Consider the following 57,671-nt stretch of genomic DNA (forward strand, 5'->3'; position numbering starts at 1 on the left):
TTGAAACAGCAAAAAATAATGATATTTGCCAACGGATCCAAACAATACCTGGATTTGGTCCTATGGTATCAAGCGCCTATTTCAATGAAGTTGGAAATGGCAGTAACTATAAAAGAGGCCGTGATGTTTCAGCGTCTTTAGGTATCGTTCCGCGTCAACACAGTAGTGGCGGAAAAGATACTTTACTTGGGATAAGTAAGCGAGGAAATGGCTACTTAAGGTGCCTGTTGATCCAAGGAGCAAAAGCTGTTGTCTCAAGAGCAAAAACGAAGAATGATAAATTAAGTCAATGGATAAACCGACTGGTTCAAACTCGAGGGCATAATCGAGCGTGTGTAGCTTATGCCAACAAGATGGCGAGAATGGCTCGGGCTATTAGCGCTTCAGGTGAGAGTTACTCACCCGTATAAATACTCTTCAAAGAATTGCGTAAGTGGCTAAAACGATGACATAACAGGTCAAACCTGCATATTGAAAACCTATAGAGTTCAGTGGTAGTAAATACCGATAACCTGATCAGGACAATATGCGCGGATTACATCAAGGTCAGAAGTAATAATCTTCACTAAAAGACCGTATATATGACAACAAACCTGTCCCTGCTATCGTTGAATGACACCTTGCAATACTGGAGGAGACCATATATGAGCCCTGGTTAAGAGATTCACTAACTATGTCGTTATTTTATAAGCAAGCTGTTTGCTCGCCTCGTTTGGCTAACGCTTTAAAAGCGGCTTGCTGATGTTCTTTTTGTACATAACGGGGTGGCAAAGGGTTAACTTGCAACTGATATCCTGTTTGGTTAGATTGCACACTTGTAACCGGCGATATCCACACAACCTTAAGCTCTGGCGCTAAACGCTTAATAACACGCGCTATTCCTTCGCCATTTTTCACATGAAAATCGCCCGCTATATGCATTACCTGCGTATCTTTATGATTATTTAAATAGTTAACGATAGACTCCCCCATGGTTTCATCCCAGGTAACTTGCGCAGCATAGTAATTTTCGTTTTGACTCAGCGAGCCATGGTGCATTGAGGTCATAAAACGTTGTTTATAATCACTTGCTGAGGTATCCATAGTGGCTGCAATGAAGCTCTGCTGTGTTTCATCAAGTTTATTTACATAACTTATGCCTTGCCTGCCAATACAGGTAACAATATTTTTAGGGGCATTTGCAGCTATTACATCGCTATTGTTCGTTTTTGCCAGCTCTACCAGCGCACGGTAGTCACTTTTGTAGTTAGGCCACGCTTGGGTGTTATCAATTAAGTATTGCTCACCAATTTCACCCTTAACATACTGGTTTAAAGTACGCTGATCGGCGCGGCTAAATTGTTCAAGCGACAGCGCAGTGCGTTTATTACCTGCACTTAATTGCTCGAATAACTCAGTCTGAAATAAATGCACGCCCGGATGTGTATGCAATTCACCCACTAAAACCACATCGGCATTTAATAGCTTGGGCTCTAATAATACAGAGCTAACAGGCTTTGCTTGTGCATTATAAAGCGCAGTGTAATAAAGCGATGAGCTTTTATTAGGCACCATGGCTGTTGTGCTACAACCACTCAAACCCATAACTAACGCCAGAGTTAACATAGACTTTTTCATACACACCTTTAAAACACTTTAATGCAAATAATTATCAATATCATATACTTGTAATACCTATTAAGCCAGCCAAACTGCTGCTTACTTACATAATCAAGGAAATGAGCGAAACGCGCATTTATATGCCTTAACTTTGCTTGTAAATATTAAATAGCTTTTGATAGCAATATCTTAGGTAATTTGTTAAAACTGTGTAAAGTAGAAAATGAGCGTGACAACCGCAGGAATATACGCAAAATTGTTGTGCTTTTACGTTCTAGATTGAATTATAGGAGATCTAATTGAGTATTGAATTTTTAGAAACGGATTTCGATAAGGTTAGCTACCTTTTGAATTTGCTCACTGCAAGAGCAACTGGACTTGCATCTGACTCAGGTGAATTTGAAGCATTACGCTCTGAATTGCTGAGTAATTCTAATCTTGCACCAATGCTTCCTCAGTGGTTACGACAGCACCGTAATTTAGATTCATTTTGGGGGTTTATTCAGCCAAAATTTAGTAGTTACGCCGAAAGACGTACGTATTTATCTGGTGAGTTCACACCAATATTAGATCAATTGGAGTTCGGGCAACCAACTCAGGGAATAATGCCAACTACTACAAATACACCAGTGGCTCCAGCTAAAGAAGTTCCTCGTAACAAACGGAAAGTGTTTATTGTTCATGGACATAACAACGAAGTAAAACAAGAAGTAAGTCGCTTTGTCGAGCAACTTGGTTTAGAAGCTATTATCCTGCATGAGCAAGCTAACGCAGGAATGACAATTATTGAAAAAATTGAACATTATTCAAATGATGCTGATTTTGCTCTTGTTTTATATACTCCATGTGATTTAGGGAGAGCTATAACAGAGCCAAACCCTCCAAAAAATAGAGCACGACAAAATGTAGTGTTTGAACATGGTTACCTTATTGCGAAGCTTGGTCGAGAAAATGTCTGCCCTTTAGTTAAAGGGGCTCTTGAAACTCCAAATGATATAAGTGGTGTTTTATATGTCACTATTGATGATCCTGGTGCATGGAAAAACCAAGTAGCAAAAGAGTTAGTTCAATGTGGCTACACTTTAAAATCATTTTTCTAATAAGTATCAAAGACTAACGCTTACACAGGCGCTAGTCACTGGAGAAGGTTTAATAGATGGAACCAAATTATTCAGAATATTCTGTTACCGAATTGCAAGAAGCTATTACGTCTATTGATAGGGCTTTGTACCCTGAACGCTTTGAGCTATTAAAAGCCGAACTATTAAATAGAGACGAAGAAGACCATGAAGCTTCTCAATTAGTAAGTCTTTCATCAAAGGACTTACTTATTAAGCTCAGCAATGCATTTTTTGTAATTCCGTTGATGATCTATGTAGGAGTAGATGCACTTAATAGCGGTGAAATACTCCTTAAAGGAGGAGCTATATCAAAAAATGAAAACTTTATATTATTTACATTAAGCGTAATGTTTTGTTTTTTAATCTCAGCGGTACTGACATGTAGCCTGTTTGTGGATAAGAGCAAAAGTTCCTGACAAATACATTATGTCGTTCATAAGTTCACTAGGACACAGTTCGATTGGTAGTGCTTTTCTGGAGGTTGATAATATTTTCAACTCAGGGCAAAACATGCTGCACAAGCTAAGCAAAAACAAGTTATAGAGAATAAGAAGACGGTGAAGTGTATTTAAAAACTCTATAACTGAAACAAAAAGGCCGCAGTAATAAATACTGCGGTCTTTGTTTTTAGCTAAGTGCTATTTAGTAAGCGCCTGCGCTGTAAATAAGCTCGTAGCTGTGGCTGTAAATTTCAAGGATATTACCAAACGGGTCTTCCATGTAGATCATGCGGTACGGCTTTTCACCCGGGTAGTAATAACGAGGGGCTTGCATACGTTTTTTACCGCCAGCTTCTACAATACGTTCAGCTAAACCTTCTACATCAGGGTCTTGAACACAAAAATGAAAGATGCCTGTTTTCCAGTATTCAAAATTGTCTTTTGGGTTTTCTTGGTTTTTAAATTCGAAAATTTCGACACCAATACGATCCCCTGTAGATAGGTGCGCTATTTTGAATTTTTCCCACTTTTCGCCAAATACTTCTGTGCACATTTCGCCAATTGGGCTTTTGTCTTCGGTAATTAAAGTCGGTTCCATTATGGTGTACCAACCCATAACCTTAGTGTAAAACTCGACTGCTTTTTCAACGTCGGGAACCGAAATACCAATGTGCGAAAAACTACGTGGATATGTATGACTCATAATGCTTCCTCTTTAACTTGTGACTTATCTTGTGACTAGTTGATGGAGTTAGTTTACGAATCGACCAACATTAAGTAAAATTATCATTAATCATCATTTTGAGTACGTTTTGTAATGATAAATCCAACATGGTTAAATACGTTTTGTACTTTGGTTGAGGTAAATCATTTTACCCAAACAGCTGAACGCCTTTATATGACCCAATCTGGTGTAAGCCAGCACATTAAAAAGCTAGAGCAACAAGTTAACTGCGCTTTACTTGAGCGCCATGGTAAGCAGTTTTCGCTTACCCCTCAGGGCCAAAACTTGTATCAGCAGGGCAGCCTACTTCTTAAAGATTGGCAGTTTTTAGAACAACAATTAAAAGATGATTCGCCGTACAGCGGAGCGGTAAAGATTCAATCTCCGGGCAGTTGTGGTTTAAAGTTTTATAATCAATTATTAGCACTGCAATCTGAGCATAAAGAGCTGATTATTGATTACCGCTTTGCGCCCAATGTAAGTGTTGAACAAGCTGTAGCAAACCATAGTGCCGACATCGGGTTTTTAACTCAAGCTCCAACATTTAGCGAACTAACCAGCCATAAAATAAGCCAAGAGCCACTACTACTTGTAACGCCTGCAGGTATAAACATGCCTAATTGGCAAACCCTGTGTGAGCTAGGGTTTATTGCTCATCCTGATGCAAGCCATCATGCGCAGCTACTACTAAGCGAAAACTACAGTGAGTTTGAGCATATTGACCAAATAAGACGTACGGGATTTTCTAACCAAATTAGTTTGATACTAGAACCTGTAAGCTTAGGGCTGGGTTTTACGGTATTACCTGCTCATGCTGTTGGCGCATTCAATAAACCACAACTTATAAAAACACATCATTTAAAATGTCCGGTTAGTGAATCTATTTATGTGTGCCATCACCGAAATAGGCCGTTGGCAAAACGTATGAATACAGTGATTGAGCTAATAAAGGCGGGAGTAAATAGTTAAAACGTAAACCCCCTTTACACCCACGGCACTTAATACCATAAGCAAAAGGGGGAATAGAAAATTAGTTAACGCTTTCTAATTTTGCTTTTAAATCGAGTAAATCGGTTGCAATAGTATTTGGCTGTATTTCCCACGGATCGAAAATTGAATCTTTAGATCGTTGAATCCACGCTGCTCGCATACCGTGCGATATGGCACCGGTTACATCAAACGGGTTACTTGATACAAGCCACGTGTTTGCGCCTGTTGAATTGGTTTCGCGTAAAAAGTGGCTATAAACCCCTGGGTTTGGTTTAAAGGTTTTAACGTCGTCGGCACTTACTACCCCTTCAAAAAGCTCACTAATGCCAGCGGTTTCTAATAAGGTATGAACTGCGTCGGCAGCCCCATTTGAAAATGCAAACAAACGGTAATCTTTCGCTTTTAATTGCTCAAGGCCTGCTTTTACATCATCGAACGCAGGAAGCGTTTTATAAAGCTCTAGCAGTTGCCCCTTTTGATCTTCACTTAGCTCGGTTTTGTGCGCTAAGCAGGCGTAATCGAGTGCGTGTTTTGTACATAGCGAGAAAGGAATATAATTTTGCATTAATCCACGTCTAAATGAATACTCTAATTGCTTTTCGCGCCATGTATTTGAAAATGCTTGGGCGTTATCGCCAATCATGTCGTCGAGTAAGGACAGTACGCCGTGAGTGTTTATTAGCGTACCGTATACGTCAAATGCAAGTGTAGTTGCCATGTTTGCTCCGCAATAAAATAAATTAAGTTGGTCTTAGAGTACTTGCTTACAGCTTAACTTAATTTGAACGAACGCTCAAATTAATAAAACTTATAAGCATCGAGTGCCAAAATATCCATTTCTATACCTTCATGTATTTTTTTTGCTTTACCGTCACTACTTCCAAGCGCTGCAAAAAGAGGTAAAAAGTGCTCCTGGGTAGGGTGATTAAATAAAGCATGGGGTGCTTCATTTAAATAGTTAAGTAACGCTTGGGTGTTTTGCGCTATTAATTTTTGCTCAACCCAATGAGTAAACTCATTAACCATTTGAACACGATTAGGTGTAGCAGGGCTTTTAAATATTTCACGTAGATTGTGACTAATACCGCCGGAGCCAATAATTAATACGTTATCGCTGCGCAGTGGTGCAAGTAACTGTCCGTATTTATACATCGCCTGAACGCCTAAACGCGTGTTAATAGACACCTGAACAATAGGAATATTAGCTGCTGGGTACATTAAGCGCAGCGGGATCCACACACCATGATCCCATCCTTGATCTGCACTTTGCACCGTTTTAATACCCGCCTTGTAAAAGTACTCACTAATAGTATTAGCGAGCTTAGTGTCTCCTGGTGCTGGGTATTGAATTTCATACAGGGGCTTGGGGAAGTTATAAAAGTCGTGAATAGTATGCGGCGCATCTCCGGATGTAATAACTATATCGTGCTCTTCATCAAAGTGGGCAGAAAACACCACAATAGCACGAGGCTTACTAAGCGTTTGACCTAATGATGCAAAAAAATCTGACGTAGCCGATTGCTGAACAGCCATCATTGGCGAGCCGTGAGATATAAATAAAGCAGGCTGAGTCATACTAAAACCTTAAACAAGTAGATGCGTTATAAACACTATATAAGTTTCTATTTTGACGATAAATATGATACTTATTTATACATTATCAACAAAGCATTGTTAAAAAATGGATAAGCTCACCACCATGAAGACCTTTTTAGCCGTTGTGCAAGAAGGCTCGTTTTCAAAAGCGGCCGATAAACTCGATATTTCGCCGCAGTTAGTCAGCAAATATATTTCTGCATTGGAAGATAATCTACGCACGCGTTTATTACACCGTACAACGCGAAAAGTAAGTGTTACAGAGGCTGGAAATCAGTATTATCAGCGTTGTCAGCAGGTGGTTATTGATATTGAAGACATGGAAAACTCACTAAACAACTTAAGCGAAAATGTATCGGGTGTGCTTAGTATTAGTGCGCCTATGTCGTTTGGTACTAAGCATTTAGCAGGTTTGTTGGTTGATTTTCAAAAGCAGTATCCAAATTTAAAGTTAGATTTACGGCTCACAGACCAATATGTAGATATAGTAGAGCAGGGTATTGATATTGCTCTGCGCATTGGTGTATTAAAAAACTCAACGTTGATAGCTAAAAAAATTGCACCTATACACCTAGCGGTGTTTGCATCACCCGACTATTTAGAACGCCATGGCACGCCACAAACGCTTTTAGATTTACAGTCACATAATTATTTACGCTATTCCCACAGTGAGCCCACAAAACGACTATTTGGAGTTAATGAGTTAAAAAGCGAACTAAAGCTTGAAAGTAACTTTGTGGCTAACAATGGTGATTTGCTACTAAATACAGCCATTGCGGGTGGTGGTATTGCTATGCAGCCAACATTTATAGCAGGGGAAGCACTGGCTCAAGGTAAAGTAGTGCGCATTTTAAAAGACTATGAACCCGAGCCGATGGGGCTTTACATGGTGTATGCAAACAGACAGTTTTTACCCAGTAAAGTACGTGCATTTGTTGATTTTACTAGTGGCTATTATGGCGATGTTCCTTATTGGGATTTAGCGTAATAAAAAGTAAACCGCCTAACAGGCATTATATAAAAAGCTAAATTTTTAAAAAATTCCGTAGTAAATTTCTTAGTACTTTAAACACCTCTTGATTACTGTGTTGCTGATGCAGTAATACATCAACATTAGCCAACCAACCCATTTCTTCAAACTCAAGAGGAAGTTTAACCAGCTCACCACTTTGTACTGCATCTACAGCTACATGGTTTGGTAATAAGCACCACCCGTTACCTTGTATTGCTAGCTCGAGTAATACAAAGTAATTATCGGCATACCAAATCTCTGGGCTAATTTTTAGCTGAAAGCTACTTGTTTGCGTATTGCGAGAACGAAGAAGAAGTTGTCGATGTAGCCGAAGGCCATCCATATTTTCACATCTGATCCCCGCTAAAGGGTGCGATTTAGCAACATATAAATCAAATTTTACCGATCCAATACATTCATAGTCTAAGTAGCTCGGTATATTTAATTCACTAAAAATAATACCCGTTATAGGCTTTTCGCTGTTTAGCATGTCAATTATGTCATGGCTGGATGCACTTAAAAACTCAAGCGATACGTAAGGATACTTACTTTGCAGCTTGCTAATAATACTCGCGATAGTTTTAAACGGGATCCCTTCGTCAAGTGCGATAGTGATTTCGGTTGGTGTTTTTTCATTTAGTGCTAATGCAGAGTTTGTTAATCGCTGGTATTGATTAAGCACGGCTTTAGCCTGGGGGAGTAACTGTTTACCGGCTTCGGTTAATTGTGGATAGCGCCCTGTGCGCTCAAATAATGTCGCATTACAGTCTATTTCTAAATTAATAATATGCTGGCTTATTACCGACTGCGCTTTACTTAAACCGCGCGCAGCAGCTGAAAACGATCCAGCTTCAACGGTAGCCACAAATGCTTGAAGCTGTTCAATACTAAACATATCGCTTTTCCCGATACTAAGTAACTAACACATATCTTTATAATGAATGAAAATACAGCCATCGTCATCAACTTAAGAAGTTATTTATATATGAACACAGCAGAACGTATTTTTCAGGCGCTAATATTTGAGATGATAGCATTATCTTTTGTTGTACCTGCATCAGTTTATTTTGGTGGGTTTGCAACAGGAAAAATGGCAATAGTAGGTATTGGTTTATCAATCTTCGCCATGCTTTGGAATTACATTTACAACATAGTGTTTGATAAAATAGTTGGGCATAACCGAATCGAGCGAGGTTTAGTAACCCGCATTACGCATGCATGTGGCTTTGAGCTGGGTATGTTAGTAATAACGCTGCCAATACTTGCTTGGTATTTAAATATTACATGGCTAGCCGCTACAGCATTAGAAGCTGGCTTTTTAGTTTTTATACTTATATACACGTATATTTTTAATGTGTTGTACGATAAGTACCAACCTTACAAAAAATGGGTTAATAAATCGCAATGTGCTTGATATTTTTAAGTTTATAAAAGCAAAGTTGTGGGGTATTGAGATCGTTTTGGCAAAAGCGCAATGGCAATAAATAACGGTAAATGTGGTTTTTAATTAAACCAATTAGCACTGCTCAATTGACTAAGTAGTGCTAATTTACTATTTGTACAATTTACCGGCTAACTGTAATGGGGGTTTACAGTAACTTTTTGCTTTATATATTTAGCTCTTTCAATATGTTCCACACGCTCTCACCACTAGGATGAAGTGCAGCATGATACCGATACGCTTAATATGTAATAGGCACGTAATAATGCTTTTGACTACCTAATAACTAAGTTTAAAAACTTCGTTTTCAAACGCCAGCAAGCTGCGCTTATATAAATGCCCAACAAACAATATACTTACTACTAAGCGTTGCTTAAAAATCAACCACACTGACTATAACTAGGTGTGCCAAGCAAATGGCACACCTATTTTGTTATGCAGGTATGGGGGCGTTTTCTGCAATAAGCTGTTTAGATTTCAATTCACTCCAAAATTCGCTTGGTATGGTAACTTTCATTGAGGCTACATTAGCTTTAATTTGATCTGCCGTGCGTGCGCCAGGAATAATTGAGGATACCGTTGAAGGCGCCTCTGCGAATTGCAGTGCAGCTGTTTTAATATCAACCCCATGTTTAGATGCAATGTCGCTTATTGCATTAAACTTTTGCTGCATAGGCCCAGGAATTTTAGGTGAATAATTAAAGCGATTACGCCCGGCTAAAAAACCACCATTGAGCGGAGCACCAATGACTGCTGAAACACCTCGTTTATCAAGCATAGGAAAGGTTTTATCAAGTGCCTGCTTATGATCTAAAATTGAATATTGCAGCGCTAGTAAGCAAATATCAGGGTCTGACATATCAAGCGCTTTATAAATAGCATGAGGTGTATTTACTCCAAAACCCCAGCCTTTAATTATTCCTTCATCACGCATTTTAGTTAACTCAGGAATAGCCCCTTTTGCTGCCTGATCAAAATACTTAAGCCAATCATCTCCCATATCACTATTTTGCGGTGATAAATCGTGAATATAAACAATATCAAGCGAGGCGACACCAATACGATGCAACGTGTCTTCTATTGAACGGCGCGTGCCTGAGGCTGAATAATCATATTTATAATGAAAAGGTGAGTGATCAGCCCAATGCCAGCTATTTTCTAGAGGCTCTGCTGAAGGGGTAAGAAGGCGACCTACTTTTGAGGATAAAACATAATCTTCACGCTTTTTGTTTCGAAGTAAATCACCGAAGCGCCTTTCACTTAAGCTTAAGCCGTAAAAAGGTGACGTATCAAAATGACGAATACCAGAATCCCATGCTGCATTTAGCATTGTTAAAATTTCTGCATCGCTTGATATAGTATTAAAGCCATTCCCAGCGGCAAGACCGCCTAAGCCCATTCTTGATTCAGGCCGGTAATGCTTAGCGTTAGTAACATCGTTTGTGGGCAGAGCAGCGCTTTTATCTATTGATCCTTTAGTTTGCATAACACTGCCGTTAGACATTTTTACTTTTAATTGTTCAGCCAAAGCTGAAGCACTAAAAATAGAGCCTAAACTTAAAGCAGCGCCTGCTTTAATAAAATTTCTGCGAGATACCATGTAACTATTCTCCTTGAGTAAGGTTAAATATCTACGCTATAAACTAGTATAAATACCAACCAAACTCAAGCGGGAGAAAAACAATAAATATCAATAATTTCAATAAGATGGTTAAATTAACAAACGCTGAACGCGCACTTTAATTAACATTTTAGAATGATTATTTTCTTTACTCGTACAGTACTTTAATATGCACAAAATAGTGCACTTTAATAGCTTGATAAAAAAGCAAACTTCCAAATTGGTGCACGCCTTAATACTCATTCACGCAACATAAAAATGGTTACATTTATTCAAGTGTAAAAATTAGTAAACAAAACCGAAATGTATAAAAAGAGTGAATACCAAAGCCTAGTTAATCTCTCTAGCAAAGCGATTGCGGTAACGCTTAATTAATTTAATCGAACGTAGCTGGTCGCTAATTAAAGTAAATATTGGTGAAGCGTTTGTTTTTACAGGTTTACCTTGGCCTAAACGGCGTATTTGCCTTTTTACCAGTGCCATAGTGGCAAGCCCTGCAAGGGTTTTATCTTGCCAAGTAACACTGGGTAATACGGCTAGTTGCAGTGGCTCATTTTGCCATTTGTTTGGTAAATTTGGTTGGTATGCAAGCGCAGTAGCAATACCCACGATGGCCACTCCACTTTCAATCACGTTGTTGGCAATAGATAAGCGACTAACGCCGCCGGTGGTCATTATTGGGATTGATGAGCGGTGGCTAATCGCTTTTGCAAACTCTAAAAAGTATGCTTCGCGGGCAAGTGTGCGTTCGTCACCTGTTTTACCTTGCATGGCAGGGGCTTCGTAACTACCACCCGAAAGCTCTACAAAATCAACATTGAGTTCATTCAATAAATCCACTACAACTTGCGCGTCACTGGGTTCGAACCCACCACGTTGAAAATCTGCAGAGTTTAACTTTACCGAAACCGAAAGGGTGGGGGAGCAAGCTGCTTTAATACTGCGGGTTATTTCGAGAAGTAAACGGGCTCTATTTTGTAAACTTCCCCCCCATTTATCGTCGCGCTTATTGGTAAGTGGCGATAAAAACTGGGCAAGTAAATAGCCATGCGCTGCATGTATTTGTACGCCATTAAAACCTGCTTTTTCAGCTTGTAGTGCAGTTTGCGTAAAGCGGGTAATAACATCGTCAATGTCGGTTTGCGTCATTGCCTTTGGTACGCCAAATAAGTGCGAGTGCTTACCCATATTAAGTGCAACACTTGACGCTGATATAGCCTTTCCACCCATTTTTTTAAATACTTGCCTACCAGGGTGATTAATTTGCATCACCACTTTGCAATTATTTTGCTTTGATAAACGAGCAAGCTCTGCAAAGGCAGTAATATCGGTACTTTGCTCAAGCACTAGGCCACCTGGGCCTGTCATCGCTAAATGATCAACCATTACATTGCCAGTAATAATTAGCCCTGTACCGCCTTTAGCCCATGCGCTATAAACATTTTTAAGTGCTTGGGAGGGCGTTTGGTCCTCTTGTGCTAGGTTTTCTTCCATAGCGGCTTTGGCAATACGATTTTTTAATACTAAACCACTTGGCAAGGTAAAGGAGGTAAACACAGGGTTGCGCATAATTATTGGCTAATTAAATTGACATTAAAACAACTATAACCTTAAAGTTAGCTTGAAGGTCAACCTACTAAGTTTATGTAAAGTGGAGTTATTATTAGTTATGAAAATAGGCGAACTTGCAAAACTTACCAACATACCTGCCAGCACTATTCGTTTTTACGAAAGCAAAGGGTTATTAGCACCAACCAATCGCAGTGCTAATGGTTATAGGCTTTACACCCAACAAAACTTAGAAAAACTGCAATTAATTAAATTTTCACAAAGCTTGGGGTTTTCACTCAACGAAATACCTTTATTACGTAACGAAAACGGCGAGCTAAACCACACAGTAATAATCGAACGTTTAGAAAAAAAACAAAAAGAAGCTGACATTTTGATTGAGCAAATGCAGAAAAAGTCACAGCGTATTGGCAGTTTAACTGCGTTACTAAACTCTTATTGGGATAAAGGCGAATGCCTGCCAGAAAGTAAATTAAATGAATTACTAGAAGTGATGGATTACAAATAAACTAATACAGCTTATTCAGGGCCTGTTTATCTTTTGAGGTTAAATTTGCAGCAGTATGTTTGGTATTTAGGCAAGGCAGAGTCTATGTAGTGTGGTTATTCCCCATAAACAGACGATAACGTAGTATAAATGCCAAACATGTGCTGCCCTAAGGGTTCTGCCTAGGGGCAATTTACTCTTTGTAGCTCGGTTTTTACTTATTATTACATGGATGTAAGCCATTAGAATAACGCAGGAGCAGTTATCGAGCCCACTAAATTACAAACCTCGCGCCGCGATTAAATAGCCCCTAGATTGAACAAATTTTATCCTGAGAGGTCAACAAGCCCCAGTAAGCTGTATTTTATTTATGTTACTTAAGCTTTTTAATGCCAATTAACACACAGATGGCACCGCCAATAATACCCGCCCATGCTTCTATTGGTGTATCACCACTAAATGCGCGGCTTAACTGCGAAGCCGCCGCATCATAAACGTCATATCCCCACATAATTAAAGCGATACCTATAACGATTAAAACAATACCTATAATCTTATTATTCATAAACACCTCTGGTTTCTAACGTACATTATTTAACATACTTAATTGAAAACACTTAATAAATCTAATCAAGCTCTAGCTGCGCACGTTCAACGCTCTCACTAGGTAACTCTTTTTGTACCGATACACCAAGCTCTTTAAACTCTGATGCTTGTTTAATTAAATTACCTTTACCGCGGTATAATTGCGAGAACGCTTTGTCGTAACTTTCTTTCGCTTTATCAAGCTGCTTACCTACGCCTTCCATACTTAATAAAAAACCATTGAGCTTGTTATAAAAACGCTCAGCCCGATTTGCCAGCTCTTTTGAGTATTTGGTTTGCTCTTCAAAACGCCAAAGCTGTTTAACAATATTTAAACTAGTAAGCAGGGTAGTAGGTGTAGCTACCAGTATATTTTTTTCGATTGCTTGTTGGTAAATATCACTTTGATATTTAAGTGCTTCTACAAAAGCTGATTCTATTGGTACAAACATAACCACAACTTCAGGCGAATTAAGCCCTGGTAAACGGTCGTACGATTTACTCGCAAGCTCATTAATACGTGCTGTAACGGCGTTTACATGCTCTTTAATTGCTTGATTAGCATCTAGCTCATTTTCAGCGTTCACATAGCGTGTATAAGCATTTAATGATGTTTTAGCATCAATGACTAAGTGGCGGCCTTGTGGTAAGTAAACAACTACATCAGGGCGTAAGCGGCCATCTTCAGTGTTAAACGACACTTCGCGCTTATAATCAACGCCAGCACGTAAGCCAGCGCTATCTAAGACGTTTTCGAGCATGAGTTCGCCCCAATTACCTTGGGTTTTCTTTTGCCCTTGTAACGCGTTGCTGAGCTTGTCGGCTTGATCTGTTATAGCTTGGCTTTTAGCTTGCAAATGCAATAGCTCGGTTTTAAGCGCGGTTCGTTGTTTTATGTCTTCAACATGTATTGATTCCATTTTTTCTCTAAAGCCTTTTAGCTCGCCTTGAACCGGTTTTAATAATTGTTCAATGCTTTCTTGATTTAAGGTTTTAAAGCTTTGTGATTTTTCTTCTAGAATCTTATTGGCTAGGTTTTCAAATTCTTTTTTGAGCATATTTTTACTTTGCTCAATTTGCGCGAGTTGCTCGGTAAAGCTTTGTTGTTTTTGCTCGAGGGTGGTGCGCATATTATTATATTCAACATCGCGTTGATTATATTGCTCACGAAGCGCTGCAAGCTCGCCTTCGGCTTTACGCCAAAAGTGATTGTATTGAATGCTTTGTTTTTCTTGTTCGCTAAAACGCGTTTTAAAATGCTGGGCTTCATCGCGCTGTTCTTGGTGAGTATGTTCTAGCAGTTCGTGATCTTCTTGCAAGGCACTATATTGCAGCTCTTTATTATCAAATTGATTTTGTAATAGGGAAAGCTGTTGCTGCTGTTCGCTTATTTGTAGATGTAGCTTTTTGCGAAGCTGTGTTGATACAACGCCGTAAAATACAACGCCTAACGCAACACCAGCACCGGCGCTTAGCCAATCAATATTAGTGAGTACTTGAGTGAGCATAAAATAAACTTATAAAATTTAGAGACATGCCATCATAACCAATAACACACAATAGAAGTAGGGGAGCAAAGAAATTACAGACATAAAAAAACCAGCTCAAAATAAGCTGGTCAAATATTACTAAATTAAGTAATCAAAGGGAAAATCAACATGTGCCCGAGTAAGCTGCAACTTAAATACATAATCACCAAAATAACTAATATTACTGGGTGAGGCTATATAACAACAGGCATTAGAGTAGACCGGAAAACAAAATAATTAATTCAAATTAATTTACGAAAGATCATTTATTTTTATTCGGGTTGATTTAAACAAATCAAATTATGCGCATAAAAAAAGCCAGTTCAAAATGAACTGGCTTAATCATTACTAAAATTAGTAATCAAATAGGGGGAAATCAACATAAAACCTGTATTAACTGCAATTAATCAACAAGCATAATAGTAGACGCCGCTCTTTGAATTAAGTTCATAAAAAGATCAAAACTTTTAAAATAAAAATTGAATGCTAAATTTAGGCATAAAAAAAGCCAACTCAAAATGGGCTGGCTCAATCATTACTAAAATTAGTAACTAAATGGGGGGAATCAACATGAAAACTTGTATTAACTGCAATTAATCAACAAGCATAATAATAGACGCCACTTTTTTAATTAAGTTCATAAAAAAATAAAAACTTTTAAAATAAGTGCTCCACGCTAAATTTTGGGCATAAAAAAAGCCAACTCAAAATGGGCTGGCTCAATCATTACTAAAATTAGTAACTAAATGGGGGAATCAACATGAAAACTTGTATTAACTGCAATTAATCAACAAGCATAATAGTAGACGCCATTTTTTAAATTAAGTTCATAAAAAAGTAAAAACTTTTAAAATAAGTGCCGAACGCTAAATTTTAGGCATAAAAAAAGCCAACTCAAAATGGGCTGGCTTAATCATTACTAAAATTAGTAACTAAATGGGGAATCAACATGATGCTTGTGCTAACTGCAATTAACCAACAAGCATAATTGTAGACGTCCGCTTTTTAATTAAGTTCATAAAAAGATCAAAACTTTTTAAATCAATTTAGTTTTTAATTAGCGATAACATTTGTTGTTCATCAAATTTTGTAAAGCTCATTGATTTATCAGTAAATAACGCATCTACAAGGGCTTGTTTGTCTTGTTGCATTTTAAATACTTTTTGCTCTATTGAATTACTCATTATGAGCTTATACACAAATACAGGGTTAGTTTGGCCAATACGGTAAGCTCTATCAGTCGCTTGTTTTTCTACAGCAGGGTTCCACCATGGATCAAAGTGAATAACTGTATCGGCTTGTGTAAGGTTAAGGCCTGTACCGCCAGCTTTTAAGCTAATTAAAAACACTGATGTTTTACCACTGGTAAACTCGTCGATTACTTTATCTCGGTGGCGCGTTTGGCCTGTAAGCATACTAAAGTTAATGTTTATTTCTTCAAGGCGTTGGGCTATTAAATCAAGTGCCGATGTGAACTGACTAAATATAATAATTTTACGACCGAGACTTAACATAAGCGGTAAGTGTGTTGTTAACCATTCAAGCTTAGCGGAGCCTGCTTGAGTGTCTGGATCTATTAATTTAGGGTGGCAACAAATTTGCCTTAACTTTAAAAGTGCCTCTAAAAATGCAAGTTTACTTTTTTGTGCGCCTTGTTCGGCAAATAAGTCTATTAGCTTCTCTTCTAATGAACGTGTAATACCTTGATACATTTCTTTTTGCTTAGGCTCAAACTCAAACTCTTTAGTTAGCTCTGTTTTTTCAGGCAGCTCTTGCGCTACTTGTGCTTTAGTGCGGCGCATTATAAAAGGCATAATTAACGCTTTTAACTGCTCAGCTCTCTCCATATCAGCTTCACGCTCAATAGGCGTTTGAAAGTGCTGCTTAAAGTGGGCTTGAGACCCAAGTAACGATGGCATAGCAAAATCGAGTAACGATTTAAGCTCAAGTAAATTATTCTCGATTGGAGTACCACTTAAACAAAGTTTAAAGTCGGCATTTAAGCGTTTAACTAATCGCGAAACCTGTGCGGTATCGTTTTTAATGTATTGTGCTTCGTCGAGGATTATATTTTCAAAATATAATGGCGAATAATATGCAATATCACGCTTTAAAAGTGGATATGTAGTAAGTATACACTGCGCTTGCGCTAAGTGCTGTAAAGGATCGTTACGGTTTGAACCAAAAATAGTGGTGACTTTTAAGCTTTTAGCAAACTTAATAATTTCGTTTTTCCAGTTACTCACCAAACTAGTTGGACACACTATAAGTGTAGGGCCCGCTTGCGGGCGGTTAAATGTACTGGCTAAAAATGCAATAACTTGCAAGGTTTTACCCAGACCCATGTCATCAGCTAAAATACCACCTAATTGGTGACGTTTTAAAAAGCTAAGCCAGTCAACACCTTGCTGTTGGTACTCACGAAGTGTTACTGAGTCATTTAAGCCATGTAATGAAACCTTAGTAATTGCTTTATCGGGACTATTTAGCTCTTGTAAGTATAGCTCTAATGAGTCGTCGTGAAGCTCTACGTTTATAGCAGTGTGCTTTACTAATTCAGGTAAATACGAAAGCGGAATATTAAATTCGTCTCGTGTTTTTACAAATTCAAAACGCTCTTTAAATTCATTTAATAAGTTAATTGCTGACTTATTAATAACCCCAAATTCACGACCAAGCGGATAGTAGTAAAATAGTTCACTTTGGCGATTTAATGACTGATATAGCGGGTCAGTATTAGTAAACAACAGCGATGCCTTAGCATCACATAGCAATACTTTGCAGTGCATTTGATGCCCTGCTGCGCGGTGTACATGTAAACTAACTTCACACTGCGGATTAGGACTCGTTACTTTACTTACACTTACTTGCCAACCGCGTTGCTTAAAGCCAGGGAATACTTCGTATATTAGCCAATGCAAATGGATTGAAGACTGCTTTGTAAATACCAGTTCACTTTGTAAACCCCCTTTACAAAATTCAAATCCTAAGTTAATTAGCTCGTTAGTTACAGTATTTTCAAATGCACTATTAATCGTACTTGCAGGTGCAGCACCTGCTAAATAGTTTTTATTTTTATACTTAAATAACAACGAAAGAGATAAACCTTGATCGCCCATAGTTACTTTTAAAACAGCATTACTAGAGATTTTAGGCAATGTTGGCTGTAAATTAGTAGGGTGGGGTATTACACCTGCACCAAAGTTATCGGCAAGCTGCTTATATATTCTATCAAAGTTAGCGTCATGCAAAGCAGGCATAGTTTGTAAATGTGCTATTTCGTCTGCACTCAATGGGGTGCGAAGACGGCCCGCTTTTAAATGATCTAAATCGAGGTAAGTAGGTGGTGTTGTTTTTAATAAAGCCCAGTTTTGTGTTTGCTCAAGCTTAATAACTAATTGTGAGAGATCTTTATCTTGCTCCCAACTAAAACTTAATGCTTGGCCAGATTGCGCTTTAATTGGCACTCGAGAACGCTGGAAAAACAGGCGTTCTGTAGCTATCAACTGTTGTAAGGCACTAAAACCCCACTGGCCTTTTAGCTCAATACTCCCAACTGCATTTTGTGAGCGTATCCAACTAAATAATCTAAAATCACTTTCGAGTAAGTCACTCGGCGTTACAAAACTATTTAACTGCTGCTCGGTCAGGTTTCGACCTAGCGTGTAATTCTTTTTAGTCTCAACATTCGCTATTTTAGGTGTTAAGAATACTTTGTTATTCTCAATATCTAATACAAATAATAATACTTGCGATGGCGTGTTTTGATCACCACTTTTAAGTGCGCTTAATTCGCTAAACCAGTCATTAATAAAGTAATCTTCGCCATATTCACCAGAGTGCTCTATTTTGAGCTTAAATAAAATAGCAGCTAAGTGTCGGCATTTAGTTTTTGCATTACACGTACAATGCGTATCAACAGAATAACCAGTTGGTACTTTACTGATCTCAATACGTTGGTTAAACGATGATCCATTATCCACTTGTACAGTAGAGTCGACTACAGAAAAATTAGGGGTGTGTTCTAGCCAAGTGATTTGACCTTTCTTATAATATTCTTTGCCTTTATCTAAAACATTTTCACGGAAAAGTTTTTTAATAAAGCGTTCAGACAGAGGAAACTGGGTAGCCTGCTCATTTTTAATTTCTTCAAAAATAGCCATTAAATCATTTTTTGATAAGTTAGCAGACATGTCACTCTAAGCATTAAATTTTAAAAATAATCCTGCCAGTATATGCCTTATGTGCTCTGAGCTAAAGCACTATTAACAAGATATAAACTGGTTGGAGCTGATAACTTAGTAAAAAATCAGTTTGTAAGTAAAAATAAGCATCCAATTTTACAAAATAATATTTAAAACAACTGCAATGGTAGAAGTTACATATAGTTAGAAACATAAAAGTAAGCATTACAGATCACGATTTTACTAACAATAATAATAAATGAAGGAATATAGCTAAAAAGAGGAGATTAGTTAGTAAAAAAGTGATCTTGAAGAAGGAATATGATTATTTGAAGAGGAAATAGGCTAGTAAAGATCAGATTTTTACTAACAAAACAATCTGCCAGATCACTATTTAACTAAGTAAATATGCCTGACAGATCATTATTTAACTAACTAATTAAAGGCACTTAATAACTTAGTTAATTGCTCTAAGCGTTTGTCTGTCATCACTTTATTATCAATTTTGATAGAGACATCACCGCTTTTTAAATTGCGTTGTACCGATATGAAGTTATTTTCTAGTACAGCTTCGCGCTTAACAACTACTTGTGGCTCTGAAGTTAGGCATTTAGTGATCGCCATTGCACGCTTGTCGTCGCTTGTAATCGCATTTAACTCTTCATCACTAGCAAGGGCACTAACAAGTTGATTAAACGCCTCTTCGTCTCGCTCCTTTGCGCTAACAAGTTTTTTAGCGACTTCGCGACCTACGTGATTAGCAGTAGGGTAAAGCGCAATGACATCAGCAGGAATTTGCTCATAAGCTTTAATTGCATCTGCAATTGCAGTATGCGATACACCTTCTACCGCGGCAATCTCTCTGTAAGATCCTTTTTTACCTTGCTCAATAAGCTCATTTTTAGTTTGTTGGTAAGCTTGGCCAAGCTCCCATAAACTAGGAGCAATGTATTGATCTGAAGATACCGCTAAAATTTTTGCATCTTGATCAGTAAAATCGCTTGAACTAAGTACTAAATAATCTGCGTTACCTAAAATACAGGCCATACGACGACGTGAACCTGCCAGAACTAAACTTTTGTCACCTTGATCCCAAAGTAGGGCAGGATGTTGATTTCGGCCATCCTCACGAATTGCAGGAAGAATGTCTGATACTGACTTTTCGTTTAGAAGTGCCTGTACACGACGATTTTTGCCATATACACCAGTGGTAGATTCAATATCAGCATGTGCGATCACTTTACAAACAAGCGTAATTTGACGAGCAGGGTCGCTCGGTGCAGGCATTCTAATTACATCGCCAGCATTCGCTTGTTCTAGTAATGCATCAAGACTACTGCTACCTACAGCAGTTGCAAATGGATCTAAGCGGGTGTCATTTTTACGTTTTTTAGCCATTTTTATTTAACATCCTTACTTAGGGGTATTGAGTGTTGATTGAGTTGACTGCCAATTTGAACGAATAAGCATTTCTAGCTCATCGACCACATCTTTAATATTTTCTTGAGCGCGCATTAATGACTCACGACTTGCTAAGCTGTCTGATGCTTTTTGATCAAAAATAGTGTTGAAAGACGATGAACTAGCGGTAATCGCGGAGCTGTGATTGATTGGGTAGCTCATTACTTGGCGGCCAAATGCACTACGAACATCTTTAACGATATCGCGCTGTGAGTGATTACCTTTCACATAGTTGGTCACTAAAAATTGCATAAAGTCCCAGCCCTCATGGCCAAGTGCTGCAACTGTATGGTAAATCTCACCTAGTCGTTTTAAATATTTGTTATTAGCATCAAAATCTACAGCTTCCGGATGAACAGGAATAAGCATCGCAGTAGATGCCATTAATGCATTATAAAACATAAAGTTAAGGGTAGGTGCAGTATCAATTAAGATAATATCAAACTCGTCTTTAACGGGATCAATTACTTTCTCAAGTAACTTGTGGTAATGGCGAGTTTGCTCATAATTTGAGGTATCTTTGAGCAATGTTGCCGTTTCGTGCTCAAAGTAAAAGTCATCCATACCCGATGGTAATACACGAATATTTGGGATATGCGTTGGTAAAAATGAGTTAGACACAAATTCAGGCCATGTTTCACCCTCGTCTAAATCTATGCAATCACGCATTAAATCACCAACAGTAATCGGGTCGTGCTCACTTGAAGGAAAAAAGCTTGAAGAAGAGCCTTGTGGGTCTAAATCTATAATACCAATGCGATAACGTTTAATATTTGTAGTTGCAAGCGCTGCCGCTATATTAACCATACTGGTAGTTTTACCGCAGCCGCCTTTGAGAGAATTAATTACAATAACTTGCAGTTTGTCATCACCAGTACGATGATCTGGTTTAATGTCCATAATATCGGCCATAGCAAAAATATTTACTAATGTGTAAGCATAGTGACCGTTAGCACCGCGTTTTATGTTTAAATCATCGAAGTCGCCATTATCATGACGTCTTTTTAAAGTACGATTATTACAACCTAATAAATCAGCAGCTGCTTTTTGTGTATACGTTCTTAATTCTTTTTCTTCTGATTTAAGATGGGCACGGTAGTGCTGAATACGTCCTTCTAATGATTTTTCAGCAACTTCAGCTGTGGCTTTCAAAAGCCGATAGGTACTTAATGCGTTATTGTTGATAGACATACTTTCTTCCTCAAAGTTAGGCAGTTAGTATAATGTCCATTCAAATAGCTGTAAACAACTATTTAAGACGACATGCATTTTAAAAACAAGACATCTAAAAATATTTTTACACCTTTAATATTGCTTAGTATAAATAAAGAAGTTTAAAGGTGGTTAAATATATAAGGTAATAAAGGTTAAGGGTGTAAAAACAGCACATAACATTATGATTTATATGAATAATGTTTAAAAAAGCAGATCAGGTTTATACTTGGTTAAGATCAGATCTTTATCTACCTGCGGATCAGCTTTTTACTAAGGTCTATTTTAAATATAGAGTTATACACAGGTTACGCATGAAGTTATGAACAAAAAGAGCCCTGCAGATCAGTTTTTTACTAAGTAAATTATAAAGTTATGCACTAGTCGCAACATCAAAATACGCTTTTAATTAGTATAGATCTGATCTGTACTTGGTACAGATCAGATCTATTCTAACTCGGTAAGGCTTTATCCACAGGGGAATATATTTTTTGGTGTATTTGTCGTGCTTAATTTTAAAATTAAGCCATTGTAATGGACAAAATAACAGCTGAGTTAGTAAAAATTAGATTTGTGATAGTCCACTTAGTATAAATATGATCTGAAATCGTAAGTAATGTACATCACTTAGTATAATAGTGATCCAAACGTTTTATTTAAAGTCAGATCACTTTTATACTAACTTAAACATTTAACTTTTGTTGCTTAATGTGTTGTTATTAGCTGTCGCAATAAAAATGGAAATAAGAACAATGAGCCGAAAGGTCAACATCTCGGTAGATAACTTGCCCGATACACTTAGGGGCCAAATCCACGGGGTGGAAAGTGCAATAGATAACGAAAGTTTAGCACTATTTACAGACAACAAAGACGTGCGAATTTCTATTGAAAATGCAGCACATGGATTACGTGCATATTCAAACACGTTTAATCACTATGATTTGTGGGGACGCTTTGTTCGCTCGGGCTATAAAAAATTGCCACTTGAAGAAGCGCCTAAAAAAACAATTATTACGCGTAAAATATCTGAAAAAGTAGATGGTATTTTGTACGATGGCGAAATAAAAATAACGCCAGCTGTTGTAAGTACACGCAAAGATGGCGAAGATGTTGAATACCTTGTTTGGCCATCAGATAGAGAAGAAAAAGTAGAGCGAGCACTTATTCGTTTAGCTTCTAAAGGCAAAATAGTTAAAATTAATTTTAAATCCGGTATTCAATACGCGGTTGTTTTTTCTATGAACGAATTAGCACAAGAACTCAAAGCGGTAGGGCAGTCAATGCCATATCCTGCTATAAAAGAGTCACTTGAAGCATTGCAAGGTTCTAAACTTTCATTTAAATATTCGGCAACAGATACTAAAAATTCTGATATAGATGATTCGTTTTACGAGTCAAACATGAACTTTTTATCGTCACTGCATTTTAGTGGCAAAAAAGGTCAGGGTGGCAATGTAAAATGTGTCGCCTGTTTAAATGCATTTGTTCATAACATGATTGATAACCTTGAATACAAAGGGTATTACTTTAATAGCGCTCAAGAATTAAAACGTGGATTATCGCGTTGGATGATGCTTCGTTTGTATCACCTTTGGCGTTATGCAGCACCAGGTAAAACGTACCATTTTAGATTACTTTCTATTATGGAAAAATACGGATCTATTTATTCAACAGATGATATTACCGAAAATAAATTAAAAGCACTTCGTCGTGATATGACCACCACAATGAAAGATTTGATTGAAAAAGGTGCAATATCAGAATACAGCATTACAAACGTTAAAGATGACAAAACCGGTAACATTATCGATTACACATACGAAATGCACCCGTCTGATCAGTTTTGCGATGAAATACTTACATTGAACAAACACAATAAACGCATTGAAATCCAAGGCGGTAAACGCATTGTTGAAAATGCCGTGCTGATTGATGAAGATAAAATTGAAGAAATAGTAGAAAAATAATAACCGTTATTTTAAATAACGTACGCATAACTAAAAAGGCCACACTATGTGGCCTTTTTAACATAATGACTACCGCTCAACCTGTTCTAAATATAACCTATCAACCAAAAAATCATACTCGCGCTTACGAGGGTGAGTTTCGGGTTTTTGATAATCAGGTAATATACCTAATTTTACGTCTGGTTCTGGATTAATCAGAATAAAGGGTAATGCAGCACTCACATGATAGCGATTTTGCGCCGTATATCTCACATTTACCTGTGGACTCACTCGAGTAGGGCGGCGAATTCTAAGTTTTTCCTTTTCGCCTAAACTAGCAACCCGTAATTGTTCTTGAGCTACAAGTGATTGCCATTTTTGTTGATCTATCATTCTTGGATTTCGATAACTGGCCGATTTGTCGAGCATTTCGAGAGCCATTTTTTTAGTCAGCGTTTTAGTTGCGTGTTTGTGCATCCAAGTAAACCTAACCGAAAATGGCGATTCGCTTTCACTATGAATTTTACGATATGCAGCAAGCGTTATTAAATTTGGTATAGCATTGTGAACTGCTTCAAATCGAGCATCGTTGCTATCAATAGCTAAAATACATTCTTTAAACGTAGTTTTAGCTTTATTTACTTGAGCTATACGATTATTTAAAGCGTGTTTATCTGCATTTTTAATGACGAGCAAACCAGGGTGTCTTTTTAAAACACGACTGCTTAATCCTGATTTTTTATACATGTCTGAAAAAGAGTTTAGGATTGCTTTTTGAGCAGGTACTCCAGTGATTTTAGAAACAAGTATAGATTCTGGAACTTTACTCTCATCGAAACTACTTACATCTGGTAATTGATAATATTCCGCTTTGGAGAATTCACACTCTTTTAGTTCTTCAATCAACCTCAAAGTTAATTCGTTCATTAAATCAAACTGACTTCTAATTTGTACCTTAGTTACCATTACACACCTCAAAGAACACATCTTACTAGCCTCATATTATTACATGCACTTTGCTTTGTCTAAATAAATAATAAACAGTTCTCGGGGCTTACAGTAATATAATAATTAAATTAAGTATGATGTGTTCTTTAAGGTGAGAATATATAAATGAAGAAAGATTGAAACTCCTTACTAATTCATATGACATTGGAGTATTTACTTTGTCGTATATAAAAAGGCTAATACGCCAAGTGCTAGATTATCTAAGTAGTAGGTGGTAAAACTAAGTTTAGAAAAATGAGTTAAGCGGAGTTATATAATTTCATATATTTATCTAACCCTCTTAGCATTCATTATTATTTATAATTACTGACTCATATTACACCGTGTTGGCAGTACGGTGATCAGGCTAAAGGTTACAATGACTACAAATGCTTTTTGATATCAGTTCCTCTTTAAGGATGCTTCAAGCAGTAGGGGCTTTAATCATGATGAATTGTAAATTAGCACTATCACTTTGAAGAGAAAACTTAATGGCCTACCACACCTTTAAGTTGTGGCACTTGTGAATATAGTCCTGCATACGAGTGCTATACAAGACTATGCGTCTAGGATTTAAAGCGCAGATAAGTGATTACCACAAACGCTCATATCATACATTAAGGTCTGCACATAGCATTTGATAGCTTTTAATTAATTACCCGCGTAAAGTTAAGGTTACAGAAGCTGCCATTTAAGTATGATGTGTTCCTAGCTAAATTATGTATAACATACCCTTATGTACTATTTATTCTCAATGCGTTAAAATTATAAATAGTTAGCTCTAAACGCATGTATTTAAACACTTTAGTTTCTTCGAAATAAAACTAAAGTGTATGTTATATAACCACCTAGGTTAAGTAAGATTACTATTATACTTAACTCATAACTAAATAATTGGAAAATAGTGAATTTAGTCCTTGAACATAGGGGCCTGCATACGTTAATTTCTTCTTATCAGGTAATGTAGGAATGAGGAAAAATTATGCAACCGTGGAACCCAAATAGCTGGAGAGAGCTGCCAATACTGCAGCAGCCACAGTACCCGGATCAAGAAATACTTAAATCAGTAGAAAGCCAATTAAAAACGGCACCACCTTTAGTTTTTGCTGAAGAAACAAGAAGCCTATTCAAACAACTTGAAGATGTGTGCGAAGGGCGTGCTTTTTTACTTCAAGGTGGTGACTGTGCAGAATCATTTAGCGATTTTAATGCCGCTAACATTCGCGATACATTCAAAACAATCTTACAGATGGCTGTTGTATTAACTTACGGCGGTAAATGCCCTGTAGTTAAAATAGCGCGCATGGCTGGTCAATACGCTAAACCTCGTTCAGCAGACTTAGAAACAATTAATGGCGTGTCTTTACCATCTTACCGTGGCGACATTATTAATAATATCGAGTTTACAGAAGAAGCACGTATACCCGATCCACAACGCTTAATGACTGCATACCATCATAGTGCCGCTACGTTAAACTTATTACGTGCTTTTGCACAAGGTGGCCTTGCCGATCTTCACCAGGTAAACCGTTGGAACATGGGCTTTGTTGCTGCAAATCCACTTAAAGAAAAATACCAACAGCTTGCTGATAAAATTCAAGACGCACTAGAGTTTATGGAAGTGTGCGGAATTAACTCTACAATTGCGCCAAGCTTAAAAGAAACCGATTTATACACTTCTCACGAAGCGTTATTACTTGGTTACGAAGAGGCGCTTACTCGTCGCGACCACTTATCTGGTGATTGGTACGATTGTTCTGCTCACTTTGTTTGGATTGGTGAACGTACTCGTCAACTAGACCATGCACATATTGAATTTTTTAAAGGCATTAAAAACCCAATTGGTGTTAAAGTTGGCCCAGGTATGGAGCCAGATGACCTAATTCGTTTAATTGATGCATTAAACCCAGATAACATTCCTGGTCGTTTAACGCTAATTACGCGTATGGGTGCAGATATACTTCCTGAAAAACTTCCAGCACTAGTAAGAAGAGTTCAACAAGAAGGCCGTAAAGTAATTTGGAGCTCAGATCCAATGCACGGTAACACTGAAAAAGCGACATCAGGTTACAAAACACGTAACTTCGACAATATTATGCGCGAGATCAGTCAGTTCTTCGCTGTACATAAAGCTGAAGGTTCATACGCAGGTGGTGTTCACCTAGAAATGACAGGCCAGCACGTTACAGAGTGTACAGGCGGTGCTTACGGTTTATCTGACGATGACCTAGCGCAGCGTTACAAAACACAGTGTGATCCACGCCTTAACGCCGACCAAGTATTAGAGTTAGGCTTTTTAGTAGCTGATTTACTAAAAGACGCACGTAAATAATATTTATTGATACTAAAAAAACCGCTTAGTTGCGGTTTTTTTTTTTTAATTTTTAATTTTATTAGTAAGTTAGTACTTACGGCGCTCCAAGTCTGTTTCTATCAATATTTTTGCAGATATTTCTTCAACAGAATGATGCGTAGAATTAAAGTAAGCAATTTTATGACGCTTATACAACATTTCCACTTCGCGAACCTCAATACGACACTGTTTAATTGAAGCATACTTAGAGTTCGCCATACGTCGATGCCTAATAGCCGCAAGTCTCTCAGGGTCAATCGTAAGTCCAAATAGCTTATGTTTATAAGGGACTAAACACTTAGGCAAACCTTCATTGTCTAAATCTTCTTCTGTAATAGGGTAGTTAGCCGCTTTAATGCCGTACTGCAGTGCTAAGTATAAGCTTGTGGGTGTTTTACCACTTCTACTAACACCAATTAAAATGATGTCTGCTTCAGAAAAGTTTTTAATATTTCCGCCATCATCATTCATAAGAGCATAATTAACGGCATCAATTCTAAAATCATAACTTTTTTCGTGGATGGAATGCGTACGATGTATTTTAGGAACTGGGGCTACATTGAGTTCTTTTTCTATTTTTTCGCTATACGTTGTTAAAAAGTCATACGTGACTGCATCAGCTGATTTTATAATTTCACTTAAATTGTGATTAACAAAAGTAAAAAAAACAAATGGCTTTTCGCCTGTTTTTGCAGCGGTTGCATTAATTAATGCTTTAATTTCGTGCGCTTTTTCTTCAGTTTCTACAAATGGAATTGTTTTATGATTAAAATCGATAGGAAACAACGACAAAGTCGCATGCCCAAACACCTCTGAAGTAATAGCGGTTCCATCTGATATATAAAAAGCAGTTCTCATAATTAACCTTTTTATTGCGTTTAAATCCCTAAAATGGGTTTCTCACGGTTTACGTGAGGACTATTGCCAGTGTAGAATGATGATGACCTTTATAAAAGGTTTTCTTTCTTAACTCTCACAGTTAGACCTACAATTTGTTTTTTTTGGAGAAAGATCCGTGCAAGAATACGTTCTCTGGTATCAAGAGCTTGGTATGCAAGATGTTCCTCGAGTTGGCGGTAAAAACGCTTCACTTGGCGAAATGATTTCAAACCTAGCAAACGCTGGTGTACAAGTACCGGGTGGTTTCGCAACTACCGCAGATGCTTTTAATGAGTTTTTAGATCAATCAGGACTCACAGCAAAAATTCACAACATTCTAGATACACTCGATGTTGATGATGTAAATACACTCGCTAAAGTCGGTGCCGATATCCGCCAATGGATAATCGACACACCATTCCAACCAAACCTAGATCAAGCCATTCGCGACGCATATAGCCAACTTCATGGCGATACTGCAGCAGATGTATCATTCGCAGTACGTTCATCAGCTACCGCTGAAGATATGCCAGATGCATCATTCGCAGGCCAGCAAGAAACTTTCCTTAACGTTGTTGGTATCGATTCAGTCATGGTCGCTATTAAACACGTATTTGCTTCATTATTTAACGACCGTGCAATCTCATATCGAGTTCACCAAGGTTACGATCACCGTGGTGTGGCCCTATCAGCGGGTATTCAGCGCATGGTACGTTCAGATAAGTCAGCATCTGGCGTAATGTTTAGCATTGATACAGAGTCTGGTTTTGAAGACGTTGTATTTATTACATCAAGCTACGGCTTAGGTGAAATGGTTGTACAGGGCGCAGTTAACCCTGATGAGTTTTATGTTCATAAACCAACACTCCTTAAAAATAAACCTTCAGTAGTACGTCGTAACATTGGCTCTAAAGCCATTCAAATGATTTACTCAGAAGATAAAGCACACGGTAAGCAAGTAGACATCGTTGATGTTGCCCCTGAGCTTTCAAATAAATTTTCGATTACAGATGAAGAAGTGCAAGAACTTGCCAAGCAAGCTGTAATCATCGAAAAACATTACGGTCGTCCTATGGACATCGAATGGGCAAAAGACGGTAACGACGGCAAACTATATATAGTTCAAGCACGTCCAGAAACTGTACGCTCAAACGAAGACTCTAACGTAATGGAACGCTTTCAATTAAATGGTACAAGCAACGTTGTTGTTGAAGGCCGTGCAATTGGTCATAAAATTGGTAGCGGTGTTGTTCGTGTTCTTGATTCAATCAAAGAAATGGATCAGGTACAAGTAGGCGATATTTTAGTTACCGATATGACCGACCCTGATTGGGAACCAATCATGAAACGTGCAGCAGCGATTGTTACAAATCGTGGTGGACGTACGTGTCACGCGGCAATCATTGCACGCGAACTTGGTATTCCGGCAGTGGTAGGCTGTGGCAACGCAACTGATTTAATTAAAGCGGGCCAAGAAGTAACAGTATCATGCGCCGAAGGCGATACCGGCTTTATTTACGAAGGTATTTTAGATTTTGAAATACTAACGTCACGCGTTGATAAAATGCCAGAACTACCAATGAAAGTTATGATGAACGTAGGTAACCCCGATCGTGCATTTGACTTTGCACGCTTACCGCATGCCGGTGTTGGCCTTGCGCGAGTTGAATTTATTATCAACCGTATGATTGGCGTTCATCCTAAAGCGTTATTAAATTTTGATGCACAAACAGATGCATTAAAAGCAGAAATTACTGACATGATTGCCGGTTACGAATCACCAGTAGAGTTTTACATAACAAAACTGGTTGAAGGTATTTCTACTCTAGGGTGTGCATTTGCACCAGAGCGTGTAATTGTTCGTATGTCTGATTTTAAATCTAACGAATACGCAAACCTAGTTGGCGGTCAGCAATACGAGCCGGAAGAAGAAAACCCAATGATTGGTTTTCGTGGTGCCGCACGTTATATCTCTGAAGACTTCCGCGATTGTTTTGCACTAGAATGTGAAGCTATAAAACGCGTAAGAAACGACATGGATATGGCTAATATCGAAATCATGATCCCATTCGTACGTACCCTTGAAGAAGGTAAACGCGTAATTGAATTACTAGAAGAGCATGGCCTTAAACGCGGCGATAATGGTCTTAAAGTAATCATGATGTGTGAGCTACCTTCAAATGCATTACTTGCAGATGAATTTTTAGAAATGTTTGATGGTTTTTCTATCGGCTCTAACGATTTAACACAGTTAACGCTTGGTCTTGACCGTGATTCTGGTTTAATCGCACATTTATTTGATGAGCGTGACCCTGCAATTAAAAAGCTACTTTCTATGGCAATTAAAACAGCTAAAGCAAAAGGAAAGTACGTAGGTATTTGTGGCCAAGGTCCTTCAGATCATGAAGACTTTGCAGCATGGTTAGTAGAGCAGGGTATTGACTCTGTTTCACTAAATCCAGATACAGTAATAGAAACATGGTTATACCTAGCTAAAAAATTAGCAAAGTAATAAATAGGTAAGCTATAAATATGTAAGCTATAAAAATGCCAGCAATAAATTGCTGGCATTTTTTTATACTCAATTAAAAGTAAATTAACGGGCTAATTTTTTATCTAAATAGGCACATGATTTAGTTAACGCCTTTTGACAAAATGATAAGTAATGTCGCGCTTTAGGGTAGTAAAACGAAAAACACAATAAACCCGCCATAAAAAATATAAGCGATGGGCCAGGGACGATCGCAAAAAATAATCCTAGCAAAATAAATAGCACGCCACTGATCTGTAATAGTAATTTTTTCATATAACACACCTCATTACTCGTTAACTTGAGTATAATTTAAGCTGCATTAAAATCGACTAAAAGAGTGTTACAAACTGTAAAATCTTCAATTTCTATTCGCCATCACCATGATATAATTAGTCAAATGCCCTAAAATATCGCCGTCATGATAGCAACAATTACACAGCAAGATGCCGCGACAGAACTTGTCGCAAATTACCTAGATACCATTGCAAGCCAAGGTTTTAGTGGAGATACCGATGCAAGTTATGCAACGCGTATTACTGCTTCAACCGATAACAGTGTGTATCAGCAAATACCCCAAGGTGTTATTTTTCCAAAAAATGAAAAAGATATTCAACTCGCACTGCAAACTGCATCTCGCGACCCATTTTTATCATTAACTTTTGGGCCTCGTGGTGGCGGAACAGGTACTAACGGTCAATCGTTAACACCAGGTATTGTTGTAGATTTGTCTCGCTATATGCGCGAAATCCTCGAAATAAATGTAGAAGAAGGCTGGGTACGCGTTCAAACCGGCGTAATAAAAGATCAACTTAATGACTTTTTAAAACCTTATGGTTTTTTCTTCTCGCCCGATTTATCTACCAGTAACAGGGCAACTATTGGTGGCATGATAAGTACTGACGCATCGGGGCAAGGCTCGTTAGTTTACGGTAAAACGAGCGATCATGTTTTAGGGCTAACAACTTATTTAGTCGATGGCACACCTATGTGCACCTCCCCAATAGACATCGACAAAGCACAAATTATAGCGAATCAAGACTCACTAATTGGTAGTTTATATAAAACAGTTTTAGATATATCAGTTAATGAACGCGCTGCTATTTTAGCTAAGTTTCCACGGTTAAATCGTTTTTTAACCGGCTATGACTTAGAGCATGTACTAAGTGATGACTTACTTACTTTTGATATGAGCCGACTAATAACGGGTTCAGAAGGCTCGCTTGGTATAGTTACTGAAGCAAAATTAAACCTAACACCGATTGCTGAATTTAAAACCCTTATAAATATCAAGTACGATAGTTTTGACTCAGCACTTCGCCATTCACCGTTTTTAGTTGATGCACGCGCAACATCGGTAGAAACCGTTGATAGCAAAGTTTTAAACTTAGCGCGTGAAGACATCATTTGGAATTTAGTATCGGACTTAATAACCGACGTACCAAATAAAGATATGCAAGGCCTTAACATGGTCGAGTTTAATGCAGTATCAAACGATGATATAAAAGACAAAGTAGACACGCTTTGTAAGCTTCTAGATGAATGTGTAATAAATCAAACTAATGGCGTTATTGGTTATCAGTTAACCAGTGATAAAAGCGATATACTAAAAATTTACGCAATGCGTAAAAAATCAGTGGGTTTATTAGGTAATGTAAAAGGCAGTCAAAAACCGCTCGCCTTTGCAGAAGACACCGCTGTACCGCCTGAAAATTTAGCAGATTATATTGTCGAATTTAGAGCATTACTCGACAGCCATAATTTACAATATGGTATGTTTGGCCATGTTGATGCAGGCGTTTTACACGTACGCCCAGCACTTGATATGTGCGACCCAGAACAAGAAAAACTACTGCGAACTATTTCAGATCAGGTAGTAAAACTAACCGCTAAGTACGGCGGTTTAATGTGGGGCGAACACGGTAAAGGTTACCGAAGTGAATATAGCCCTGAATTTTTTGGTGAGCATTTATATACGCAACTTCGTAAAATAAAAACAGCTTTCGATCCTAATAACCGTATTAACCCCGGTAAAATATGTACTCCTATCGATAGTGAAGACTCACTAGTTAGTGTTGATGGACAAAAAAGATCTCACTTCGATAAGCAAATATCAATAGAAGTTAAAACCAGTTTTAACAATGCAATGACCTGTAATGGTAATGGCATATGCTTTAATTACGATGAAAATTCACCTATGTGTCCATCGTATAAAGTAACTGGCGATCGTCGTAATTCACCTAAAGGACGCGCAAGTTTAATGCGCGAATGGCTTCGATTACAAGAGTCAAAAAATGTAGATTTACTCGAAGTAGAAAAGCAACTTAACAAAGGTGAAGTAATCACCTGGTGGGAACGTTTTGTTCATAGCCGCGAAAAACGAAAAGGTATTTACGACTTTTCTCACGAAGTAAAGGCGTCAATGGATGAATGTTTAGCGTGTAAGGCATGTACAACTGCATGCCCAATTAAAGTAGATGTACCCACTTTTCGTTCGCGCTTTTTAAATTATTATCATAGTTATTATGCACGCCCGCTAAAAGATTACCTTGTTGGTAACATAGAAAATAGCGCGCCATTAATGGCAAAGTTCGCTAAAGTTATAAATCCAATTGTTAAAACATCATTAGTTAGTAATGTTATTAAAAAAACGGTTGGCTATGTTGATACACCACAGTTAAGTATTCCTGCACTTTCAAAGCGTGTTACTAAAATACAAAAATTCGATTTTGACTTATTAAATAAATTAAATGCAGAGCAACAAAGTAAATATGTATTAATAGTACAAGACCCATTTACGAGCTTTTACGAAGCCGAATTAGTAGAAAGTTTTATTACTTTAATAATCCAACTTGGCAAAAAACCAATGCTATTACCTTTTAAACCAAATGGTAAACCGCAACACGTAAAAGGTTTTTTGCATGAATTTAAAGTTACAGCTAAAAATGCAGCCGAGTTTTTAAATAAATTAAATGATATTAATGCACCGTTAGTCGGTTTAGATGCGTCACTCGTTATGTGTTACCGCGATGAATATAATACAATTTTAGAAAATAACCGTGGTGAATTTAATGTGCAACTTACCCATGAATGGCTCGAAACACAATCGTTTAAATCACTAAGCGCAAAGCAAAATACAGATACCGAATTTACATTACTGAGTCATTGTACTGAAACAACTGCGCTGCCAAAAGCAGCAAATGTATGGCAAACAATTTTCAATGATATTGGTTTAACATTAAAAACAACAAATACAGGTTGTTGTGGAATGGCGGGAACTTATGGCCACGAAGCACAAAATCAAGATAACTCACGTGCGCTTTACGAAATGAGCTGGAAACCAATTGTAGATAAAAATAAACCTGAGCAACTTTTATCTACGGGATTTTCTTGTCGTAGCCAAGTTAAACGTTTTGAAAAGTTTAAACCAAAACACCCAATTGAATTACTAGCACAGGTTCTTAAATAACTTTATAAAATAAGAGTGCTTAAATAAGATCACTTATATAAGAGTACTTAAATATTTCTATCTAAATACAAATTAGTAAATTATTTATTAAATAAAAAAAGGCGCAACGATTAACTTCATCAGTGATGAAAATAACCGTTACGCCTTTTTTAATACGTATTCTTAATTTACCTAGTTTAAATAATTATTTTTTAACAAAACTATCAGCAATAGGTTTAGTGCTAATACCATGTATAAATACACTAAACAGAATAGTCGTCATTGCTATTGTCGCTATTTGATATTTGTTTTCTATTTGCGTATCTATCACCATCAATGTAAAAACAATTGATGCTAATCCTCTTGGCCCAAACCACGCAAATGTAAAACGCTCTTTAATACTCAATGCCGTAAACTGCAGAGACAGCATAACTGGAATTATTCTAATCAATGTTGTACTTAACAAAGCGTAAATTATAATTTCAGTATTTAATTTAGGAATAACTAAGTAAGCACAAACAAACCCGAACAAGCACCAAATCATTAACGATGTGAAATCTGCTATGTGCTCTGAGTCTTCAATTAATTCTGTTCTAACTTCTTCGGTCGAAAATTTATCAAATAATAAGCCTGCAATAAACACCGCAATAAAACCACTGCCATGAAAATACTGAGTGACAGAAAATACAGCCATTGCAAAACCGAGTAATAAAAATGGACTGGTATTTTGTGCAAAGTAATGACGTTTCATTGCAAAGTTTAAACTCGGTATAAAAACAGCAATACTTGTAATAGCTATTAATAAAGCCAAGCCAAGCTCTCGTCCAAACACACTTAATGTTTGTGTTGCGGTAATAGCTGAATCAGGATTTTTAGCGAGTAATATAAATATTAAAAATATGGGTACGCATAATCCATCGTTCAAACCACTTTCAGTATTTATTCCTTCGCGTATTTTTTCAGGTACTTGTGTACTTGCTAATAGCCCTTTACTTAAAGCTGCATCGGTAGGCGTTAAAATAATAGCGAGCAAAGCCGCTTGAATAAGTGAAAGCTCAGCAAAGAAAAATAAAGCAACAGCAATACCGAGTAATAAAGTTAAGGGTAGGGCAACAAACAACAGTAAACTAGGATACTGAAAACTATGCCTTAATACACTTAGCTTTGATTTAGCTGCATCAGAAAATAAAAATATACTTAGCGTAAGCTCTATAAATGGTAATAAAAGATCAACGCCTTCTTTTATTTTATGCCCTTCGTTGGGTAGCATTGAAGCTAAACATATTCCGCCAACAACAAAAAACATTGGGCCTGTTACTTCTGTTTTTTCTAACTGGCGAAGTGTTAAAGAATAAATTAAAAATAATCCGCCTATAAATGCTATTACTAAATACTCCATTAAATTTTCCTTTTAAGTCCTGACTTTGCTCGCTCTTTAATATTTGTTTGAATATAAATTTGATCGGTAGTCGCAATTTTAGAATGACCTAAATCTTCTGACAAATGTTTAAGCGGTCTGGTTTGCGCATCATGTGTGGCACCAGTATGGCGAAGCCAATGCGCAGTTGCAGCGCCAAGTTGTTCAGCATCATCTTTAAAACCATCATCAAGTAATGATTGCTGTGCATAATCAAAACTTTGTTGAACTAAACGCCTAATTTGCCTTACGGTCATACCACCTTGCCCGCGAATTTTATGAACCAAGGGATCTGATTCATCAACACGGGGAAGGGCAGGTAAACCTCTGTATAGTCTATAACGTTTTAAATATTCAACAAAATCATCGCTTAAGGTTACATCTCGTAATTTATTACCTTTGCCCATAATACGTAAAAACCAGAAACCATCATTATCTTGCCAAAAATGAGACATCACCGGCGACCACTGTGGGCGCTCAGATAATTCTGAGATTCGTAAATAAAGACCTTTTAAGCAGGCAAGCGTAAATAAGTTTCGCTCTAAATCAGGGTTATGTTCGCATAAATCACGCGTTACACCAAAAACGTATTCCCATTGAATATCGCTTAATGTGTCTGGAATTTGAATTTGTGATTGAACAACTAAGTACGGACTATTTTTTTTAACAACAGGGACAAAGTTAGCAAATGTTTTTTCTTCTAGTAAGGCAAACTTATAAAACACATTTAATGCTGTAAACATAGACGATAAAGTTTGCTGACTAGCAATGGATTCTTTAAGCATAAAAGGGCGCCAGTTTTGGTTTAATCGACGAATTCCTTGTTCATCTTTATAACGCCATTGCACTGAAGTTGCAGCCCATGCTTTATCGGGTTCAACCATAAAATCAACGTAAGCTTCAATATCTTCACGTTTTAAATCGAATACTGATTTTTCTGCTATTAACCACGACCATAAATAAAAGCGTTCAAGCTCATTTCGAAAACGACTATAAGTGGCTTCTGATTTTCGGCCATAAACATATAAAAACTGATACAAGAATGTCAGATCGGCTTTTGATTCAGTTACAGTCAAGCCAATTTCCTGTATAAAGGATGCAAGTTCTGGGTATTCTGAATTGAGAGTACCGTCATCTAGATGGGCAATTTGATATCTTAATTGTTTTAACGTATCAACCAAAGCAACAAGCATAATGTATAAATATTCAATTAAATAATAGACTTACAGAATAACGTTAAAGTCCGATACTGTCTAGTATTGGACATAGTAAAGCTCTAATTATTTTAATACCGTGATTATTCTATGGTTGTTGGTTGCTATATCTTATTAAGGAAAACATTATGAAAAAACTAATTATACTAAGTGTACTTGCTTTAACTGTTGCGTTAACTGGGTGTGCTACTACAGGTAGTGCATCGCCAAGCGAAAAACGTTCACTTGTACAAAGTATGAAAGCAAACACATTAGATAAATTATACGCTGAAAAACCTGATGTTAAAAAACAAATTGCTAACTCTGCTGGTTATGCTGTATTCGATAACGCGAATGTAAATGTAGTGCTTGCTAGCTTTGGCGGTGGTTACGGTGTTGTTAGAAATAATCTTACAGGTAAATCGACTTACATGAATATGGGCGAAGCCGGTTTAGGACTTGGCTTAGGCGTTAAAGATTTTAACGTTGTAATGGTTTTTCATAACCAAGCTGCATTAAACAGATTTATTGAACATGGTTGGGCATTTGGCGGAAACGCTGATGCAGCAGCAAAATATGAAGATAAAGGCGGTGCATTGGTTGCCGAAGCGATTGCAGATCAAGTTACTGTATATTCTGTAACCGAAAATGGCCTTGCACTACAAGCTGTATTAAAGGGAACTAAGTTTTGGGTTGATTCAGAGCTTAATTAACCACCAAATTACTCTCCTAAAAGCGAGCTGGTTTGTATAATCACGCTTGCTTTATTAAAACCCCCTCAATTTAACATAACGTAATTTATGGGTAATCAGCTATCAGCTATCAGCTATCAGCTAAAATAATTTAACGTTTATAAAATCCAATATACAATATACAATGCTTATCATCCTCTCTTCATTGTTTAATGAATATCAGAAAAGATGTATAAAACGTTTAAAGCACAAAATAAAACTTAGAACATTTATTTATCTAACCTACAAAGCCAGCTTTTAAATATAATTGGTGAAATATCTTAAAGAACAGGAAGTTAATAAAAACTTTAGTTTAAGTGACTGCACGGTCAATTAAAGCACTGATTTATAAGTCTTTTTATTTGTTTTCTTTCTGATATGATAGACTAAATAAATAAACAAGGATAAAGAAAATGCCTATCAACACGATAGATAACTTAACACTCATTGTATCCCTGGTCTCAGCTTTTATAGCTATAGCTATGTTTGTAATTGCGTCCATTCAAACTCGAATTCAAAAACGTAATCTTAATTTAGCTCTTTTTAATAGCAGATATAAAGTTTATATAGATTCACAGAAGCTATATCAAGAGTATACTAATGGGTATATTTCTGACATTACTTTTAGCCACTTTATTGCTTCATTTCATGCTTCAGAATTACTATTTCCATCAAAATCTGGAATTTATAAATTTCTAGATAAAGTACATGAATGTGCAGTATCTTTTAATGGTACTAAAAGAGCAATGCAAAGCACTGATGAACCAACTGCCCTAGAAATGATTTATGAATACAATAGAGAAGCTAGTTCTAATTTAAATTGTTTTTTAAAAGAGCTAACCAAGTTAATGAAGCCTTATATTAAAATTCATTAGTAACAAAAGAAAAACTATATTGCTTTACAGTATTCTTAAGCGTTAGCAATAAGGGCTTTCGCCCTTTTCTTTAATATTAGTACCGTAATATTTAAATTATCAATTAACCACCAGACATAGAAAGTCATTACTTGATAGATTAGATCATCAAATTATTTTCAATTCAACATTTTCTCTATTGAGCTTTCTGTCAAAATCATCAGCTAACTTCTCGGTCTCACTAAACACGGTATTCCAATATTTAATACGCGTGTCTGCATCTAGATCGGTAAAGTCATTTCTATCTGGGATTTTTCCGTAAGGTAAACTTGCTACAAATTCTTTTGATGGGCTGATCATTACTACGTTGTCGTAATTAAGAGGTGATACTTTGCGTTTTAAATTTTTATCGAACCACCCTGCTTTTGGCTCGCTATTAAAATGCGGATATAAAATTAAGCCTGGGTTATTAATTTTTAAATCAAAGTGGTAATCGATAATTCCGCCGTCGCGATATATTCCTTGCGGCGAGCCTGCAATATTTTTTATACCTTGCATAACAAGCGGTATTGAACCCGATGCAAGTAATGCATCTTTTAAATTATTTTGAGTAAGCGCTATGTTTTGCGTTTTAAAATTGTAGCTGTCGGTAATTGATAAGTCACTTGTTGCTGGGCCAAATATAAAACGCTCATATTGCGAGCCTAATAATTTTCGGTTAACGCGGTTTAACATATAACTTTTTGATAAACCCATTAACTGTATTAATTTATTTTCGCTAGCAATAAAGCCATTCGATTTTGCCACTATAAAGTGCGCTTTAAATATTGGGTTATTTATAATTTCGGTTACGCCGTTATCGCCAAAAACATCTTCAAGTAATGCGCGCGCTTTTATTGTGATTTCACTTGGTGTTGGTTTATTACTTGAGTACCTAGTTTGCGAATACGATTTTGCTAATCGCTCAATGGCAGCAACGGGATCGTTTTGTGCAAAACACGCAGAACGAAAAGCGCCGGCAGATGAGCCAATTAAATTAAGCGGTTGAGTACGATTTTTAAAAAATTCACCAAAAATATATTTATCTAAACCAAATAATGTAAACCATTTAGGACCGCCACTTGCACCTAAAAAAGAGGTGAAGAGTTCAGGTTTAAAGCCTTGTTCATTTATTATTTTTGCTGCGGTTTTCCCTGCGTGAATCTCGATCATTTAATGCTACTACCTTTATAAGTTACCTTTAAAATTACTATTAACTTTAAAACAGGGTGCGTAAAGCTTGTTTTATTTCATTTTTAATAAGCTTTAAAAAATGAATAGTTATGCAAAATAAAAAGCGGTTTTATGTTGCCATAAAACCGCTTTTTAAATTCTAAACTGATATTAAAATACGTGAACTAGTCCCAAATGCCGTCTTCGCATTTGCCCTGTACTTTTACATCTTTTACTTTAAATTCGGGCTCTAAACCTTTGTCTCTTTGTGCGTGGTAATCGCTGGTAACAGACAAAATAGTCGGCGTTAACAGTATAATAGCGATAACGTTAACCACTGTCATTAACCCTAAGGCAATATCGGCTAAATCCCAGACTTCTTTTAAAGTGGCCGACGCGCCCCACAACATCATTGATAAATAAAGCAAAGTGTAAATACCGCGCCCTACTTTGTTGTCGAGCTTAAATAAGTGCAAGTTGCTCTCTGCATAGGCGTAGTTTGCCACCACCGATGTAAAAGCAAATAAGGTAATAGCGGCAGCTACAAAATAAACACCACCTTGTGCTAAGTGAGCAGTCATCGCGCTTTGTGTTAAACGAATGCCTTCCATTTCGCCGCTTATGTCTATATCGGCTAATAAAATGATCACCGCGGTACAGCTACACAGTACTATTGTATCGAAAAATACGCCTAGCATTTGTATGTAACCTTGCGTTACAGGGTGGTTAGGAATTGGGCTGGCACTTGCTGAAGCATGCGGAACACTACCTGCACCGGCCTCATTAGAATATAAACCACGTTGTATACCGTTTTTAATGGCTGCGCCCATTGCACCAGCCCCAGCTTCTTGTAAACCAAACGCCGATAAAAATATATCTTTAAGCATGGCAGGTACTTGCGTGAAATTTATAATAGTAATAATTACGGCAGCAAGTACAAACACAATGCCCATTATAGGCACAACACGCTCTGCAAACCGGGCAATTGCTTTAAAGCCACCGAGTATAATTGAGCCGGCTAGCACGGTAATAACCAGGCCTGAATAAAATGTAGGAACTTCAAACGCGTAATTAAGTGCGTCGGTAATTGTGTTAGTTTGCATTGCACTAAACGTAAAGCCGTAACCTAAAAACAAACACGCGGCAAACACAATTGCGAATGCTCGACTACCCAAACCTTGTTGAATATAATACGCAGGGCCGCCTCTAAACTCGCCGCCACTATCGCGCACTTTATATACTTGCCCAAGTACGCTTTCAGCAAAGCCTGTAGCCATACCCAATATGGCGATTACCCACATCCAAAATATAGCGCCGCTGCCGCCAAGTGAAATTGCCACTGCCACACCGGCTAAATTACCAGTCCCTACTCGTGCGCAAAGCCCTGTACACAACGCTTGGAATGACGAAATGTCGTCTTTTTTACATTTGCTGCTGCCTTTTAAAAGGCTAAACATATGTTTAAATTTAAGTATTTGAATTGCTTTTAGTCGTACCGAAAACCATATACCTGTAAACAAAAGTATATAAATAAGTACCTGACCTTCTCCCCATAAAAGGTTGTTTACACTTTTGACGACGGTATCGAACATTACTAATCCCTTTTTATTTTATACTTTTACTTTATGTTAGCACCGACTTTAAACTCTGCATGTAGCGCTACTTAACTTAAAAAATCCGGCAGCTCATTATGCATTAAACATAATAGTGTTTAAGTTTGGCTTTACCCCATAGTGAAGTGTGTATTGATGTTTAATAATCTGTAAGTAAGTACATTTAACACTGAATTTTATTTCTATAAATGTGAATAATAAATCACACTTACACTTTATATTGATTAGTTAAAAAATCAATAATATCTTTTTAATATTCAGTATTTTGTTTTGCGTATGCGTGCAAGATGCAATAGTTTTTTATTTTGATGCAGTAAGGTTTATATGAGGCGTAATGAGGATTAAGAATGGCAAAAAAATAGCGCATAAAGTTATGCGCTTTTTTGTAACCTAGATTCAAATTGTAAGTGCATAACTTGTTTTGGCTAGATTAAGTGGTCAGTTGCTCATAAGCTAACTGCTTTTTCTCCGGCAAGAGATTTTACAATGAGACATTACAAACAACTGACCTATGCGCAAAGATGCCAGATCGCCGTTCTAAAGAAAAGTGGTTTTACGCAACAAAGTATTGCTGAGCTAACTGATTTATCGCAATCTACGATTTCAAGAGAGCTTTCTAGAAATACAGGTAAGCGAGGTTACAGACATAAACAAGCTCATGAGCGGGCTTTGTTTCGCCGAAGAAGTGTAAGAAAACCGCTTAAGATGACACCTGAAATGATGGCTTTAATTACCCTGAAGCTTAATGAGAAGTGGAGTCCTGAACAAATAACGGGATGGTTGCGTAAAAAAAGTGAACGGTCTGTCAGCCATGAATGCATTTATCTGTATATCTGGGAAGATAAAAAAGCAGGTGGTGAGTTATACCTACATCTGCGCCGACACGGTAAGAAATATCACAAGCGCAGTCATGGTAAAACAAACCGAGGGCAAATAAAAAATCGCGTTAGCATTGAAGAACGTCCACAAATAGTTGATAAGAAAGGTCGTATCGGAGATTGGGAAATAGATACCGTCATATGTAAAGGTCATCGAGGCGCCCTTGTTACCATTGTAGAGCGGGTCACCCAATTCACTGTATCAACTCAGGTGGCAGGCAAAACAGCACAAGCCGTCACTGCGGCGACGATAGAACTATTAAGGCCATATAGGTCAGCGCTTCATAGCATCACGGCTGACAATGGAAAAGAGTTCGCTTATCACGATCAAATCACAGAGGCTTTAAGTGTTCCTGTTTATTTTGCTCACCCTTATCACTCATGGGAGCGCGGATTGAATGAAAACACGAATGGATTACTACGCCAGTATTGGCCGAAGAGCACAGATTTTACGGCGGTTACACCAGCGCAAGTAATACCTGTACTTGAGCAACTTAATAATCGTCCGCGGAAGACACTTGGATTTGAAACGCCTGCAAAATTGATGCAGGATCACTTGGCGGCTAAAGCCGCCTAAACGTTATGCACTTCAGATTTGAATCCGCGTAATTATATTTAATTAGTTATAGCTGTATTGTGTAGGTGCACTGTAATGGTTGTTGCTGTTAATCTGTAAATTTTGCATTGCTAAGTATGAGCGACCGGCATCTAAGCCTAATTTATGATCAAAACGTAAATCGTTATTTGAACTACCTAATAATTTGCTATGCAGTTTTTCGTCTGCAAAAATTTGTATTATTTCTACATCACCTGGTGGGTTTGCAATAAACTCAAGCTCGTCTAAATACGCTTTCTCGTGCTGTATTAAGTAGTCCAATGTTTTTGGACAATAGCCTGATGCTATAGCAAATGATCTTAGCTTTTGTACCCATGCAGATTGCGCTTGAAAATTAGCGTCAACCGTTCTTATTACAACAATTTTACGAGCGCCTCGGTTGTAAGCTTCACGCACTGGTAATGGAGCTGCTAAACCGCCGTCTAGATAAAAATCGCTCTGTACTTGCTCTTCAGCAAGGTGTATTTCATTCGCTGCTTTTGCGTTTAACCAAGGTGTTAACTTTACACCTTGTTTGTATAAAAACGGGAGTGCGCTAGAAGCCTTTAACAAATCACGCCATTGACCACTCTCACCTGTTGGCGATAAGTAATATGCTTTTCTGTCTCGTGCATTAGTGGCTGTTATAAGTAGCTCACGCGCGCCTAAACTCGTTTTAGCTGTTTTAAAATCTATGGCTCTTTTTACCTCAGTGGTTTTGTCAAAGTACCAATCTAAATCAACTATGTGTTTACCCACTAATCCGCGACCAAGCTGAAAAAAACGTTTGTTACGCGAAAGCCCTCTAATTAGGCGTTTGGCATAGCCTTTTTGACGCGCTAAGTAACTAGTTAAGTTTTGCGAACCTGCAGAGGTGCCAATGAATAAATCGAATGGGTCATATTCTTGCTCTAACCACGCATCAAGTACGCCAGCTGTGAAGATCCCTCGCTGCCCGCCACCTTCAGCAATCAGTGCAACTTTTGGTTGCGCTGTTTTGTTAACTGAATTAGCTGTTGAGCTATTTAGAGACTTCACGGTGAACCTACCTTTATTTAATGATGTTTGGTTTAATACATACATTATAAAAAATAAAAGTGATATCTTAAAATTGATTATTTAAATCAGTTCGATTGAAAAAACAGAACGGTATGTAAAGCAAAATATATACTAAAAATAGCAATCAAATTTACTTTGAATATTTAAATAACAAATACAGACATCACTTAAAGTTAATAAAATGAGTTAAAAAAGTTTAACTTTTGATGATGTCTGTATGTTAACAAGCCCAGAGTGTACGCTTGCTTAACTAACTATATTTTAGTGTTTTATTTCCATTAAAATTTCGAGTGCACGGTGGCGTTTTTCACTATCGAATACATCATTGGTAAATATAAACTCATCAACTTCTAGTTGTTTCGCTATCATCTCTAACTTGTGTTTAATACTTACATGTCCGCCTACTACGCTTAGACTTAAAAAGTTCTCTACATGAGCGCGTTCTTGTTCGCTCCACAACCCATCCATGCTTTTAACAGGTGGTTTTAGCCACAGCTCGTTACCACGTATGAGTTCGAGCACACGTTGCTTAGAAGTAGTCGACAGGTATTGCGCTTCATCGTCGGTGTCTGCTGCCACTAAAGGCAGTGCAAGCATGACGTATGGCTTATCAAGTACGCTTGATGCCTTAAATTCGCGCTTATACAACGCTATTGCATCGTGCACAAAGCGCGGTGCAAAATGTCCTGCAAATACATACGGTAGCCCTTTTTGCGCCGCTAGCTGCGCGCTAAACAAACTCGAGCCTAATAACCAAATAGGAACGTTTGTGTTCTCCCCCGGTATAGCACGTATAGGATGCGTACCATTGTAAGGACCTAACAATGTTTGCAGCTCAGTTACCTCACCCGGGAAGTTTTCAGCGCGGCTCATATCGTTATTTAGTGCACGACTCGTTACTTGGTCACTGCCGGGGGCACGCCCTAGTCCTAAATCTATTCGCCCTGGATATAAGCTCTCTAACGTACCAAATTGTTCAGCAACCACTAATGGGGAGTGGTTTGGCAGCATAATACCGCCCGATCCAACGCGTATCTTTTTGGTATTACCTGCAATGTGTCCAACCAAAATAGAAGTGGCAGCACAAATTATACCTGGCATATTATGATGCTCAGCAAGCCAAAAACGGTTAAAGCCAAGTTCATCTGCACGTTGGGCGTATTTAGTACTTTTATGAAGAGTGTTAGTAACGCTGTCCCCTTTGATCATGGGGGCAAGTTCTAATAACGAAAAAGGAATGGAATTTAACAAAATAGCAGCTCCTAAAAATGCATGCTAATAATGGATTACATCATTAGCATAAAACACTTAAATGGGTCTGCTATTAGGTCAATTCAAGTTACGCAGAGGTATTAAAGCAAAATAGGTATATGTTATTTTGCTCTAAGGTATTCAGGCAAGCTGTGCATCACGTTGGCGCTGCTTTTTATAGCCTTCTGAGTCTACGCCTTTTTTCCAATAACCTGAGGAAACAATATTACTGCGCGGTATATTAAATTGCTCTGTTAGCAGTGTTTTTGCCCTACGTACAAGCCCAGCTTCCAATGCCATAAATACAATGGGAGGCTCTGCTGTAATGTGCAAATTTTGAAGCGCGCTAAGTAGCGCTTCGTCAGCGTTGTCGGTAACAAGCCAATTAACATTGCGGCTTGTTTCTAAATCAATAATGTCTTGCTCAGTGGGCGCATGTACAAAAGCATCAATTTTTGAAGTTAAAGGTAATTGCTGCGCATACCCTTTTATTGCATTTACCGATGTTAAATCGCCTAGTAATACATAATGCGAATGCTCATAATTATCTAGCTTTTTAGGGCCTGGTCCTGCAATACCTAGCTCGTCGCCTACTTTTGCAATTTTAGCCCAGTTAGTTGCCGGACCTTGGTGCATATTTATAACAAAATCAAGTGTTAGCGCGCCTGTTTGTGCATCTACATGCCTTATTGTATATGACCGTACACAGGCTGTTTTTAAGTTAAAATCTACTTCACCATTTTTTGGAAATAGTACTTTTACATAGTTACCAATGTACTGTGAGGTTAAGTCGTTAAAATCTTCAGAGCCTACAACAATACGCTGTAGGTGGGGTGTGATTTGCTGTGTACTTAATACGTTGGCTTTGCGAACTTGTTTACTCATGTATTACCTCGTTTTACAAAACTTAGACTTTAATACCAACCTGCATAAATCTTTGATCAATTTAACGAATTAAATTGTATTATAACGTTGTTAAAAATTTTTATTTAGAACGACTAGGGTCTGTTGATCTTTCAAGATTAAATTTGCAGCAGCCTGTTTGGTATTTAGGCAAGGCAGAGACTATGCAGTGTGGTTATTCCCCATAAATGGGCGATAACGTAGCATTAATGCCAAACAGGCGCTGCCCAAAGGGTTCTTCCTAGGGGCTACTTACTCTTTGTTGCTCGGTTTTTACTTAGCCCACTAGGTTACAAATCTCGCGCCGCGATTAAATAGCCCCTAGTTTGAACAAATTTTAATCCGCAAAGAACAACAGACCCTAGATACAAAAGTTTTTGCCTAGTTCTAGCGTAATTTTCTTAACGTTAAATAGACCCCATATATAAGCAGATTGGTATAATAATTGGCTGCTATAAAAAGCAGGTATTGCACAACGCCCCATTGGTTGATAAAATCAACTATAGCGAATTAATTGACTTTGTCAACTATATTGAGAATTCTATGAATACACCTTTATCAAATACGCTGTTTGAACTAATGCAAAATTACCGTGTCACAATTCGTGAAGCAATTAACGCAGGCGAACTTGGTATTAATGCTATGCACGTACGCTGCATACATATTATCGCGAACGTAAATAACTGTACGGCTAACGATATTGTTACTAAAACGCAGCGCGACAAAGCGCAAATAGCACGTTTAATTAAAGATCTTATTGGCTTAAATTTAATTAATAAACAGGCGAGTGAGCACGATAAACGCTGCTTTATTTTGTCGCTCACAGAGCAAGGTAAAGTTCTTTTTGATAAGTTATTAGCCTCAGAGAAAAAAATAAATAATCAAATGTGTAAAAACTTAAACCCTCAACAAATCAAAGACTTTTTAGATACCGCACAACAAATGATCAAAAACATGGATTGATCAGCCATACATTTCTTGGCATAACTTACACAAAACGCATATACTGTACACTTATACAGTATATGCGTTTTAGGTTGTGTTATGTTTGTTATTCCCATTTATATAGAAGCAGGCGTGTGTGGTTTTGAATCCCCCGCAGCGCAGTACACCGAGCTAGGTGTAACCCTTGATGAGCTTTTAATAAAGCATCCAGATGCTACGTTTATTGGTATTGCATCGGGTAACTCTATGCAAGAAGTCGGAATTTTTGAAGGGGACTTATTAGTTATCGACCGTGCAGAGCCTGCAGAAAATGGTGACGTTATTGTTGCTAACTTAAATGGTCTTTTTGTATGCAAACTACTTGATAAAACCAATGCACGGCTGCTTTCAGCTTCTTCTTTACATAAGCCTGTACAACTAACCTCTGCAGACGAGTTTCAGCTAGAAGGCGTAGTAACGCTATCAATAAGAATGCACAGGCAAAGCCCAGAGTTACTAAAATGTATGCCTTAGTTGATGCTGTGTCATTTTATGCCAGTGCCGAAAAAGTATTCGACCCTGCTATTCGCTCCAAGCCCGTGGTTGTACTTACCAATAACGATGGCTGTGTATGCGCTATTTGTCCTATTGCTCGGCGCTTAAATATTCCTAAATTTGGCCCGTACTTTAAAGTTAAGCATTTACTTGAGCAAAACAACGTTGTTATTCGCTCTAGCAATTACGAGCTTTATGCTGATTTAAGCGACAAGATGATGAATATTATTGGCCGCTTTTGCGATACACAGCACATATACAGTATTGATGAATCGTTTTTGCACTTTAATGGCTACACATCGTTAATTAAAGACTGGCATGAATACGGCCATACAATAAGGCGCACAGTATGGCGCGAAACAAAGCTTCCTGTAGGTGTTGGTTTTGGCCCGACCCCTACTTTAGCAAAAGCTGCTAACCACGCCGCTAAAAAGCTCAGTGGTTTTAATGGCGTAGCAGTAATAAATAGCGAGCAAACTCGCCAAGCTATTTTACAAAGAATGAGCTGCGAAGATGTGTGGGGAATAGGCCGGCGACTAGCTAAAAAGCTTAAAATAATGAATATACACACCGCTTGGGATCTTGCTCAGCAAAACCCTAAAGCAATGCGCCGTGCATTTAGTGTGGTTATTGAACGTACAGTAAGCGAACTTAACGGGATAACATGTTTAAACTGGGATGATGTACGACAAGACAAGCGAGAAATTTATTCAACCCGTAGTTTTGGAGAGCGCATATGCGAGCCAACAGCCCTTAAAACAGCGCTAATTAACCATGTAACCACAGTGGCTAATAAACTAAGAGAGCAACGCTCGCTTACTCACCAGCTTTATATTTTTGCAGCCAGTGGCGCGCACGAAAACAGATATTATAAAAAGTCGTTTGTGTATAAGTTCCCCTCACCCACTAACGACACCTGCGTGATGGCTAATGCTGTATCTGAGGTATTTAATAATATTTACCAACCGGGGATCCGATTTTATAAGTGTGGTGTGGGCGCGGTAGAGCTAATATCAGAACAGTTTCAGCAAAATGACTTATTTAATAAGAGCCCTGATAATCCAAAGCTTATGCAATGCCTAGATACAATTAACAATCGATACGGAAAAGGGATGCTCAGCCTTGCAAGCAGTAAATTAAATGACCGATGGCACATGAACCGTGATTTTTTATCGCCGCAGTACACTACGCGTTGGCGCGATATCCCTAAAATATACTGCGAATGATTTACTACTTACTAGATGCTTTATTTGCTCTCGTCTGCTTTTTTAAATGTGCACTCTACACTAGGTTCGCTTAATGTATATTTTAGTGTGTTATCAGCTAAAAACTTGATACTTTGACTGATTGTTTTTTCGTTTGCAGGGTTTTCACAACGGCTCATTCTTAAACCGTTTTCAAGGCCATCACTTTTATATTTAAGCGTACTGGTTATAAAACAAAAGTTTGGTTTTTTAATAGTGCGAGTACCATTGTGGAGCGATCCAAATACAATTTGTTCTCCAAGTTTAAAACCTGCACTTAAATCACTTTCGTCTGTCAAACTCAAATCGCTATTAACGCATAACCCTGAATTGGTCGACACAACTTCGTATGCCCCCAGTTTTGACTTTAAAAACGGTATAAATCGTGTTTTATTACTCGGCTCAGAAAAAGCATTTGCACTTGTAAAAGCGACAGTTAATAAAGCGAGTGTTAAATATTTCATTTCGTGGGTGTATCCTCGTGAGTCAGCGTGTTAAATAATAGCAAAATGCCTAATCACTTAGCTTTTATAACTTTTAACAACTATAACAGAGATTTACTATAAAAGGAGAGAAGTCGTATTACAGGAGCGAGCGCGTGAGTAGGACGCGGAAGCTTTGCTCGGTTTTTACTTATTCTTACATGGATGTAAGCCATTAGAATAACCCAGGAGCAGTTGTCGAGCCCACTAGTTTACAAATTTCGCGCCGCGATTAAATCCTTCTTGGATTGAACAAATTCAACCACCAAAGGTAAACATGCCCTAGATACTCATTACGAACCATTTTGTTGTTAAGCACTTTATTTAATACGTACTTAAACAACAAAACGATTTATACCAATGCGCTTAATTGTAAGGGTAAATTGAACTCATTAGATTGTTTAACTAGTTATACGAATTGGTATTTATTTTATTGCCAGTACTTTGCAAATAATAAAGGGTAGCTTTGCTTTAAAAACTTAGGTTTGTCTTTAAAACGTTTACCTTTGGGTTCATCACTGCCAGATGGGATAAACGGCAATTCGTCTTCGTTACGTTCTTCAAATAATAAACCGGCTATTAAGTCGTACTCATCAATGTACGGATAAGGCTGCTCGTTTAAGTAATAAACAGGTGTACACTGCGCTATAGAATCAGCATTTTCTAAGGCGTTTTCGAATACTGTTTTACCGCGCGAAATTAACCAACATCTAAATTCGCTAAAGCCGTAATCGTCGTTACATCCGGCCATCACAAAGGCGGCACCAAACAAATCCCAGGTAAAACACTTGCGCATATGTATGCCAAAATGCTTATCAAAATCAATAAGGTGCTGATCGCTTAAATCATTAAGTTTAGTTTTTAGGTTATCGCTCACACTTTGCGGATCGAGCCCTAAATCAGGCGTTGTTACTAATTCCCAAAAAGCCTGTTCTGTTAACGCTGCCATTATAAAATCTCTTTTACTCGGCCAACTTGACCATCTTCTAAACGTACTTTAATGCCGTGTGGGTGATTTGGTGATTTTGTTAAAAGGCGCTCAACAACACCCTCAGTTAATGTGCCGCTGCGTTGATCTTCTTTTAATACAATATTTACTGTGGTACCTGGTGATATTTGCGAACGCGTAGGAACAGCCATAATTTAAACCCTAAAAATAATTTATCTAATTATAACGTCCATGTGCTATCAAACCAACAAAAGCTCTGTTAATTGGCGGAAAATGAAATATGTGCTGGTTTTGCGTTCAACTTAATACTCGTAAGCTCTTTGAGTATTATATTTGTTAATTCGTTAAGTTGCGGTTTTGCACTTTCAAGGGCTATATCATCATTAAAATAGCACTGTACTTTTAACGTATTGGCCTCGTTATTTAAATCAATGGTATGCGTTAGATAATCAAAACCAATTACGCTTTCTTTTATTGCCTCGCATGCATTAGTAAGTGCTAGTCGAATGTGCTTATCGCGCTGCTTTTGAGTTTTAGTCATAAATATAAAGGTTACTTATTTAGTCTGGGCTTGTTGCTGTTTTTTAAACTCTTCGTAGTTAGAGTCTTGTTTATCTAGGCATTCGTAATATTCTTTGTCGGCTTTATAGTTACACTCATCAAGGCGCGCCGATTGAACTTCATGAAAACGCGCGTCAGAGCTACAACCAGCTAAAACACATAATCCAATAATAAGTAATGCGCTACTTTTTAGTTTATTGATAAACATTAAATTTCCTTACACTTTCTATATCGAAAAAGCGTTAAATTATTACAATATTATTGTATATTAGCGCCATAAAATCTTAATTTCCAAAGGATCTATTTCTATGATGTCGCAGTTACAAAAGTTGTTTCAGCGTATAGACAAAAGCAAGATATTTCAATCATTTGTTATAGCTGTAATTATTGTTTCTGCCCTGACAGTAGGTGCGCACACTTACTCACTACATCCTACCGTAGAGCTTGCTCTAAATTGGATGGACGTTGGCATTACCGCATTCTTTTTAATTGAGCTAGTAATCCGCTTTATTGCAAGTAAAGGCATAAAACACTTTTTTTCTAAAGGATGGAACATATTCGACACCATCATAGTATTGGGCAGTTTATATCCTGCTGCTGGCTCTACTATGTTAATTGCTCGATTACTTCGCATATTTAGAGTGTTACGATTGGTATCGATGATCCCAGAGCTGCGCTTATTGGTTAACTCATTGCTTAAAGCAATTCCACAAATGGGTTATATAGCCCTATTAATGTTTGTTATTTTTTATATATACGCTGCAATGGGCAGCATGATGTTTGCTGAAATAAACCCCGTACTTTGGCAAGATGTTTCAATCTCCATGCTTACTCTGTTTAGGGTGGCAACATTTGAAGATTGGACCGACATAATGTACGAGACAATGGCGGTGTACGAACTAAGCTGGATTTATTACCTTACGTTTATATTTTTAACCGCATTTGTATTTTTAAATATGATGGTAGGTGCCATTTTAGAAGTAATGAGTGAGGAGCACCGCAAAGCGCGAGAAGAGCTCGCAGACGACAGCTCATTACCTGCAACGCAAGGGCAAGTAAACGAACTACAATCCCAAATTGCTGAGCTTAAAGAGCTATTGAGTAACCGCAAAAACTAATCTGAGAAGAGTACTAAAGCACCCACTTAAAGTTTAAAAAGTGGGTGCAGCTTAGATATTAAACTAAACGAACATTACCAAAGAGCTTTAATTTTCCTCGTTATCAGGTTTTTCATCCGTATCTTCAAAAGAAATAACGTTATCTACTTTCATTTTAAACGCATCAAAAAATGCGTTTTCTAATACCGAAATCACAGCTTGAAAAGTCGAAACATCCGTATTATCTAATTGCCCCTCTATAGGAATACGTGCAGCAACAAGTTTAGACTCATCGTTTTCGAGTATAGAGCCCAGTAAATCAACACTGCCTTCAAATATGGCTGTAAATATTCCATCGTCATCTTTTTCTATATCTTCGCGCCACGAGAACACACTCAAGTTTTGAACGCCCGCTTTTACATAACCATTTAAGTTATTGTCTTTAGCCACCAATTCCATAGCGCCATCAATGCCACCCGCTTCAATATCAAAAGGCGTGTATACCTTAAATACAGTATCGAGGTTTTTAACAGAGAAACGCTGTACCTCTGCGTTAAAATCAAAATTGGCTTGTTTGCTAAAGGGATCTAATTTGCCATCAAACTTTAATGCGGCCTCCCCCATTAATGCACCTTCTACGTTTAGAGTAGTCACTAGTGTTTTTGATAGGTTTTGCGCGTTGGTTATATTTTCAATTCGAGCGTTGATATTTGATATAAAGGTGGGATTTTCACCACTATTCGTTGAGTTAACTAAAGTTAACTTGCCTTGCTCAATTGTTAAGGTATCAATAGAAAACAGTACTAAATTATTGGCGAGCCCTACCCAGGTAGTTTCGTCTTTTACTTGTTTATTTTGCTCAGAAGTATTGGGGTCTTTATCATAAATAACTATTTTAGGACGCGTGAACGCCATATTTGTTACTAAATTGCCCTTTAAAAGAGCTGACCACGCGAGTGAAAAATCGAGAGTTTGAATACTCAGTAAAGGCTTAGGAGCTGAAGTTGCATCAACAGCATAAATTTCAACGTCGTCAATTGCGTAGGCACCGCGATATAAAAACAAATCTACGTCACCAACATGCCCAGTAACACCTTGTGTGTGTTTTAGCTGATAATTTACGTAGTACTGCAACGCATAAGGCGCAGCTATTCTGGTCATAATAAGTAGTAATAAAATAACCGCTAATGAGTTAAACCACTTACTATGAAATACATTAAAAACCGAGCTCATTGTAATTTCCTTTACCTGATACCTAAAATGAGTATTTTAAACATGTAAAAATTACGCAAAATTGTAATAACACTACGTATAACGCATTTAAAATACTTCGTTGGTAGCCTTATTGTAGCTAAACAGGCTAATCTACGTATTGATAGCAAAGGTTATACCACTTTAAGAGTAAACGATGAATATGAAGATTCAAAAGTACGAGTAGGGAAATATTCTAAGGTAGTAAAATGTAGTATAGATTTTAAGTTTTCTGAAGAATGATGTAAATCCAGTATTTCAAATAAGACATTGCTGCAAAATGTAATTTATACAGCAATGCTTAATTGAATATAAAGCGAGTGTATCCCTTTAATTTATGAGTGAAAATGCTTGGTCAAATCTAACTGGTTTACTGAATATAAAGCCCTGGTATTTATCAATTTGTAAGCTTTGTAACAACGTTAACTGGGCTGTGTTTTCTACGCCCTCCGCTATTACTTGGCAACCAATCATATGCGACATATTAGTTACCGCTGATACAATACTTTTATCTTTTGAACATTCACAAATATTATCAATATAAGATTTATCTATTTTAATGTAATCAACTGACAGCTCTTTTAAAACCGATATAGAAGAAAACCCGGTACCAAAGTCATCAATAGAGATACGTACACCGGTATTTTTTATGGCCGTGATCACTTTTGACAAATACGGTAAATTTTTAATCATGACAGTTTCTGTTATTTCTAAATGCACATTGTATGGTTTAACTGCGTATCTATTTAAAAGCGCAACTAAAAAATCTAAAAAATTATGGTTTTCTAGTTGCAATACAGACACATTAATCGACAATCCAATCTTACTATTCACCGCATTTAACTTACTTAAACTCGCAATGGCTTGCTCTAATACAAACTCACCTAAGATATTAATTTTTCCATATCGCTCTGCAATATCTATAAATTCTGAAGGGGGAATAAATTCATCATTAAACTGCCAACGAAGTAATACTTCAAACGTCGTTATTTCATTTGTGCTTATATCAACAATAGGTTGATAACAAAGATGAAAGTCACCTTTTTCTACGCATTCTTTAATAGAACTACGAAGTACTTCTTCTCTTTTAAGCGATTCACGCATTCGCTCGTCAAATACTGATATTTCATTACGGCTTTTCTTACCTTCATACATAGCAACATCAGCGTATTTAATCGCGTCTTCAAGATTAAAATTTTCACGCGTAAAATACAGCCCAACCTTAAAAGAAGGGTTTACTTGATAGCTATCCATACTCACTGTTTTTGTTAAGGTTTTAACTAATCTAAAAACACAGTCAAAAAGTTCGTCTTCGGTGTTACTACGAGAATAAAAGATAAACTCATCTCCACCCCATCTACACGCAATAAAATCGCCTTGAGTTTGTGTTTCAACTAATCGTTTACCTGTTTGGGCCAGCACAAAATCACCAAAATCGTGACCGTATTTATCGTTGATGATTTTAAAGTCATCCATATCTAAAAATAAAACGGCTTTAATATCATCATTTTGATTGGCTAAATCAAGTTCAACATTAGAAACAAAGCTCCCCCTGTTAAACAATTTAGTTAAATTATCTTTTTGCTCTAAAAGGATTATTTGTTCGGTACGAAGTTGCACTTCGTTTTCTAAGTTTTCAATAAATTGATCTAACTTAAGTTCATTATTAATTGATGACTTTACATCTTTAGCAGAACGTACAGCGGTAACAAAACACAAAATAAACCATAAAACGAGCCCTAAAATACCTAGTACATTCTCATCTTCAATAGGCTGTAAAAGTAATAAAATACTAAAAGGAACCAATAAACAGGTTATATACGACAATGATGAACGAATATCGGAGGCTAAAACATTTACACCACCACCAGCAAGGGAGCTAAAAACAACGAGTGATATAAACTTCTCCTGCATTTGCATGTTTTCATAAAACAAAATAGGAAAAACAGCCCATGTTAAAGCCGTTAATAATAAACCTATAAAATACAGGTGATATTTAAAAGCATGGGTGTTGTTAACAAATACATGGCTAGCTATTCGAAGTAATGAAATAAATGATAACGTAAAAAGCCAGTAAAGTTTTTCTTGCGAGGCGCTGTGGTTAATACTGCTAAAAATAAGAAAACAAGAAACAACCGTGTTTATAGCAATTGCAGAACTAAAATAGGAACTAACAAATGCTAATCGCTTATTGGCAAAGTTATTTATATGAAAGGTCATTAATGTTACTTGAATAGGCTGTTGCACAATGTAAACAGTTTACTTAAGTTCAATAATAAACAACAGTGAACATTCATAAAAAAGTATTGTTTAAGCCTCTTAAGCGGTTTTATAAGCCATTAAACTAAAAAGGGCTGGCAAATTGCCAACCCCTTTTGTTAATACTGATTATACATTATACCAATTCGCTTAATTAAGTGATCTATTTTGAGGGAAGAAAAATCGTGTCGATAACAAGGCAAAGATTTCGTTATTTAGTTGTTCTATATCAGAAATATTTAACGTAGTTAGCGTCAGATTTAACCCCTCAAATTGATTAAGTATTATTGCGAATTGGTATTACTCACCATCAACAATTATGCGTAGCATACGACGAAGTGGCTCTGCCGCTCCCCATAAAAGCTGATCGCCTACTGTAAATGCGCTAATGTATTTTGGCCCCATCGCAAGTTTACGGATACGACCAACAGGAATACTTAAAGTACCTGTTACTTTAACAGGTGTTAAGTCTGTTGCGCTAATTTCGCGCTCGTTTGGAATTACTTTAACCCACTCATTATGAGACGCTAAAATTTCTTCAATTTTTTCTACGCTAATATCTTCACGTAACTTAATGGTCATTGCTTGTGAATGACAACGCATAGCGCCAATACGTACACATAAACCGTCAATAGGTACTGGTTGCTTAGAAGAACCTAAAATTTTATTGGCTTCAACCTGTGCTTTCCATTCTTCTTTAGACTGACCACTTGGCATAAGCACGTCAATCCACGGAATTAAACTGCCCGCTAATGGCACACCAAATTGGTCTTGTGGTAAGTCTTTTGACGCCATTGTTTCACTTACTATTTTATCAATTTCTAAAATAGCAGAGCTTGGGTTATCTAGTTTATCTGCAACACTTGCATGAATAGCGCCCATTTGTGCAATAAGCTCTTTCATATTTCGTGCACCAGCGCCCGACGCCGCTTGGTAAGTCATTGGGCTTACCCATTCAATTAGGTCTTGCTCAAACAAGCCGCCTAAAGCAAGTAGCATTAGTGATACAGTACAGTTACCGCCTACAAAGGTTTTTACGCCTTGCGCTAAACCTTGTTCAATAACGTCTTTGTTTACAGGATCAAGCACTATTATGCTGTCCTCACTCATACGCAGTGCTGAAGCTGCATCAATCCAGTAACCATCCCAACCCGACTCTCGAAGTTTTGGATATACCGCATTGGTGTAGTCACCGCCTTGGCAAGTAACAATAATATCCATTTTAGCAAGTTCGCTAATGTCACTTGCATCTAGCAATGGTTTTGCGTCGCCCGCAATACCAGGGCCGAGTTGCCCAGCTTGTGAGGTGGTGAAAAAGGTGGTGTCGATGTTTGCAAAATCACTTTGTTGCTGCATACGTTCTAATAACACAGAGCCAACCATGCCACGCCAACCGACTAATCCTACTTTTTTCATTGTTTGTTCCACTGTTTGATTCATAAAAGATGCCTTAATACATTAAAAATTAAATTCATTGCGTGAGATCTAATTTTCATTAACGCTAAACTAACACTCGTAGACGGCTAAAACTAGCGAATAAAACAGAACTTAAATATTTTTCATACTGAGCATAAACACAAAAAAGCTCTGTATTAAAATACAGAGCTAATAGATAGTGAAGTTTATTATTTCATTCCTTGAGTTTTATTTTAAATAAAGCTTAAAACTCATAGCTATAACTTAAACTAAACTCAGTGCCGGTGTCTTGTCCCCAAAGGGTAAGACCTTCTTGTTCAATTTCTTTTTCTTGGCCAAGCATATTCTTAACCTTAAAATTAACTTTAGAGTTAAAGTTAGGGAAGTAAGAATAAACTAAATCAACTGAGTGAAACGACTTTTCTTCTGCATCTTCATTACCACGTGTACCAGGTACAATTATACGAGGACCAAACACATTATAAATTAATGAAGTAGAATGAAATCCATCATCCGAGTCATAGCCCATTTGTAAGTTTGCAACCCACTCAGAATGACCAACTAAACGACGCTCATTGTTAGTTACAATATTCGATACTGTATCGGCCTCAAGTGCTTCTTTAAGCTGTGTTTCAAACAGTGAGTCAACACCGTCTGAATCATTAATCCCCAAATTAACACTTGAGTCAGATAGCGTGACGTTGCCTGACAAAAATGCTGAGGACCAATCTTTATTTATAAAGCCAAAGTCAGTTAAAAAATCAACTTCAATACCCGACAATTTACCAGACTGAGCATTTGCTGTTAATAACTGTGGAGATGCTCCCCCTACGCCCGCAAGCTCAACCATTTCAATTGGGTTTTCAATGTCTTTATAAAACAATGCAACAGAAAGGTTATTACCTGATGGCATATACCATTCAAACCTAAAATCTACATTTTTTAAATTAGAACTTTGTAAACTAGGTGATCCTCTCACCAGAAACTCAGTTAACGGGTCAACAAAGAAAGAAGAGCTTACATCACGTAGATCAGGGCGAATGGTTGTTTCACTTAAATTTAAGCGAAATTGCATTTCTTCATCCATGATGTACGTAACAGCTAAAGAAGGAAAAAAGTTATCTTCATTAATAGCTACATCTTGGATTTCTTGTAGCGTATTTTCAAAGAAATTAGTATGCGCTTCATAACCGACTGATACTTGAGAAAAATCTTCCCATCGAACGCCACCAGTAAAACGCCAAGTGTTTTGATAGAAGTAATCGGCCATAAAATAATAAGCATCTAATTTATGCGCTGCACTGTACTTATCACCATCAGTGGTCCCGTCATCAAAAATACCTGAGCCAGTTACACTTGCATAAAAAGCGTCATTCGCCGTGTTTTCATCAGCAAAAATATCGCTTACGTTAGAACCGAACGAGTACTCATCGCTTATACCACGGTGCGTAATGCCAAACTTCACGTTACTTGCATCACGTTTTTTTTCTGAAAAATCGCCGCCTATTTTTAA

At 37.4% G+C, this 57,671-nt stretch carries 49 protein-coding genes (1 of these 49 running past the window's edge); 18 read left to right on the forward strand and 31 right to left on the reverse strand.

Annotation, left to right across the window (positions count from 1 at the left end):
* The coding region (locus tag I6F44_RS13905) for a transposase (RefSeq protein ID WP_197173992.1) at positions 1–410 on the forward strand (410 nt) is incomplete at its 5' end.
* Between the two features lie 274 nt (positions 411–684).
* On the opposite strand, the gene I6F44_RS13910 is transcribed toward I6F44_RS13905, so the two are convergent.
* Positions 685–1,617, reverse strand: coding sequence for a ChaN family lipoprotein (locus I6F44_RS13910; protein WP_121954815.1), 933 nt, complete (start codon positions 1,615–1,617; stop codon positions 685–687).
* A 281-nt stretch (positions 1,618–1,898) separates the two neighbouring features.
* On the opposite strand from I6F44_RS13910, the gene I6F44_RS13915 reads away from it, so the two are divergent.
* Together I6F44_RS13915 and I6F44_RS13920 are read left to right on the forward strand one after the other, a co-directional pair.
* A complete protein-coding gene (locus I6F44_RS13915; protein ID WP_121954816.1) occupies positions 1,899–2,699 on the forward strand; it encodes a TIR domain-containing protein in 801 nt (266 codons plus the stop codon).
* Positions 2,700–2,755: 56 nt separating this feature from the next.
* Positions 2,756–3,136: a hypothetical protein gene (locus I6F44_RS13920; protein WP_197173993.1), complete on the forward strand. Its 381-nt coding sequence runs from the start codon at positions 2,756–2,758 to the stop codon at positions 3,134–3,136.
* 226 nt (positions 3,137–3,362) lie between these two features.
* Here the strand turns inward: I6F44_RS13920 and I6F44_RS13925 are convergent, their stop codons facing one another.
* Complete coding sequence (locus I6F44_RS13925; protein ID WP_007583656.1) at positions 3,363–3,863, reverse strand: lactoylglutathione lyase family protein; 501 nt, start codon at positions 3,861–3,863, stop codon at positions 3,363–3,365.
* A 114-nt stretch (positions 3,864–3,977) separates the two neighbouring features.
* Between I6F44_RS13925 and I6F44_RS13930 the strand changes: the two genes are divergently transcribed.
* Positions 3,978–4,853 (forward strand): LysR family transcriptional regulator, encoded by an 876-nt coding sequence (locus tag I6F44_RS13930; protein ID WP_197100411.1) that lies wholly within the window; start codon positions 3,978–3,980, stop codon positions 4,851–4,853.
* Between the two features lie 61 nt (positions 4,854–4,914).
* On the opposite strand, the gene I6F44_RS13935 is transcribed toward I6F44_RS13930, so the two are convergent.
* A complete protein-coding gene (locus I6F44_RS13935) occupies positions 4,915–5,592 on the reverse strand; it encodes a haloacid dehalogenase type II (protein ID WP_024591580.1) in 678 nt (225 codons plus the stop codon).
* A gap of 80 nt (positions 5,593–5,672) precedes the next feature.
* Positions 5,673–6,449 carry a DODA-type extradiol aromatic ring-opening family dioxygenase gene (locus I6F44_RS13940; protein WP_197173994.1) on the reverse strand — a complete coding sequence of 259 codons (777 nt, stop codon included), beginning with the start codon at positions 6,447–6,449 and terminating at the stop codon, positions 5,673–5,675.
* Between the two features lie 106 nt (positions 6,450–6,555).
* Here I6F44_RS13940 and I6F44_RS13945 point away from each other — a divergent pair, with 106 nt between their 5' ends.
* Positions 6,556–7,458: a LysR family transcriptional regulator gene (locus I6F44_RS13945; protein ID WP_169044021.1), complete on the forward strand. Its 903-nt coding sequence runs from the start codon at positions 6,556–6,558 to the stop codon at positions 7,456–7,458.
* A 37-nt stretch (positions 7,459–7,495) separates the two neighbouring features.
* On the opposite strand, the gene I6F44_RS13950 is transcribed toward I6F44_RS13945, so the two are convergent.
* The gene (locus I6F44_RS13950; protein ID WP_197173995.1) at positions 7,496–8,377 is read right to left on the reverse strand and encodes a LysR family transcriptional regulator; all 882 of its coding nucleotides are present in this window, start codon (positions 8,375–8,377) and stop codon (positions 7,496–7,498) included.
* A gap of 90 nt (positions 8,378–8,467) precedes the next feature.
* On the opposite strand from I6F44_RS13950, the gene I6F44_RS13955 reads away from it, so the two are divergent.
* The gene (locus I6F44_RS13955; protein ID WP_197173996.1) at positions 8,468–8,896 is read left to right on the forward strand and encodes a PACE efflux transporter; all 429 of its coding nucleotides are present in this window, start codon (positions 8,468–8,470) and stop codon (positions 8,894–8,896) included.
* Between the two features lie 460 nt (positions 8,897–9,356).
* On the opposite strand, the gene I6F44_RS13960 is transcribed toward I6F44_RS13955, so the two are convergent.
* Positions 9,357–10,523, reverse strand: a complete 1,167-nt coding sequence (locus I6F44_RS13960; protein ID WP_197173997.1) for an aldo/keto reductase — start codon at positions 10,521–10,523, stop codon at positions 9,357–9,359.
* Positions 10,524–10,874: 351 nt separating this feature from the next.
* Positions 10,875–12,113, reverse strand: coding sequence for an NADH:flavin oxidoreductase/NADH oxidase family protein (locus I6F44_RS13965; RefSeq protein ID WP_197173998.1), 1,239 nt, complete (start codon positions 12,111–12,113; stop codon positions 10,875–10,877).
* A 100-nt stretch (positions 12,114–12,213) separates the two neighbouring features.
* Between I6F44_RS13965 and I6F44_RS13970 the strand changes: the two genes are divergently transcribed.
* Positions 12,214–12,621, forward strand: coding sequence for a MerR family transcriptional regulator (locus I6F44_RS13970; RefSeq protein ID WP_197173999.1), 408 nt, complete (start codon positions 12,214–12,216; stop codon positions 12,619–12,621).
* Positions 12,622–12,973: 352 nt separating this feature from the next.
* Here the strand turns inward: I6F44_RS13970 and I6F44_RS13975 are convergent, their stop codons facing one another.
* The 5 genes from I6F44_RS13975 to I6F44_RS13995 all read right to left on the reverse strand — a co-directional run bounded on the left by I6F44_RS13975 (position 12,974) and on the right by I6F44_RS13995 (position 21,550).
* Complete coding sequence (locus I6F44_RS13975) at positions 12,974–13,165, reverse strand: DUF3185 family protein (RefSeq protein WP_007583678.1); 192 nt, start codon at positions 13,163–13,165, stop codon at positions 12,974–12,976.
* 61 nt (positions 13,166–13,226) lie between these two features.
* Positions 13,227–14,693: a DNA recombination protein RmuC gene (rmuC, locus tag I6F44_RS13980; protein WP_007583680.1), complete on the reverse strand. Its 1,467-nt coding sequence runs from the start codon at positions 14,691–14,693 to the stop codon at positions 13,227–13,229.
* 1,067 nt (positions 14,694–15,760) lie between these two features.
* Positions 15,761–18,907 carry a DEAD/DEAH box helicase gene (locus I6F44_RS13985; RefSeq protein ID WP_010552907.1) on the reverse strand — a complete coding sequence of 1,049 codons (3,147 nt, stop codon included), beginning with the start codon at positions 18,905–18,907 and terminating at the stop codon, positions 15,761–15,763.
* A gap of 426 nt (positions 18,908–19,333) precedes the next feature.
* Positions 19,334–20,296, reverse strand: coding sequence for a transcriptional regulator (locus I6F44_RS13990; RefSeq protein WP_165736078.1), 963 nt, complete (start codon positions 20,294–20,296; stop codon positions 19,334–19,336).
* Positions 20,297–20,311: 15 nt separating this feature from the next.
* Complete coding sequence (locus tag I6F44_RS13995; RefSeq protein ID WP_007583176.1) at positions 20,312–21,550, reverse strand: AAA family ATPase; 1,239 nt, start codon at positions 21,548–21,550, stop codon at positions 20,312–20,314.
* Positions 21,551–22,323: 773 nt separating this feature from the next.
* Between I6F44_RS13995 and I6F44_RS14000 the strand changes: the two genes are divergently transcribed.
* On the forward strand, positions 22,324–23,538 hold the full coding sequence (locus I6F44_RS14000) for a hypothetical protein (RefSeq protein WP_024591590.1): 1,215 nt from the start codon (positions 22,324–22,326) through the stop codon (positions 23,536–23,538).
* 69 nt (positions 23,539–23,607) lie between these two features.
* Here I6F44_RS14000 and I6F44_RS14005 read toward each other — a convergent pair whose 3' ends face one another.
* On the reverse strand, positions 23,608–24,483 hold the full coding sequence (locus I6F44_RS14005) for a DNA replication terminus site-binding protein (protein ID WP_197174000.1): 876 nt from the start codon (positions 24,481–24,483) through the stop codon (positions 23,608–23,610).
* A 1,003-nt stretch (positions 24,484–25,486) separates the two neighbouring features.
* Here I6F44_RS14005 and I6F44_RS14010 point away from each other — a divergent pair.
* On the forward strand, positions 25,487–26,836 hold the full coding sequence (locus I6F44_RS14010) for a class II 3-deoxy-7-phosphoheptulonate synthase (RefSeq protein WP_197174001.1): 1,350 nt from the start codon (positions 25,487–25,489) through the stop codon (positions 26,834–26,836).
* Positions 26,837–26,905: 69 nt separating this feature from the next.
* On the opposite strand, the gene ppsR is transcribed toward I6F44_RS14010, so the two are convergent.
* Positions 26,906–27,715, reverse strand: a complete 810-nt coding sequence (gene ppsR / locus I6F44_RS14015) for a posphoenolpyruvate synthetase regulatory kinase/phosphorylase PpsR (RefSeq protein WP_024609271.1) — start codon at positions 27,713–27,715, stop codon at positions 26,906–26,908.
* 157 nt (positions 27,716–27,872) lie between these two features.
* On the opposite strand from ppsR, the gene ppsA reads away from it, so the two are divergent.
* Entirely contained in the window at positions 27,873–30,248 is a 2,376-nt protein-coding gene (ppsA, locus tag I6F44_RS14020) for a phosphoenolpyruvate synthase (protein WP_007583187.1), read from the forward strand.
* A gap of 84 nt (positions 30,249–30,332) precedes the next feature.
* Here the strand turns inward: ppsA and I6F44_RS14025 are convergent, their stop codons facing one another.
* The gene (locus I6F44_RS14025; RefSeq protein WP_007583189.1) at positions 30,333–30,542 is read right to left on the reverse strand and encodes a PGPGW domain-containing protein; all 210 of its coding nucleotides are present in this window, start codon (positions 30,540–30,542) and stop codon (positions 30,333–30,335) included.
* Positions 30,543–30,687: 145 nt separating this feature from the next.
* Between I6F44_RS14025 and ydiJ the strand changes: the two genes are divergently transcribed.
* On the forward strand, positions 30,688–33,735 hold the full coding sequence (gene ydiJ, locus I6F44_RS14030) for a D-2-hydroxyglutarate dehydrogenase YdiJ (protein ID WP_197174002.1): 3,048 nt from the start codon (positions 30,688–30,690) through the stop codon (positions 33,733–33,735).
* Between the two features lie 184 nt (positions 33,736–33,919).
* Here the strand turns inward: ydiJ and I6F44_RS14035 are convergent, their stop codons facing one another.
* The gene (locus I6F44_RS14035; protein ID WP_002962135.1) at positions 33,920–35,113 is read right to left on the reverse strand and encodes a cation:proton antiporter; all 1,194 of its coding nucleotides are present in this window, start codon (positions 35,111–35,113) and stop codon (positions 33,920–33,922) included.
* On the reverse strand, positions 35,113–36,324 hold the full coding sequence (locus tag I6F44_RS14040; RefSeq protein WP_007583195.1) for a tyrosine-type recombinase/integrase: 1,212 nt from the start codon (positions 36,322–36,324) through the stop codon (positions 35,113–35,115). The genes I6F44_RS14035 and I6F44_RS14040 overlap by 1 nt, the downstream gene beginning before the upstream one ends.
* A gap of 149 nt (positions 36,325–36,473) precedes the next feature.
* On the opposite strand from I6F44_RS14040, the gene I6F44_RS14045 reads away from it, so the two are divergent.
* Both I6F44_RS14045 and I6F44_RS14050 read left to right on the forward strand, forming a co-directional pair.
* A complete protein-coding gene (locus tag I6F44_RS14045) occupies positions 36,474–37,037 on the forward strand; it encodes a YSC84-related protein (RefSeq protein WP_007583197.1) in 564 nt (187 codons plus the stop codon).
* Positions 37,038–37,468: 431 nt separating this feature from the next.
* Positions 37,469–37,930, forward strand: a complete 462-nt coding sequence (locus tag I6F44_RS14050) for a hypothetical protein (RefSeq protein ID WP_197174003.1) — start codon at positions 37,469–37,471, stop codon at positions 37,928–37,930.
* A gap of 147 nt (positions 37,931–38,077) precedes the next feature.
* Here I6F44_RS14050 and I6F44_RS14055 read toward each other — a convergent pair whose 3' ends face one another.
* Both I6F44_RS14055 and I6F44_RS14060 read right to left on the reverse strand, forming a co-directional pair.
* Complete coding sequence (locus I6F44_RS14055; RefSeq protein WP_197174004.1) at positions 38,078–39,121, reverse strand: patatin-like phospholipase family protein; 1,044 nt, start codon at positions 39,119–39,121, stop codon at positions 38,078–38,080.
* 185 nt (positions 39,122–39,306) lie between these two features.
* A complete protein-coding gene (locus I6F44_RS14060; RefSeq protein WP_076924661.1) occupies positions 39,307–40,713 on the reverse strand; it encodes an alanine/glycine:cation symporter family protein in 1,407 nt (468 codons plus the stop codon).
* Between the two features lie 507 nt (positions 40,714–41,220).
* On the opposite strand from I6F44_RS14060, the gene I6F44_RS14065 reads away from it, so the two are divergent.
* Positions 41,221–42,189, forward strand: a complete 969-nt coding sequence (locus I6F44_RS14065; RefSeq protein WP_197174005.1) for an IS30 family transposase — start codon at positions 41,221–41,223, stop codon at positions 42,187–42,189.
* A 42-nt stretch (positions 42,190–42,231) separates the two neighbouring features.
* Here the strand turns inward: I6F44_RS14065 and I6F44_RS14070 are convergent, their stop codons facing one another.
* From I6F44_RS14070 to I6F44_RS14080, 3 genes are all read right to left on the reverse strand, one after another.
* The gene (locus tag I6F44_RS14070; RefSeq protein ID WP_197174006.1) at positions 42,232–43,245 is read right to left on the reverse strand and encodes a patatin-like phospholipase family protein; all 1,014 of its coding nucleotides are present in this window, start codon (positions 43,243–43,245) and stop codon (positions 42,232–42,234) included.
* Positions 43,246–43,527: 282 nt separating this feature from the next.
* On the reverse strand, positions 43,528–44,517 hold the full coding sequence (locus I6F44_RS14075) for an LLM class flavin-dependent oxidoreductase (RefSeq protein WP_197174007.1): 990 nt from the start codon (positions 44,515–44,517) through the stop codon (positions 43,528–43,530).
* A 141-nt stretch (positions 44,518–44,658) separates the two neighbouring features.
* Positions 44,659–45,402: a siderophore-interacting protein gene (locus I6F44_RS14080; RefSeq protein WP_197174008.1), complete on the reverse strand. Its 744-nt coding sequence runs from the start codon at positions 45,400–45,402 to the stop codon at positions 44,659–44,661.
* A gap of 561 nt (positions 45,403–45,963) precedes the next feature.
* On the opposite strand from I6F44_RS14080, the gene I6F44_RS14085 reads away from it, so the two are divergent.
* The 3 genes from I6F44_RS14085 (at position 45,964) to I6F44_RS14095 (ending at position 48,125) form a co-directional block, all read left to right on the forward strand.
* A complete protein-coding gene (locus I6F44_RS14085; RefSeq protein WP_010552917.1) occupies positions 45,964–46,383 on the forward strand; it encodes a MarR family winged helix-turn-helix transcriptional regulator in 420 nt (139 codons plus the stop codon).
* Positions 46,384–46,464: 81 nt separating this feature from the next.
* Positions 46,465–46,878: a S24 family peptidase gene (locus I6F44_RS14090; RefSeq protein ID WP_010552918.1), complete on the forward strand. Its 414-nt coding sequence runs from the start codon at positions 46,465–46,467 to the stop codon at positions 46,876–46,878.
* Positions 46,866–48,125, forward strand: coding sequence for a Y-family DNA polymerase (locus tag I6F44_RS14095; RefSeq protein ID WP_197174009.1), 1,260 nt, complete (start codon positions 46,866–46,868; stop codon positions 48,123–48,125). Before I6F44_RS14090 ends, I6F44_RS14095 begins: the two co-directional genes overlap by 13 nt.
* 20 nt (positions 48,126–48,145) lie before the next feature.
* Here the strand turns inward: I6F44_RS14095 and I6F44_RS14100 are convergent, their stop codons facing one another.
* From I6F44_RS14100 to I6F44_RS14120, 5 genes are all read right to left on the reverse strand, one after another.
* The gene (locus tag I6F44_RS14100) at positions 48,146–48,607 is read right to left on the reverse strand and encodes a hypothetical protein (RefSeq protein WP_010552920.1); all 462 of its coding nucleotides are present in this window, start codon (positions 48,605–48,607) and stop codon (positions 48,146–48,148) included.
* Positions 48,608–49,055: 448 nt separating this feature from the next.
* Positions 49,056–49,574 (reverse strand): DUF4240 domain-containing protein, encoded by a 519-nt coding sequence (locus I6F44_RS14105; RefSeq protein WP_007583221.1) that lies wholly within the window; start codon positions 49,572–49,574, stop codon positions 49,056–49,058.
* Entirely contained in the window at positions 49,574–49,765 is a 192-nt protein-coding gene (locus tag I6F44_RS14110) for a YwbE family protein (protein ID WP_007583223.1), read from the reverse strand. The genes I6F44_RS14105 and I6F44_RS14110 overlap by 1 nt, the downstream gene beginning before the upstream one ends.
* 68 nt (positions 49,766–49,833) lie before the next feature.
* Positions 49,834–50,115: a hypothetical protein gene (locus I6F44_RS14115; RefSeq protein WP_007583225.1), complete on the reverse strand. Its 282-nt coding sequence runs from the start codon at positions 50,113–50,115 to the stop codon at positions 49,834–49,836.
* Positions 50,116–50,130: 15 nt separating this feature from the next.
* Positions 50,131–50,343, reverse strand: a complete 213-nt coding sequence (locus I6F44_RS14120; RefSeq protein ID WP_197174010.1) for a hypothetical protein — start codon at positions 50,341–50,343, stop codon at positions 50,131–50,133.
* A gap of 100 nt (positions 50,344–50,443) precedes the next feature.
* Between I6F44_RS14120 and I6F44_RS14125 the strand changes: the two genes are divergently transcribed.
* Positions 50,444–51,253 carry an ion transporter gene (locus tag I6F44_RS14125; protein ID WP_007583228.1) on the forward strand — a complete coding sequence of 270 codons (810 nt, stop codon included), beginning with the start codon at positions 50,444–50,446 and terminating at the stop codon, positions 51,251–51,253.
* 87 nt (positions 51,254–51,340) lie between these two features.
* Here the strand turns inward: I6F44_RS14125 and I6F44_RS14130 are convergent, their stop codons facing one another.
* From I6F44_RS14130 to I6F44_RS14145, 4 genes are all read right to left on the reverse strand, one after another.
* Positions 51,341–52,465: a DUF748 domain-containing protein gene (locus tag I6F44_RS14130; protein WP_197174011.1), complete on the reverse strand. Its 1,125-nt coding sequence runs from the start codon at positions 52,463–52,465 to the stop codon at positions 51,341–51,343.
* 348 nt (positions 52,466–52,813) lie between these two features.
* Positions 52,814–54,703: a putative bifunctional diguanylate cyclase/phosphodiesterase gene (locus I6F44_RS14135; protein ID WP_231612848.1), complete on the reverse strand. Its 1,890-nt coding sequence runs from the start codon at positions 54,701–54,703 to the stop codon at positions 52,814–52,816.
* Between the two features lie 339 nt (positions 54,704–55,042).
* Complete coding sequence (asd, locus tag I6F44_RS14140; protein ID WP_197174013.1) at positions 55,043–56,182, reverse strand: aspartate-semialdehyde dehydrogenase; 1,140 nt, start codon at positions 56,180–56,182, stop codon at positions 55,043–55,045.
* Positions 56,183–56,402: 220 nt separating this feature from the next.
* Positions 56,403–57,671, reverse strand: the final stretch of a protein-coding gene (locus tag I6F44_RS14145) for a TonB-dependent receptor domain-containing protein (protein WP_197174014.1). 1,434 nt of this gene lie beyond the right edge of the window; 1,269 of the gene's 2,703 nt are visible here — the last part of the coding sequence; its start codon lies beyond the right edge, outside the window; it ends in the stop codon at positions 56,403–56,405.

The sequence above is a fragment of the Pseudoalteromonas sp. NZS11_1 genome, from assembly GCF_015864275.1.
Taxonomy (GTDB): Bacteria; Pseudomonadota; Gammaproteobacteria; order Enterobacterales; family Alteromonadaceae; genus Pseudoalteromonas; species Pseudoalteromonas arctica.

Coding starts and splice junctions, on each gene's coding strand:
- I6F44_RS13940 (WP_197173994.1), bottom strand. CDS start 6,449: ATGACTCAGCCTGCTTTATTTATATCTCACGGCTCGCCAATGATGGCT.
- I6F44_RS14130 (WP_197174011.1), bottom strand. CDS start 52,465: ATGAGCTCGGTTTTTAATGTATTTCATAGTAAGTGGTTTAACTCATTA.
- I6F44_RS13950 (WP_197173995.1), bottom strand. CDS start 8,377: ATGTTTAGTATTGAACAGCTTCAAGCATTTGTGGCTACCGTTGAAGCT.
- I6F44_RS13930 (WP_197100411.1), top strand. CDS start 3,978: ATGATAAATCCAACATGGTTAAATACGTTTTGTACTTTGGTTGAGGTA.
- I6F44_RS14080 (WP_197174008.1), bottom strand. CDS start 45,402: ATGAGTAAACAAGTTCGCAAAGCCAACGTATTAAGTACACAGCAAATC.
- I6F44_RS14060 (WP_076924661.1), bottom strand. CDS start 40,713: ATGTTCGATACCGTCGTCAAAAGTGTAAACAACCTTTTATGGGGAGAA.
- I6F44_RS14085 (WP_010552917.1), top strand. CDS start 45,964: ATGAATACACCTTTATCAAATACGCTGTTTGAACTAATGCAAAATTAC.
- I6F44_RS13995 (WP_007583176.1), bottom strand. CDS start 21,550: ATGTCTATCAACAATAACGCATTAAGTACCTATCGGCTTTTGAAAGCC.
- I6F44_RS13925 (WP_007583656.1), bottom strand. CDS start 3,863: ATGAGTCATACATATCCACGTAGTTTTTCGCACATTGGTATTTCGGTT.
- I6F44_RS14050 (WP_197174003.1), top strand. CDS start 37,469: ATGCCTATCAACACGATAGATAACTTAACACTCATTGTATCCCTGGTC.
- I6F44_RS13990 (WP_165736078.1), bottom strand. CDS start 20,296: ATGGCTAAAAAACGTAAAAATGACACCCGCTTAGATCCATTTGCAACT.
- I6F44_RS13955 (WP_197173996.1), top strand. CDS start 8,468: ATGAACACAGCAGAACGTATTTTTCAGGCGCTAATATTTGAGATGATA.
- ppsR (WP_024609271.1), bottom strand. CDS start 27,715: ATGAGAACTGCTTTTTATATATCAGATGGAACCGCTATTACTTCAGAG.
- I6F44_RS13960 (WP_197173997.1), bottom strand. CDS start 10,523: ATGGTATCTCGCAGAAATTTTATTAAAGCAGGCGCTGCTTTAAGTTTA.
- I6F44_RS14090 (WP_010552918.1), top strand. CDS start 46,465: ATGTTTGTTATTCCCATTTATATAGAAGCAGGCGTGTGTGGTTTTGAA.
- I6F44_RS13920 (WP_197173993.1), top strand. CDS start 2,756: ATGGAACCAAATTATTCAGAATATTCTGTTACCGAATTGCAAGAAGCT.
- I6F44_RS14110 (WP_007583223.1), bottom strand. CDS start 49,765: ATGGCTGTTCCTACGCGTTCGCAAATATCACCAGGTACCACAGTAAAT.
- I6F44_RS14065 (WP_197174005.1), top strand. CDS start 41,221: ATGAGACATTACAAACAACTGACCTATGCGCAAAGATGCCAGATCGCC.
- I6F44_RS13945 (WP_169044021.1), top strand. CDS start 6,556: ATGGATAAGCTCACCACCATGAAGACCTTTTTAGCCGTTGTGCAAGAA.
- I6F44_RS14120 (WP_197174010.1), bottom strand. CDS start 50,343: ATGTTTATCAATAAACTAAAAAGTAGCGCATTACTTATTATTGGATTA.
- I6F44_RS14095 (WP_197174009.1), top strand. CDS start 46,866: ATGTATGCCTTAGTTGATGCTGTGTCATTTTATGCCAGTGCCGAAAAA.
- I6F44_RS13975 (WP_007583678.1), bottom strand. CDS start 13,165: ATGAATAATAAGATTATAGGTATTGTTTTAATCGTTATAGGTATCGCT.
- I6F44_RS14035 (WP_002962135.1), bottom strand. CDS start 35,113: ATGGAGTATTTAGTAATAGCATTTATAGGCGGATTATTTTTAATTTAT.
- rmuC (WP_007583680.1), bottom strand. CDS start 14,693: ATGCTCACTCAAGTACTCACTAATATTGATTGGCTAAGCGCCGGTGCT.
- asd (WP_197174013.1), bottom strand. CDS start 56,182: ATGAATCAAACAGTGGAACAAACAATGAAAAAAGTAGGATTAGTCGGT.
- I6F44_RS14115 (WP_007583225.1), bottom strand. CDS start 50,115: ATGACTAAAACTCAAAAGCAGCGCGATAAGCACATTCGACTAGCACTT.
- I6F44_RS13910 (WP_121954815.1), bottom strand. CDS start 1,617: ATGAAAAAGTCTATGTTAACTCTGGCGTTAGTTATGGGTTTGAGTGGT.
- ydiJ (WP_197174002.1), top strand. CDS start 30,688: ATGATAGCAACAATTACACAGCAAGATGCCGCGACAGAACTTGTCGCA.
- I6F44_RS14045 (WP_007583197.1), top strand. CDS start 36,474: ATGAAAAAACTAATTATACTAAGTGTACTTGCTTTAACTGTTGCGTTA.
- I6F44_RS14105 (WP_007583221.1), bottom strand. CDS start 49,574: ATGGCAGCGTTAACAGAACAGGCTTTTTGGGAATTAGTAACAACGCCT.
- I6F44_RS14005 (WP_197174000.1), bottom strand. CDS start 24,483: ATGGTAACTAAGGTACAAATTAGAAGTCAGTTTGATTTAATGAACGAA.
- I6F44_RS13985 (WP_010552907.1), bottom strand. CDS start 18,907: ATGTCTGCTAACTTATCAAAAAATGATTTAATGGCTATTTTTGAAGAA.
- I6F44_RS14000 (WP_024591590.1), top strand. CDS start 22,324: ATGAGCCGAAAGGTCAACATCTCGGTAGATAACTTGCCCGATACACTT.
- I6F44_RS14100 (WP_010552920.1), bottom strand. CDS start 48,607: ATGAAATATTTAACACTCGCTTTATTAACTGTCGCTTTTACAAGTGCA.
- I6F44_RS14010 (WP_197174001.1), top strand. CDS start 25,487: ATGCAACCGTGGAACCCAAATAGCTGGAGAGAGCTGCCAATACTGCAG.
- I6F44_RS14125 (WP_007583228.1), top strand. CDS start 50,444: ATGATGTCGCAGTTACAAAAGTTGTTTCAGCGTATAGACAAAAGCAAG.
- I6F44_RS14055 (WP_197174004.1), bottom strand. CDS start 39,121: ATGATCGAGATTCACGCAGGGAAAACCGCAGCAAAAATAATAAATGAA.
- I6F44_RS13935 (WP_024591580.1), bottom strand. CDS start 5,592: ATGGCAACTACACTTGCATTTGACGTATACGGTACGCTAATAAACACT.
- I6F44_RS14135 (WP_231612848.1), bottom strand. CDS start 54,703: ATGACCTTTCATATAAATAACTTTGCCAATAAGCGATTAGCATTTGTT.
- I6F44_RS13965 (WP_197173998.1), bottom strand. CDS start 12,113: ATGCGCAACCCTGTGTTTACCTCCTTTACCTTGCCAAGTGGTTTAGTA.
- I6F44_RS14040 (WP_007583195.1), bottom strand. CDS start 36,324: ATGCTTGTTGCTTTGGTTGATACGTTAAAACAATTAAGATATCAAATT.
- I6F44_RS13970 (WP_197173999.1), top strand. CDS start 12,214: ATGAAAATAGGCGAACTTGCAAAACTTACCAACATACCTGCCAGCACT.
- I6F44_RS14025 (WP_007583189.1), bottom strand. CDS start 30,542: ATGAAAAAATTACTATTACAGATCAGTGGCGTGCTATTTATTTTGCTA.